At 25.9% G+C, this 57,671-nt stretch carries 58 protein-coding genes (2 of these 58 cut by a window edge); 52 read left to right on the top strand and 6 right to left on the bottom strand.

Features of this window, described 5'->3' with window-relative positions; all coding sequences use genetic code 11:
• From rbsD to ACYUET_RS13715, 17 genes are all read left to right on the top strand, one after another.
• A protein-coding gene (gene rbsD, locus ACYUET_RS13795; protein WP_460280522.1) for a D-ribose pyranase crosses the window boundary here: on the top strand, nt 1–385 show its 3' portion. It extends 11 nt beyond the left edge of the window; the window shows 385 of its 396 coding nt (coding positions 12–396); its start codon lies off the left edge, out of view; its stop codon occupies nt 383–385.
• 17 nt (nt 386–402) lie between these two features.
• Nucleotides 403–1,905: a sugar ABC transporter ATP-binding protein gene (locus tag ACYUET_RS13790; protein ID WP_460280520.1), complete on the top strand. Its 1,503-nt coding sequence runs from the start codon at nt 403–405 to the stop codon at nt 1,903–1,905.
• A gap of 17 nt (nt 1,906–1,922) precedes the next feature.
• Nucleotides 1,923–2,855 (top strand): ABC transporter permease, encoded by a 933-nt coding sequence (locus ACYUET_RS13785; RefSeq protein ID WP_460280518.1) that lies wholly within the window; start codon nt 1,923–1,925, stop codon nt 2,853–2,855.
• A gap of 56 nt (nt 2,856–2,911) precedes the next feature.
• Nucleotides 2,912–3,823 carry a ribose ABC transporter substrate-binding protein RbsB gene (gene rbsB, locus ACYUET_RS13780; protein ID WP_460280516.1) on the top strand — a complete coding sequence of 304 codons (912 nt, stop codon included), beginning with the start codon at nt 2,912–2,914 and terminating at the stop codon, nt 3,821–3,823.
• 416 nt (nt 3,824–4,239) lie between these two features.
• Entirely contained in the window at nt 4,240–5,247 is a 1,008-nt protein-coding gene (locus ACYUET_RS13775; protein WP_460280514.1) for a LacI family DNA-binding transcriptional regulator, read from the top strand.
• 347 nt (nt 5,248–5,594) lie between these two features.
• Nucleotides 5,595–6,221 (top strand): TrkA C-terminal domain-containing protein, encoded by a 627-nt coding sequence (locus tag ACYUET_RS13770; RefSeq protein WP_460280512.1) that lies wholly within the window; start codon nt 5,595–5,597, stop codon nt 6,219–6,221.
• A 195-nt stretch (nt 6,222–6,416) separates the two neighbouring features.
• The gene (locus tag ACYUET_RS13765) at nt 6,417–7,544 is read left to right on the top strand and encodes an ABC transporter ATP-binding protein (RefSeq protein ID WP_460280510.1); all 1,128 of its coding nucleotides are present in this window, start codon (nt 6,417–6,419) and stop codon (nt 7,542–7,544) included.
• 3 nt (nt 7,545–7,547) lie between these two features.
• Entirely contained in the window at nt 7,548–9,119 is a 1,572-nt protein-coding gene (locus tag ACYUET_RS13760) for an ABC transporter permease/substrate-binding protein (RefSeq protein ID WP_460280508.1), read from the top strand.
• A gap of 358 nt (nt 9,120–9,477) precedes the next feature.
• Complete coding sequence (locus ACYUET_RS13755) at nt 9,478–10,008, top strand: cob(I)yrinic acid a,c-diamide adenosyltransferase (RefSeq protein WP_460280507.1); 531 nt, start codon at nt 9,478–9,480, stop codon at nt 10,006–10,008.
• Between the two features lies 1 nt (nt 10,009).
• Nucleotides 10,010–10,540 carry a bifunctional adenosylcobinamide kinase/adenosylcobinamide-phosphate guanylyltransferase gene (locus ACYUET_RS13750; protein ID WP_460280505.1) on the top strand — a complete coding sequence of 177 codons (531 nt, stop codon included), beginning with the start codon at nt 10,010–10,012 and terminating at the stop codon, nt 10,538–10,540.
• 72 nt (nt 10,541–10,612) lie between these two features.
• On the top strand, nt 10,613–11,368 hold the full coding sequence (locus ACYUET_RS13745) for an adenosylcobinamide-GDP ribazoletransferase (RefSeq protein ID WP_460280503.1): 756 nt from the start codon (nt 10,613–10,615) through the stop codon (nt 11,366–11,368).
• Nucleotides 11,369–11,425: 57 nt separating this feature from the next.
• On the top strand, nt 11,426–11,812 hold the full coding sequence (locus tag ACYUET_RS13740) for a bifunctional adenosylcobinamide kinase/adenosylcobinamide-phosphate guanylyltransferase (RefSeq protein WP_460280501.1): 387 nt from the start codon (nt 11,426–11,428) through the stop codon (nt 11,810–11,812).
• Entirely contained in the window at nt 11,799–12,401 is a 603-nt protein-coding gene (locus tag ACYUET_RS13735) for a histidine phosphatase family protein (RefSeq protein ID WP_460280499.1), read from the top strand. Before ACYUET_RS13740 ends, ACYUET_RS13735 begins: the two co-directional genes overlap by 14 nt.
• A gap of 382 nt (nt 12,402–12,783) precedes the next feature.
• The gene (cbiB, locus tag ACYUET_RS13730) at nt 12,784–13,734 is read left to right on the top strand and encodes an adenosylcobinamide-phosphate synthase CbiB (protein ID WP_460280497.1); all 951 of its coding nucleotides are present in this window, start codon (nt 12,784–12,786) and stop codon (nt 13,732–13,734) included.
• A complete protein-coding gene (cobD, locus tag ACYUET_RS13725) occupies nt 13,727–14,800 on the top strand; it encodes a threonine-phosphate decarboxylase CobD (RefSeq protein ID WP_460280496.1) in 1,074 nt (357 codons plus the stop codon). The genes cbiB and cobD overlap by 8 nt, the downstream gene beginning before the upstream one ends.
• An 82-nt stretch (nt 14,801–14,882) precedes the next feature.
• Nucleotides 14,883–15,533, top strand: coding sequence for a Dph6-related ATP pyrophosphatase (locus tag ACYUET_RS13720; RefSeq protein ID WP_460280494.1), 651 nt, complete (start codon nt 14,883–14,885; stop codon nt 15,531–15,533).
• Between the two features lie 213 nt (nt 15,534–15,746).
• The gene (locus ACYUET_RS13715; RefSeq protein WP_460280493.1) at nt 15,747–17,246 is read left to right on the top strand and encodes a cobyric acid synthase; all 1,500 of its coding nucleotides are present in this window, start codon (nt 15,747–15,749) and stop codon (nt 17,244–17,246) included.
• Between the two features lie 44 nt (nt 17,247–17,290).
• On the opposite strand, the gene ytaF is transcribed toward ACYUET_RS13715, so the two are convergent.
• Entirely contained in the window at nt 17,291–17,914 is a 624-nt protein-coding gene (ytaF, locus tag ACYUET_RS13710) for a sporulation membrane protein YtaF (RefSeq protein WP_460280492.1), read from the bottom strand.
• A gap of 214 nt (nt 17,915–18,128) precedes the next feature.
• On the opposite strand from ytaF, the gene yidA (ACYUET_RS13705) reads away from it, so the two are divergent.
• Nucleotides 18,129–18,938, top strand: a complete 810-nt coding sequence (gene yidA, locus ACYUET_RS13705) for a sugar-phosphatase (RefSeq protein ID WP_460280490.1) — start codon at nt 18,129–18,131, stop codon at nt 18,936–18,938.
• Nucleotides 18,939–19,051: 113 nt separating this feature from the next.
• Entirely contained in the window at nt 19,052–19,855 is an 804-nt protein-coding gene (gene yidA, locus ACYUET_RS13700) for a sugar-phosphatase (protein WP_460280489.1), read from the top strand.
• Between the two features lie 212 nt (nt 19,856–20,067).
• Here the strand turns inward: yidA (ACYUET_RS13700) and ACYUET_RS13695 are convergent, their stop codons facing one another.
• Nucleotides 20,068–21,129 (bottom strand): lactonase family protein, encoded by a 1,062-nt coding sequence (locus tag ACYUET_RS13695; protein WP_460280488.1) that lies wholly within the window; start codon nt 21,127–21,129, stop codon nt 20,068–20,070.
• 353 nt (nt 21,130–21,482) lie between these two features.
• Between ACYUET_RS13695 and metA the strand changes: the two genes are divergently transcribed.
• Nucleotides 21,483–22,400 carry a homoserine O-acetyltransferase MetA gene (gene metA, locus ACYUET_RS13690; protein ID WP_460280486.1) on the top strand — a complete coding sequence of 306 codons (918 nt, stop codon included), beginning with the start codon at nt 21,483–21,485 and terminating at the stop codon, nt 22,398–22,400.
• Between the two features lie 326 nt (nt 22,401–22,726).
• On the opposite strand, the gene ACYUET_RS13685 is transcribed toward metA, so the two are convergent.
• Nucleotides 22,727–23,368, bottom strand: coding sequence for an undecaprenyl diphosphate synthase family protein (locus tag ACYUET_RS13685; protein ID WP_460280484.1), 642 nt, complete (start codon nt 23,366–23,368; stop codon nt 22,727–22,729).
• 338 nt (nt 23,369–23,706) lie between these two features.
• Between ACYUET_RS13685 and ACYUET_RS13680 the strand changes: the two genes are divergently transcribed.
• The 8 genes from ACYUET_RS13680 (at nt 23,707) to ACYUET_RS13645 (ending at nt 32,587) form a co-directional block, all read left to right on the top strand.
• On the top strand, nt 23,707–24,564 hold the full coding sequence (locus ACYUET_RS13680; RefSeq protein ID WP_460280482.1) for a 4Fe-4S binding protein: 858 nt from the start codon (nt 23,707–23,709) through the stop codon (nt 24,562–24,564).
• 559 nt (nt 24,565–25,123) lie between these two features.
• Nucleotides 25,124–26,332: a glutamyl-tRNA reductase gene (hemA, locus tag ACYUET_RS13675; RefSeq protein WP_460280481.1), complete on the top strand. Its 1,209-nt coding sequence runs from the start codon at nt 25,124–25,126 to the stop codon at nt 26,330–26,332.
• The gene (locus ACYUET_RS13670) at nt 26,290–26,967 is read left to right on the top strand and encodes an NAD(P)-dependent oxidoreductase (protein WP_460280479.1); all 678 of its coding nucleotides are present in this window, start codon (nt 26,290–26,292) and stop codon (nt 26,965–26,967) included. The genes hemA and ACYUET_RS13670 overlap by 43 nt, the downstream gene beginning before the upstream one ends.
• Nucleotides 26,968–27,004: 37 nt before the next feature.
• Entirely contained in the window at nt 27,005–27,886 is an 882-nt protein-coding gene (gene hemC / locus ACYUET_RS13665; RefSeq protein WP_460280477.1) for a hydroxymethylbilane synthase, read from the top strand.
• A gap of 4 nt (nt 27,887–27,890) precedes the next feature.
• Nucleotides 27,891–29,345 (top strand): uroporphyrinogen-III C-methyltransferase, encoded by a 1,455-nt coding sequence (gene cobA, locus ACYUET_RS13660; protein WP_460280475.1) that lies wholly within the window; start codon nt 27,891–27,893, stop codon nt 29,343–29,345.
• Nucleotides 29,346–29,428: 83 nt separating this feature from the next.
• On the top strand, nt 29,429–30,394 hold the full coding sequence (gene hemB, locus ACYUET_RS13655) for a porphobilinogen synthase (RefSeq protein WP_460280474.1): 966 nt from the start codon (nt 29,429–29,431) through the stop codon (nt 30,392–30,394).
• A gap of 107 nt (nt 30,395–30,501) precedes the next feature.
• Nucleotides 30,502–31,794, top strand: coding sequence for a glutamate-1-semialdehyde 2,1-aminomutase (gene hemL / locus ACYUET_RS13650; protein ID WP_460280473.1), 1,293 nt, complete (start codon nt 30,502–30,504; stop codon nt 31,792–31,794).
• Nucleotide 31,795: 1 nt separating this feature from the next.
• A complete protein-coding gene (locus ACYUET_RS13645; protein WP_460280471.1) occupies nt 31,796–32,587 on the top strand; it encodes a sirohydrochlorin cobaltochelatase in 792 nt (263 codons plus the stop codon).
• 182 nt (nt 32,588–32,769) lie between these two features.
• Here the strand turns inward: ACYUET_RS13645 and ACYUET_RS13640 are convergent, their stop codons facing one another.
• Entirely contained in the window at nt 32,770–33,576 is an 807-nt protein-coding gene (locus tag ACYUET_RS13640; protein WP_460280469.1) for a lysophospholipase, read from the bottom strand.
• Between the two features lie 422 nt (nt 33,577–33,998).
• Here ACYUET_RS13640 and ACYUET_RS13635 point away from each other — a divergent pair, with 422 nt between their 5' ends.
• Both ACYUET_RS13635 and ACYUET_RS13630 read left to right on the top strand, forming a co-directional pair.
• On the top strand, nt 33,999–34,550 hold the full coding sequence (locus ACYUET_RS13635; protein WP_460280467.1) for a DUF3867 domain-containing protein: 552 nt from the start codon (nt 33,999–34,001) through the stop codon (nt 34,548–34,550).
• A gap of 113 nt (nt 34,551–34,663) precedes the next feature.
• On the top strand, nt 34,664–34,984 hold the full coding sequence (locus ACYUET_RS13630) for a hypothetical protein (RefSeq protein WP_460280465.1): 321 nt from the start codon (nt 34,664–34,666) through the stop codon (nt 34,982–34,984).
• 292 nt (nt 34,985–35,276) lie between these two features.
• Here ACYUET_RS13630 and ACYUET_RS13625 read toward each other — a convergent pair whose 3' ends face one another.
• A complete protein-coding gene (locus ACYUET_RS13625; RefSeq protein ID WP_460280463.1) occupies nt 35,277–36,251 on the bottom strand; it encodes an alpha/beta hydrolase fold domain-containing protein in 975 nt (324 codons plus the stop codon).
• 346 nt (nt 36,252–36,597) lie between these two features.
• Here ACYUET_RS13625 and ACYUET_RS13620 point away from each other — a divergent pair, with 346 nt between their 5' ends.
• From ACYUET_RS13620 to hisE, 16 genes are all read left to right on the top strand, one after another.
• Nucleotides 36,598–37,536, top strand: coding sequence for a DUF6414 family protein (locus tag ACYUET_RS13620; RefSeq protein WP_460280461.1), 939 nt, complete (start codon nt 36,598–36,600; stop codon nt 37,534–37,536).
• A gap of 139 nt (nt 37,537–37,675) precedes the next feature.
• Nucleotides 37,676–39,133, top strand: coding sequence for a threonine synthase (thrC, locus tag ACYUET_RS13615; RefSeq protein ID WP_460280459.1), 1,458 nt, complete (start codon nt 37,676–37,678; stop codon nt 39,131–39,133).
• A gap of 8 nt (nt 39,134–39,141) precedes the next feature.
• Nucleotides 39,142–40,041: a homoserine kinase gene (thrB, locus tag ACYUET_RS13610; RefSeq protein WP_460280457.1), complete on the top strand. Its 900-nt coding sequence runs from the start codon at nt 39,142–39,144 to the stop codon at nt 40,039–40,041.
• On the top strand, nt 40,038–40,475 hold the full coding sequence (locus ACYUET_RS13605; protein ID WP_219778236.1) for an ACT domain-containing protein: 438 nt from the start codon (nt 40,038–40,040) through the stop codon (nt 40,473–40,475). Before thrB ends, ACYUET_RS13605 begins: the two co-directional genes overlap by 4 nt.
• 260 nt (nt 40,476–40,735) lie before the next feature.
• A complete protein-coding gene (locus ACYUET_RS13600) occupies nt 40,736–41,587 on the top strand; it encodes a DegV family protein (RefSeq protein ID WP_460280455.1) in 852 nt (283 codons plus the stop codon).
• 156 nt (nt 41,588–41,743) lie between these two features.
• Nucleotides 41,744–42,250, top strand: coding sequence for a GNAT family N-acetyltransferase (locus ACYUET_RS13595; RefSeq protein WP_460280453.1), 507 nt, complete (start codon nt 41,744–41,746; stop codon nt 42,248–42,250).
• Between the two features lie 540 nt (nt 42,251–42,790).
• A complete protein-coding gene (gene hisZ, locus ACYUET_RS13590) occupies nt 42,791–43,930 on the top strand; it encodes an ATP phosphoribosyltransferase regulatory subunit (protein WP_460280451.1) in 1,140 nt (379 codons plus the stop codon).
• A gap of 3 nt (nt 43,931–43,933) precedes the next feature.
• Nucleotides 43,934–44,557: an ATP phosphoribosyltransferase gene (gene hisG / locus ACYUET_RS13585; RefSeq protein ID WP_460280449.1), complete on the top strand. Its 624-nt coding sequence runs from the start codon at nt 43,934–43,936 to the stop codon at nt 44,555–44,557.
• A gap of 168 nt (nt 44,558–44,725) precedes the next feature.
• Nucleotides 44,726–46,012 (top strand): histidinol dehydrogenase, encoded by a 1,287-nt coding sequence (gene hisD / locus ACYUET_RS13580; RefSeq protein WP_460280448.1) that lies wholly within the window; start codon nt 44,726–44,728, stop codon nt 46,010–46,012.
• Nucleotides 46,013–47,053, top strand: coding sequence for a histidinol-phosphate transaminase (gene hisC / locus ACYUET_RS13575; protein WP_460280447.1), 1,041 nt, complete (start codon nt 46,013–46,015; stop codon nt 47,051–47,053).
• Between the two features lies 1 nt (nt 47,054).
• Entirely contained in the window at nt 47,055–47,642 is a 588-nt protein-coding gene (hisB, locus tag ACYUET_RS13570; RefSeq protein ID WP_460280445.1) for an imidazoleglycerol-phosphate dehydratase HisB, read from the top strand.
• A gap of 63 nt (nt 47,643–47,705) precedes the next feature.
• Nucleotides 47,706–48,326 (top strand): imidazole glycerol phosphate synthase subunit HisH, encoded by a 621-nt coding sequence (gene hisH / locus ACYUET_RS13565; protein WP_460280443.1) that lies wholly within the window; start codon nt 47,706–47,708, stop codon nt 48,324–48,326.
• On the top strand, nt 48,323–49,036 hold the full coding sequence (hisA, locus tag ACYUET_RS13560; RefSeq protein ID WP_460280441.1) for a 1-(5-phosphoribosyl)-5-[(5-phosphoribosylamino)methylideneamino]imidazole-4-carboxamide isomerase: 714 nt from the start codon (nt 48,323–48,325) through the stop codon (nt 49,034–49,036). Before hisH ends, hisA begins: the two co-directional genes overlap by 4 nt.
• A gap of 19 nt (nt 49,037–49,055) precedes the next feature.
• Nucleotides 49,056–49,817 (top strand): imidazole glycerol phosphate synthase subunit HisF, encoded by a 762-nt coding sequence (gene hisF / locus ACYUET_RS13555; protein WP_460280439.1) that lies wholly within the window; start codon nt 49,056–49,058, stop codon nt 49,815–49,817.
• Between the two features lie 131 nt (nt 49,818–49,948).
• Complete coding sequence (hisI, locus tag ACYUET_RS13550; RefSeq protein ID WP_460280437.1) at nt 49,949–50,278, top strand: phosphoribosyl-AMP cyclohydrolase; 330 nt, start codon at nt 49,949–49,951, stop codon at nt 50,276–50,278.
• A gap of 9 nt (nt 50,279–50,287) precedes the next feature.
• Nucleotides 50,288–50,614: a phosphoribosyl-ATP diphosphatase gene (gene hisE, locus ACYUET_RS13545; RefSeq protein ID WP_460280435.1), complete on the top strand. Its 327-nt coding sequence runs from the start codon at nt 50,288–50,290 to the stop codon at nt 50,612–50,614.
• 31 nt (nt 50,615–50,645) lie between these two features.
• Here the strand turns inward: hisE and ACYUET_RS13540 are convergent, their stop codons facing one another.
• Nucleotides 50,646–51,416, bottom strand: coding sequence for a histidinol phosphate phosphatase (locus ACYUET_RS13540; RefSeq protein ID WP_460280433.1), 771 nt, complete (start codon nt 51,414–51,416; stop codon nt 50,646–50,648).
• Nucleotides 51,417–51,876: 460 nt separating this feature from the next.
• Between ACYUET_RS13540 and ACYUET_RS13535 the strand changes: the two genes are divergently transcribed.
• From ACYUET_RS13535 to lon, 6 genes are all read left to right on the top strand, one after another.
• Nucleotides 51,877–52,065: a hypothetical protein gene (locus ACYUET_RS13535; RefSeq protein ID WP_460280431.1), complete on the top strand. Its 189-nt coding sequence runs from the start codon at nt 51,877–51,879 to the stop codon at nt 52,063–52,065.
• 117 nt (nt 52,066–52,182) lie between these two features.
• On the top strand, nt 52,183–52,992 hold the full coding sequence (locus ACYUET_RS13530; RefSeq protein WP_460280429.1) for a hypothetical protein: 810 nt from the start codon (nt 52,183–52,185) through the stop codon (nt 52,990–52,992).
• A 96-nt stretch (nt 52,993–53,088) separates the two neighbouring features.
• Entirely contained in the window at nt 53,089–54,372 is a 1,284-nt protein-coding gene (gene tig, locus ACYUET_RS13525) for a trigger factor (RefSeq protein WP_460280427.1), read from the top strand.
• A gap of 150 nt (nt 54,373–54,522) precedes the next feature.
• Nucleotides 54,523–55,122, top strand: a complete 600-nt coding sequence (clpP, locus tag ACYUET_RS13520) for an ATP-dependent Clp endopeptidase proteolytic subunit ClpP (protein ID WP_460280425.1) — start codon at nt 54,523–54,525, stop codon at nt 55,120–55,122.
• Between the two features lie 38 nt (nt 55,123–55,160).
• On the top strand, nt 55,161–56,450 hold the full coding sequence (clpX, locus tag ACYUET_RS13515; protein ID WP_460280424.1) for an ATP-dependent Clp protease ATP-binding subunit ClpX: 1,290 nt from the start codon (nt 55,161–55,163) through the stop codon (nt 56,448–56,450).
• Between the two features lie 251 nt (nt 56,451–56,701).
• A protein-coding gene (gene lon, locus ACYUET_RS13510; RefSeq protein WP_460280422.1) for an endopeptidase La crosses the window boundary here: on the top strand, nt 56,702–57,671 show its 5' portion. The gene runs 1,367 nt beyond the window's last position; only the first 970 of its 2,337 coding nucleotides appear in the window; the start codon lies at nt 56,702–56,704; its stop codon lies off the right edge, out of view.

Genomic DNA, 57,671 nt, shown 5'->3' with positions numbered 1-57,671 from the left:
ACAGTTATTAAATAGCGAATTATCAGAAGTTATTTCTAAAATGGGTCATACTGATATGTTAGCAATAGGAGATTGTGGATTACCTATTCCAAATGAAACAAAAAGAATAGATTTAGCGCTTATAAAGGATTTACCAACTTTTATAGATACAATGAAAGCTATTTTATTAGAACTAGAAGTTGAAGAAGTTATTTTAGCTACTGAAACTAAGGATATTAATCCTAATATATTTAATCAAATAAAGGAAGAAATAAAAGATACTAAAATAACATTTATTTCTCATGAAGAATTAAAAGTTAAATTAAAGGAATGTAAAGCAGTGGTAAGAACTGGAGAACAAACTCCTTATGCTAATATAATTTTAAAATCAGGAGTTGTTTTTTAAAAAAAGGGGGAATTCTAATGGAAACAAAGAAACCTAAATTAAAGATGGAGAATATATCAAAAATCTTCCCTGGAGTAAAGGCACTCGATAATGTTAATCTTACAGCTTATGGTGGAGAAGTAACAGCTCTAATGGGAGAAAATGGAGCGGGAAAATCTACTTTAATGAAAATTTTAAGTGGAGTTTATAATAAAGATGAGGGAAAAATATTTATAGATGGAGAAGAGGTAACTATTAAAGGAATAAAAGAAGCAGAAAATTTAGGAGTTGCCATAATACATCAAGAGTTGAGTGTTCTCCCTAATCTAACAGTAGCAGAAAATATTTTTTTAGGAAATGAAAAATTTTCCCAATATACAAGAAGGATAAATAAAAAGCTTTTAATAGAAAGAAGTAAATTATTCTTAGATCAAATAGGATGTACTGTTGATCCAGAAGCATTGGTAAGAGATATCAATGTAGGAGAAAAGCAGATGATAGAAATCGCAAAAGCTTTAACTAAAAATTCAAGTATAATTATAATGGATGAACCAACAACTGCACTTACAGATGTAGAAACTAAAAAATTATTTGAGGTAATTGATAATCTTAAGAAAAAAAATATAGCCATAATATACATATCTCACAGAATGGAAGAAATATTTGCAATGTGTGATAGAGTAGCAGTACTTAGGGACGGTAAGTATGCTGGTGAAGCTAAGGTTGCTGATATTAATAATGATAAATTAATAGCAATGATGGTAGGAAGAACTATAGAAGATCAATTCCCATATAAGAAAGTTGAAAAAGGTGAAACAATATTAAATGTAAAAAATTTAAATTATCAAAAGAAAGTTAAAAATGTTTCTTTTGAAGTTAATGCAGGTGAAATACTTGGAGTGGCAGGCTTAATGGGTGCAGGTAGAACAGAACTTGCAAAAACAATATTTGGAGATTTTAAAAGTGAAAGTGGAGAAATATTTATAGATGGTCAAAAGGTAAATATAACATGTCCAAAAGATGCTATAGATAAAGGAGTATGTTATTTACCAGAGGATAGAAAGAAAGAAGGATTGATTTTAGGGATGTCTGTAGCTGAAAATATGACATTAGCAAATCTACAGGTGTACCAAAATAATTTAAAACGTGTTAATAGATCTTTAGAAGAAAAAGATGTTGAAGATTATATTGCAAAATTAAGAATAAGAACTCCAAATGCAGAACAACTTATAAAAAATTTAAGTGGAGGTAATCAACAAAAAGTTATTTTAGCAAAATGGTTATTATTATCACCTAAGGTTTTAATTATTGATGAACCGACAAGAGGTATTGATGTAGGTGCTAAAAAGGAAATATATGAATTATTAAATAAGTTAAAATCTATGGGTAAAGCTATAATAATGATTTCTTCAGATTTACCAGAAGTTTTAGGTATAAGTGACAGGATTATGGTAATGAGAGAAGGCGCGGTTTCAGGAGAACTTTTAAGAGATGAAGCGAATCAAGAATCAGTAATGAAACTAGCAGTAGGTATAAAGTAAAAAAAGGTGGGATAATTATGCAAAGTATTAAAAATAAAAATTTATCAAAATATAAATCATTAATAGGACTTTTCATATTATGTATAGCTATTTCTATATTAACTCCAAGATTTTTATCAATATCAAATATAACTAACGTATTAACTCAAGTTTCTGTGAATGCAATAATTGCTATAGGTATGACATTTGTAATTTTAACAGGAGGAATAGATTTATCAGTAGGCTCGACGTTAGCTATTAGTGGTGCTTTAGCCGCATCAATTATTAGCTCTGGTGGAAACGTATTCCTAGCTGTTGTAGTTGCAGTAATAGTAGGTATTGTAGTAGGAATTATCAATGGAATGCTTATTTCAAAAGGAAAGATTCAAGCATTTATAGTTACACTTGCTTCTATGACTATATTTAGAGGTGTAACGTATGTATTCACAAATGGAAATCCTATATCAGGGTTAACAGGAAGTTTTAATTCTATAGGAAATTTAAAGTTAGGAATATTACCATTACCAGTAATAATTACAGCTGTACTTGTAGCAATAGCATATTACGTATTAACTCAAACAAGATTTGGTAGATATTTATATGCTTTAGGAGGAAATGAAGATTCAGCAAGACTTTCTGGTATAAATACAGATAGAATAAAGACACTAGTATATGTGGTTTCAGGAATAGCAGCTGCATTAAGTGGTGTTATTATAACTAGTAGAATTGGTTCAGCTTCTCCAAATGCGGGCTCAGGATTTGAACTAGATGCAATTGCTGCAGTAGTAATAGGTGGTACCAGCCTTGCAGGTGGAGAAGGAAGTGTAATGGGTACTATAATAGGTGCATTAATTATAGGAGTTTTAAATAATGGACTAAATCTTCTTAATGTATCACCATTCTACCAATTAATAATAAAAGGAATAGTTATATTAGTAGCCGTATTATTAGACAAAAAAGGGAGAAAATAAAAAAGACACTTAGAAAAAATATAAACAATTTATAAGAAAAGAGGAGGAAATTAATTATGAGAAGAAAAAGTTTAAAATTATTATCACTTACTATGGCTGGAGCATTAATGGTGGGAAGCTTTATGGGATGTTCACAAAAAAAGACTAATGATAAGAAATTAGGTATGGTTCTTTCAACATTAAATAATCCATTCTTCGTTTCAATGAAAGAAGGCGCAGAAAAGAAAGCTAAGGAAATGGGATATGAATTAGTAGTTTTAGATTCACAAAATGATTCTACTAAAGAAAGATCAAATGTAGAAGATTTAGTACAACAAGGTGTGGCTGCATTAATGATAAATCCAACAGATAGTGATGCAGTTAAAAATTCAATACAAGTTGCTAATGATAACAAGGTACCAGTAATAACCTTAGATAGAGAAGCAAATGGTGGTGAAGTTGCTTGTCATATATCTTCTGATAACGTAAAAGGTGGAAATATGGCAGCAGAATATATGTTACAAATTTTAAAAGACAAACAAACTATTAAAGTAGTAGAACTTCAAGGTGTACCAGGTGCATCAGCTACAAGAGATAGAGGTAAAGGTTTTAATGATGGTATAGCAGGTAAGAGTAATGTAAAAGTAGTAGCAAGCCAAGCAGCAGATTTTGATAGACAAAAAGGATTATCTGTAATGGAAAATATAATTCAAGCAACTCCAGATTTTGATGTAGTATTTGCTCATAATGATGAAATGGCTTTAGGAGCTGTAAAAGCATTAAAAGCAGCTAATAAAAATGTTATGGTTATAGGATTTGACGGAAATGCAGATGCAGAAACAGCTATAAAAGCTGGTGATATGACTGCAACTATAGCTCAACAACCAGGATTAATGGGAGAACTTTCTGTAGAACAAGCAAGTAAAATCTTAAAAGGTGAAACTGTAGAAAAACAAGTTCCAGCAGAATTAAAAGTGTTAACAAAATAAATATAACTACTAAAAAGATCTCTACGTTTAGTAGAGATCTTTTATTAATATATATGTTCTAATTAAGTTAATACATTTATAATCTTTTATATAATTTTTATAGAAAATTATATTTTTAATTAACACTATTTATTTAGAAGCATATATATTATAAATTTTCTATATAATTTCCTCACTATGGTGATTAATTAATGAATAAAGTTTGTTGCAACTTATATAATTTATGTTAAAAAAATTTTTTGCTATGTGCTATAATTATAAAAATAGAATTTTATTTATAAGGGATTAATTATCAAAACTAATTTAGTGTATAAAAATTTGATTTGGTAAAATTAATTATTTTTGGTATTATAAGAATGCTATAAAATATAGAAAAAATATAACTTATTAAAAGTAATATTTATGGAGGAGACATTGTGAAAAAAGTCACTATAATGGATATAGCTAAGGAAGTAAATGTTTCAAAGACTACAGTTTCTATGGTATTAAATAATAAACCAATAAATGTATCAGATGAAACAAGAAAAAAAATTCTTAAAACTGCAAATGAAATGAATTATATTCCAAATACTGTAGCCAGAAGTTTAAGCACAAATAGAACTAATACAATTGGAATAATATTACCTGATATAGAAAATCCCTTCTTTGCAATGATGGCAAAAACAATAGAAAATACTGCGGAAAAATTAAATTATAATATTATTTTATGTAATTCTTATAATAATACAGATAAAGAAGGGAAATATGTAAAATTACTTATAAGTAAATTAGTTGATGGCGTTATATTTGCAGCAGGTGGTAATAGTGAACGTAATTTAAATATATTAAAGAGTAATAAAGTCCCTTTTGTTTTAGTAGATAGATATGTAGAATCAATAAATGAATATAGTGGTGTATTTTCTAAGAATATTGAAGGTATTAAACAAGGGGTAGAATATTTATATAAATTAAATCATAGAAATATTGCCTTTGTTGGTGGAAATGCAAAAGTTAAAGTAGCTAAATTAAGAAATGAAAGTTATATAGAGACTAGTAAAAGTTTAGGATTATATAATCAAAATTTAATGATAGAGTCAGACTTTTCTATTGAAGGAGGAATGAAAGCTACTGAAAAATTATTATCAGTTTCAAAAAATATTGATGCTATATTTTATAGTAGTGATGTAATGGCACTTGGAGGAATGAAGTATCTTATAAGAAATGGTTATAAGATACCTAAGGATATATCTGTATTAGGATTTGATAATATAAATATGTCAGCTTTGTTTGAACCAGAACTTACAACTATAGCACAACCAATATATAAACTTGGAGAAACTGCATGCGAACTTTTAATAAAAATTATTGAAAATAAATGTGAAAATGAAATAATAGAATTAGATACACAACTTATAGAAAGAGGTAGTGTTATAGATTTAAAATAAATAATAAAAAAATAAGTATAGTATAAGTTTAATTAAATTTTAACAATATAGCAGTTAGATGTATTAATTATGTCTAACTGTTTATTTATATATAAATAACAGATTAATATATAATTGATAGAATAAATTTATATATTATGGTAAAATACGTGTTGAAAAGTTGTTTTATTTTTTAGGAATTTATAAAAGTTTAAACCTGAGAATAACTTATATTAAAATATATTTTAGAAAGGTATATAACCTAAAAAATAAAAGAGGAAAGATATCAGCTTGTTGGATTTTTTATATAAGCTTAATATCTAAGTAATTATTTAATAAATATATATTTTAATAAGAGGATAGAAATAATGAAGAAAAAACTGAAAATAGTAAGTCCTGTATATCAACAAATAGCTGCAGATATTGCTTCGAAAATAGCAAATGGACATTATAAAGTAGGAGATAAAATATATGCAAGGTCAGCTTTAGCAGCTCAATATAGTGTGTCATCAGAAACTGCTAGAAGAGCAATTTGTATTTTGAATGATATGGAAATTGTAGATACCACCAAAGGAAGTGGGGTTGTAATAAAATCTTATCAAAATGCAATTAAATTTGTAAAACAGTATGAAGATATTCAAACAGTAAATGACTTAAAAAAAGAAATATTGAGTAGTATAGAGAGACAAACAGAGGAAAATAAATATCTTAAAGAACAGTTGTTAGATTTAATAGATAAAACAGATAGGTTTAAGTCTATAAATCCATTTATACCATTTGAAATAAATATAAATAATAATACACCATACATAGGAAAGAATATATCAGAAATTAATTTTTGGCATAATACATTTGCAACCATTATAGCAATAAAAAGGGGAGACTCTTTAGTAATGTCACCAGGTCCATATGCAATATTTAGAGAAGGTGATATTTTCTATTTTGTAGGTGATGAAGATTGCTATGAAAGAGTATATAATTTTATGTATCCATAACGCTTATAATAAAGACAATAAAACATGTTGTCTTTATTTTTTTGTTAAAAAATATATTATAAAAAGCAAATTTTGACGATGATTTTCTATTAAATTATCATACTATTATTTAATTAAAATATAGCTTTTTTTGAAAAATGTAACAACCTTATGTTATAATAAAGTTGTTACTTGCAAAAAGGGGGAGATTTTTTAGTGATAGAATTTAAGAATGTAAGTAAAGTTTTTAAAAATCAAAATGTTTTAAGAGACATATCTTTTAAGATAAATAAAGGAGAATTAGTAAGTATTATTGGTGCAAGTGGATGCGGTAAGACTACTACTCTAAAGATGATAAATGGTCTTATAAAGCCATCTACAGGCAAGGTTTTAATTAATGGGGAGGATATTTCATTTAAAGATGTTATAAAGTTAAGAAGAAATATAGGGTATGTTATTCAACAGACAGGATTATTTCCTCATATGACAATAAGAGAAAATATTGAAATAATTCAACGAGTAGAAAAAGTAGATAAAAATTTTGTAGAAAAGAAAACTTATGAATTGATGGATATGGTGGGATTAAATCCAGAAGAATATTTAGATCGTTATCCCACTGAACTTAGTGGAGGACAGCAACAAAGAATAGGTGTTGCAAGAGCATTTGCAACCGAACCAGAAGTAATATTAATGGATGAACCATTTAGTGCACTTGATCCAATAACAAGGTTACAACTTCAAGATGAACTAATTGATTTACAATCTAAATTAAGAAAAACTATAGTTTTTGTTACACATGATATGGATGAAGCTATAAAAATAGCAGATAAAATTTGCATAATGAATGGAGGGGAGATAATTCAATATGATACTCCAGAAAATATTCTTAAAAATCCATGTAATGATTTTGTAAGTGAATTTATTGGTAAAAATAGAATATGGTCTTCTCCAGATTTTATAAAAGCAAAAGATATAATGATTGAAAATCCAGTTACTTGTTACAAAAATATGTCATTACTAAAATCTATGGAAAAAATGAGGAATTTTCATGTTGATAGCTTAATGGTAATTGACAAATCTAATTGTCTTTTAGGAATTGTCACAGCTAAACAAATACAAAATAAAGCTGACAGAAACATGTCTATAGAAAATATAATGGAATCTAACTTCTTAAAGATATCTCCAGACGACACAATAATAGATATACTTGAGCTCGTGAAAGAAAAGAAAATATCTAAAATCCCTGTTATTAACGATAATGGAATATTAAAAGGAATAATAACTAAAAGCAGTTTGGTTACAACTCTTAGTCAGCAGTTCTTGGACACAGAGGAGGTAGAATAAATAATGAGTGGATTTTTTAATTATTTAATGGAAGCTAAATCACAAATTTTTATGTTATTAATTGAACATATAAAACTTACTGTTTTAGCTGTAGGATTAGCAATTGTAATTGCAATACCAGTAGGTATATGCATAAGTTATGTAAAAAAGTTGAATAAACCTGTTATAGCAATAGCTAATGTTGTTCAAGCTATTCCCAGTATGGCATTACTAGGATTTGCAATACCATTCTTAGGAATAGGAACAACTCCTGCAATTGTTATGGTTGTATTATATTCACTATTGCCGATTATAAAAAATACAAATACAGGAATTAAAAACATCAATCCTCAAATGTTAGAAGCTGCAAAAGCTATAGGACTTACAAGATTTCAAATATTAGTAAAAGTCCAGTTACCTTTAGCTTTACCAGTTATTATGTCAGGAGTTAGAATTTCTGCTGTTACTGCAGTAGGACTTATGACAATGGCAGCTTTTATTGGAGGGGGAGGACTAGGATATTTAGTCTTTTCAGGAATAAGAACAGTTAATAATTATCAGATATTAGCAGGTGCAATTCCAGCTTGTATATTAGCATTATTAGTTGATTTCTTATTTGGAATAATTGAAGTTTTAGTTACACCTATTAGTTTACAGAAAAGAAGTTCTAAAAATATAATTCTAAAATTAAAGAAAAATAAAAATTCAAAGAAATTTATTGGAATTATAGCTTGTATAATATTAGGTTTATTTATAGTAAATAATATATCATTAAAAAATAATGATAAAATAATTTCTATAGGAAGCAAGGATTATACAGAACAAGAGATACTTTGTAACATACTTTCGGAAGCTATAGAAGCTAATACAGATATTTCAGTTGAACGTAAAAAGGCTCTTGGGGGTACTCAAATATGTTTTTCAGCATTAAAAACAGGAGATCTTGATATGTATGTTGATTATACTGGTACATGCTATGGAGACACTTTAAAGTACCCACCAATATCTGATGTGGAAAAAGTTTATAATACTGTTAAGAAAGATTATAAAGAAAAATTTAATATTGAAGTATTAAAACAAATGGGGTTTAATAATACTTATGCTTTAGCAGTAAAAAAAGAAACAGCTCAAAAATATAATTTAGATTCAATAACTGATATAGCTAAAGTAGGTGATAAACTTATAGCTACAACTTCATTAGAGTTTCTTAATAGAGAAGATGGTGTCATAGGATTAAAAAAGAAATATAATTTTAACTTTAAACAAGAAATTGGAATTGATGGTACACCTAAATATACAGCTTTAATGAATAATGAAAGTGATGTTGTAGATGCATTTTTAACAGATGGATTATTAAAAAAATATGATCTTAAAATATTAAAAGATGATAGAAACTTTTTTCCACCATATTATGCAGTTCCGATTGTACGTTCTGAGGTATTAGATAAACATCCAGAAATACTACCTATTATTGAGAATATAGCACCTTTAATAACAAATGAAGTAATGAGTGAAATGAATTATAAAGTAGATGAGTTAAGAGAAGATCCAAATGATGTTGCAAAAGAATTTTTAAAAGAAAATGGATTAATATAGAAAAATATATTATTAAATAAAAGGAATAAGTCAATGATATAAAAGGTATCGTTGGCTTATTTCTCTTATGTTATAATTGTTTTGATTTATTAATATTATGTAGATAAAACAAATAATAAGGGGAATTTATATTAAATAAGGAACATTATTTCATGTGCCTAAAAAGAAATCAATTAATTGTAAGTTATTAACTGGATTTTTAGATGAAGTATAAGATAAAATAAATATGCCACACCATTATTCCTGCACTACGTTTGGAAAGGGTGCATGGCTAAAAAAAATCGACGCTTCACAGTCGCTTAGCGATTTTTTTATATGATTTAAATATAGGTAAAATAAAAAGTAAGGAATGATAATAATGGATTTAGGACTTATACATATTTATTGTGGAGATGGAAAAGGAAAAACAACAGCTGCTATGGGACTTGGAATGAGAGCATGTGGTAGAGAAAAAAAGGTATTGCTTACTCAATTTTTAAAAGATAATAATACGGGAGAATTACTTTCTATTGAAAAATTAGGTGAAAATTTTCAAGTTTATAAGGGGGAACCTGTAAAAAGATTTTTTAAATTTATGTCAGAGGAAGAACAGTTTAAAACAAAGAATGAACATTCAAAAAGATTTAAAGAGGTTACATTAAAAGCTGTTAATGAAGATATTGATTTACTTATATTAGATGAAATAATAGCATCTATTAATTTAAATTTAATAGACTTACAGGAGGTTATGGGATTTTTAAAAAGTAAGCCTAAAGGTTTAGAAGTTGTTTTAACAGGAAGAAATCCAAATCAAGTTTTAATAGATATAGCTGATTATGTATCAGAAATAAAAGTAATAAAACACCCATATCAAAAAGGTATTAATTCAAGAATAGGAATAGAAAAATAATATGAATTATTTGATAATAGGGGGATCAAAGAGTGGCAAATCTGATTACGGTGAAAAGATAGCTTTATCTTTAAATAAAGATAAAGTTATATATATAGCTACAATGAAGCCATATGATGAGGAAGACAAAAAACGAATAGAAAAACATATTAGAAAAAGATTAGGCTTAGGATTTTTTACGTTAGAACAATTTAAAGATTTAAAAGAAGTATTAAAAAATATTAATAAAGAAGATACGATATTAATTGATAGTGTAACATCTCTTTTAGTTAATGAAATGTTTATAAAAGATGGTATAATAGAATCTCCGTCATTAAAAATATTAAATGATATCAAAGAAATAATATGTAAAGTTAAAAATGTTGTAATTATATCAGATTATATATTTAATGATTCAATAAAATATGATGATGTAAGTGAAAATTTTAAAAAAGAGTTAGGAAGAATTAATACTGAATTAGCTAAAGTATGTGAAAATGTTATTGAATGTAGTTTTAATAATGTTAAATATCATAAGAAAAATTTAATTTAGTACATATTAAAACATAACGAAAAAACAATATATTATTATTTTCACTATATTTGGAAAGGATACGAATTAAGTATGAAAAAACTTATAAAGGGACTTATTATGTCTTTAAGTATGTTTACTATAATTCCAATGCCATATGTGGAGTGGGATGACGAAGGTGCTAAAAATATGATGAAATTTTATCCATTGATTGGAGGTATTGTAGGCGCTGTATGGATAGGAATTTTTTATATATTAAATTTTTTTAATATATCATTAATTTTAAAAAGTGTCTTACTTATGGTAGTTCCATTTATTATAACAGGTATGTTACATTTAGATGGTTTTATGGACGTTTGTGACGCTATTTTATCAAGAAGAGAGAAAGAAGAAAAACTTAGGATATTAAAGGATTCAGCTACAGGAGCATTTGCAGTAATATCACTTATAATATTATTTTTTGTGCAATTTGGAAGTATGTATTCATTTTTAGAAAAAAGGAATAATCCATATATTTTAATTCTAATTCCTATAGTAAGTAGATGTATTGCAGGATATTTTTTAATTAGTAAAATTACAATTAAAGAAAGTCTATTAGTAAGCTATTTTAAAAAAGGTACAGGAATTAAGGATAAAACTATTTTACTAACAATACTAGTTTTAACATATTTTATTTCTTGTATGTTCTTAAAATCTATTGGAATAATAATTGTTCCTACTATATGTCTTATTGTAACTCTTTGTGTAAACAAATGTATTAAAGAATTAGGTGGTATATCTGGAGATGTAGCAGGATTTTCATTAGTAATGGGAGAAATAGCTGGATTATTAGTAGCAGGAATGTTTTAGAATCAATATTAACTTTAGCTAAAATATGTATTATATATATGAAGAGAGGAGGGTTATATGATTTTAGTTTTTGGTGGAGCGTATAATGGAAAGATTGATTTTGTAAAATCAAAGTATAACTTACAAGAAGAAGATTTATTTTTTTGTAATGATAGTAATTTAGATTTCTCATATAAATGCATAGTTGGACTTCATGTTTTTATTAGAGAATGTGTTTTAAAGAAAATAAATGCACTAGAAATCATAAAAGAAAATTTAAGTTATTTGAAGGATAAAACAATTATTTGCGATGAGATAGGTTCTGGTATAGTTCCATTAAATCAAGAAGATAGAATTTGGAGAGAAGAGTGTGGAAAAGTTCTACAGTTTTTATCAAAAGAATCTGAAAAGGTATCTAGAATATTTTTTGGAATAGAAGAGGTATTAAAAGATGAAAGAAATTGATATATACTTGATTAGACATGGAAAAACATATTGTAATAAGGAAAGATTATATTATGGTAAATCAGATGTTCCATTAAGTGATGAGGGAATAGGTGAACTAATTTTAAAGAAGGAAAAAAATAAATATCCAATGTGTGAAAAATATTTTACAAGTGGATTAAAAAGAGCTAATCAAACTCTAGAGATTTTATATCCAGACAAGGAATATGATATTTTATCAGAACTTTGTGAATATGATTTTGGTGAATTTGAATTAAAATCACATGAGGATTTAAAAGACCATCCTAAATATAATGAGTGGGTTATAGATGAGACTGGAAGTATAAGTTGTCCAAATGGAGAAAGTAGACAAGAATTTAAAAGTAGGATACAAATAGGTTTTAATAAACTAATAGAATCCTTAAAAATTAATAATATAGATAGTGCTGTGGCTGTTATACATGGTGGAACTATAGGTATGTTGTTAGAAATTTTATATGATAATAAAAAAAGTTTTATAGAGTGGCAACCAAATGTAGGAGAAGGATATAAAGTAGTTATATCAACTGAATTTCCTACAAAAATACTAAATGTTACTAAGATTTTTTAGTTAAATTGGGCTATATTTTAAGAAAATCTTGATATTGTAGTATAAAGCTCATGGGCAGAATTGAAATAGGAAACTCGACTCATATGCATTCGCTGAGTAAGTTCAAGTAACAAAATATAAAATTTTGACTTTCACTTAAGAGTTCTAAAAAGCAAATTCTAATGCCAGTTCGTTCTTATACTACAATATCAATACTGCTTAAAATATTGAGATATTTATATAAGGCACATTCAAAAAAATAATAGACCAGTATGCTTGTTTATTTTGTATGATACTATGTCAGCAAATTAACTAAATTTACTTCTTTGTCTGACACAAAATATACAACGCATCTTTGATATATTATTTTATTTCATATGAATAAGTAAAAGGTGGTTTACGAATGATAGAAATAACTATTGGATTTATTTTGGATTTATTAATAGGTGATCCTGAAAATCCAGTTCATCCTGTTAGAATAATTGGAAGCATAGCAAGTAAGTTAGAGATTTTAATGAGAAAGTTATTAAGCAATTCATTAAAGATAGCAGGTTTAATTACATGGGTAATTACTGTATTTTTAACTTTTGGGTTTAATTTTTTTATTATAAATTTAGCTACTAAAATTAATAGCTATTTTGGAGTGATTTTAAGTGGAATATTGATATATTTTTGTATTTCATCCAAGGGGTTAGTGGTAGAAGGATATAAAGTTATTAAATTTATTATTAATGATGATATTTTAGGTGCAAGAAAGCAATTATCATTTATAGTAGGAAGAGATACTAATAATTTAGATAAAGCTTCTATTATAAAAGCAGTAATAGAAACAATTGCAGAAAACATGTCAGATGGAGTTATAGCACCATTATTTTTTGCAGGAATCGGTGGAGCACCGTTAGCTATGGCTTATAAGAGTGTTAATACATTAGATTCAATGTTTGGTTATAAAAATGATAAATATAAAGATTTTGGATATTTTCCAGCTAAATTAGATGATATATTTAATTATATTCCTGCAAGAATAACAGGTATTTTTATAGTTATTTCATCTATGATTTTAGGATATAATTATAAAAATAGTTTTAAGATATATAAAAGAGATAGATACAATCATTCAAGTCCTAATAGTGCACATCCTGAGGCAGCAATGGCAGGTGCATTGGGTATAGAACTAGGGGGGGCTAATTATTATTTTGGAAAGTTAGTAGTAAAACCTACTATAGGTGATATGATTAATGAAACTAGTATAGAGGATGTAAGTAAAACTTCAAAAGTATTATACTGTAGTACTGTTTTAGGTTACATATTAGCTATAATTTTAAGTAGTATTGGAGGATATATTTGTGGCTAATTTAGGACATGGGGGAAACGTAAAAGAAATAACAAGAAAAAGAGGGATAGAATATACTAATATAATAGATTTTTCATCTAATATAAATCCACTAGGAATGTCAGATAAAGCTAAACAAGTGATAGTAGATAACTTAAAAGAGATAGAAAAATATCCTGATATAACTTATTTCGAGTTAAAAAATGAAATATCAGAATATGAAAATATTGATATTAATGATTTGATTTTGGGAAATGGTGCAGCAGAAGTATTATTTAATGTAGTAAGGGCATTAAATCCTAAAAGAGTGTTAATTCCTATTCCGACATTTTCTGAATATAAAGAAGCCGTTGAAGCTATTAATGCAGAAGTAAAATTTTATAAAACGATTAAAGAAAATAATTTTCATATAAAACATGATATTTTAGATTATATCAATAAAGAAATAGATCTAATTTTTATTTGTAATCCTAATAATCCAACAGGTGTAATAAGTGATAAAAAATTATTAATAGAAATTCTAAAGAAAGCTAAAAAAACTGGTACTAGTGTATTAATAGATGAATCATTTTTAGATTTTGTAAAAGAAAATATATCAATGAACTCATTTATAAAAGAATATTCTAACTTAATAATAATAAAATCACTTACTAAGTTTTTTGCACTTCCAGGAATGAGAATAGGATATGCAATAACAGCTAATAATAAATTAAAAAATGAGATAAACAAAATAACTCCAGCGTGGAATATAAATATATTAGCAGATTTAGCAACGAGAGCTTCACTTAAAGATAAAAACTATATAAGAAAAACATTAGATTATATGGAATATCAGAAGTCTTTACTATATAATGGTTTAAAAGAATTAAATAATTTAACAGTATATAATCCTAGTGTAAATTTTATATTTTTTAAAACTAATTCTAAAATTGATTTAAAATTAAAACTTTTAGAAGATAAAATTTTAATAAGAAGTTGCAGTAATTATGAAGGATTAGATGAATCTTATTATAGAGTAGCAATAAAATTAGAAGAAGAAAATATTAAATTAATTAAAAGTATAAAAAATATTCTGAATATATGCTAAAATATGTAAATAGAAGTAAATATAATTTTTAGTCGAATTTAAAAATCAACTTATTAGTAATATTAATTTAGAGGGTGTGTATATGAAAAATTTAAAATTTGTAATTTCGTATAGTGGTGGTAAAGATAGTATGTTATCTTTATATAGAATGCTTAAAAAAGGATATAAACCAGCTGCACTCTTAGTTACGTTTGATAAAAATAATAATTCTTGGTTTCATGGTATACCTAAAGAATTATTTCAAAAAACTGCTGAAGCTTTAGATATACCTTTGTTAGAAGTCAATTGCCCTAATGGAGATGATTATTCAATAGAATTTTCTAGGGCTTTAAAAAATGCTAAAAAGTTAGGAATTGATTTATGTGTTTTTGGTGATATAGATATAGAAGCTCATAAATCTTGGTGTTTAGAGCGTTGTAATGAAGCTGGAATGATGGGTGAATTTCCATTATGGAAAGAGGATAGAGAAAAGTTAACAAATGAATTCTTAGAAATAGGATTTAGTACTGTAATAAAAAAAGTAAATTTAAATTTATTAAATAAAGAGTTTTTAGGTCTTACATTAACAAAAGAAATTGTTAATAACATAAAAGAAATGGGATGTGATCCAAGTGGTGAAAATGGAGAATATCATACATTTGTTTTTGATGGACCTATATTTAAGGAAAAAGTTAATTTTAGAATTATAAAAAAAGAAACTTCAGGTGACTACGGATATTTAATAATTAAATAAAGAAGTACTTAATTATTAAATACTAGGCATAATAAAAAAATAACAAGTCCATCTGACAAACCTATTTTCCATTATACTGTGTTAGTAGATTTACCTAATAGGTTTGCTATGAGATTATTCTACGTTCTTGTCTAATGAAAAATAATCATGGAATTTTGGACTCGTTATTTTTGTTTATATGTCTTATGTTAAAATACGGTTTTGGAGGGTAGTATGAAGAAGAAAAATATAATGTTTTTAGGTACAGCATCTTCGGTTGGTAAGAGTACTTTGGCAACTGCTTTATGTAGATTTTTAAAAAATCAAGGATTAAAGGTAGCTCCTTTTAAAGCTTTAAATATTTCTTTAAATTCATATGTGACAAAAGATGGACTGGAAATGGGGAGAGCTCAAGTAGTACAAGCTGAAGCATGTAAAATAGAACCTAGTGCTTTAATGAACCCTATATTGTTAAAACCAAGCGGAGAGTACACTCAAGTTATAGTTGAGGGAAAAGTTTATGCTAATATTGAACCTTATAAGTATAAGGAATTAAATAAAGAATTAAGAGCCAGAGCCAAATCTGCATATGATAAATTAAGCAGTGATTATGATTTAATTGTGTTAGAAGGTGCAGGTAGTTGTGCAGAAATAAACTTAAAGGAAACTGAGATAACAAATATGAATATGGCAGAGAGTGTAGATGCTCCTGTAATTTTAGTAGCAGATATTGATAGAGGTGGAGTTTTTGCATCTATTGTTGGAACATTACAATTATTATCAGAAAAAGAAAGAAAAAGGGTTAAAGGTGTTATAATAAATAAATTTAGGGGAAATAAAGACTTTTTTAAACCTGCAATAAAACAATTAGAAGATATAATTAAAATACCTGTATTAGGTGTTATGCCTTATGAACTTTTAGATATTGATGATGAGGATAGTGTTACTGATAGAATTAAAAATGAGGTAAAAAAAGAAAAGCTTGATATAGCTATAATTAGGCTTTCACATATGTCAAATTTCACTGATTTCACTGTTTTAGATAGAATAGAAGATGTAAATATTAGATATGTTGAAAGTGTAAAAGATTTAAAAAAACCTAATTTAGTAATTATTCCAGGTACTAAAAACACTATTGAAGATTTGAAAATTTTAAAAGAAAATGGTTTGTTTGAGGAAATAATTAATTTACATCAAAATGGGACATTGATAGTAGGAATATGTGGAGGATACCAAATGCTTGGAAAACTACTGCTAGATAAAGCAGGAGTAGAAGGTAAGGTTCTACAGGAAGAAGGTTTTGGATTACTAGATATAAGAACAAGATTTAATGAAAGAAAAATTACTAAACAAGTAGAAGCAGAAGTTGTATGTAATCTTGAAAATATTAATAATCTAGAAAACAAAAATGTTAGTGGATATGAGATACACAATGGTATAAGCAAAGTTGGGAAAAATGCAAAACCATTTATAAAAGATTTAGAAGGAAATACTATTGGTGTATGCAATAAAGTTGGTAATGTAGTAGGAACTTATTTGCATGGAATATTTGATTCTGAGGAATTTACTAATTCATTTATAAATGTATTGAAAAAAAATAATAATATCAAAGTTTCAGAAGATAATAATCTTAAACAAATAGCTGAATATAAGGATGAGCAATATGAAAAGCTATCAAGTATATTTGAAGAAAATATAGATATTAATAAGATAAAAGAAATTTTAGATATTTAAATATAAAATTATAAGGCTATGTTTTAAAACGTAGCCTTATAATTTTATAAAAATTTAATAATAGCTAATATTATAAGCAATACGCCAGAGAGCCAAGAAAGTTCAATGTTTATATTATCAGCTACTTTTTTGCCAACAAAAACTCCGATAGATACAGCTAAAAATCCTATAATAAAACATAAAATAATAACTTGTAGATAGTTAATACTAGTTAAGCTGGAACCAAATCCTACAGCTAAACTATCTAGTGATAAAGCTAATGCTAAATAAAATGCTTCTTTAGGATTTAATATTTTAGAATTATCAAAATCAGCCTTTGTTTCATCAGCGTAAACATCTAATACAAATTTAAAATCGAATAATTTAAAAGTTAAAGGTGTGTCTATTTTTGAACGTTTAGAGATATATGATTTGAATATACATTCAAATAATCTATATATACCTAGACACATTAAAAGAATAAACCCTATTATCATAGGTAAATTACCAGGCAGAAATTTTTTTACTATAGATCCAATGAATAAAGAAATCCCAAGTGTACATGTAGATACTAAATTTATTATTAAAGCAGATACTGGTGGGATTTTAATTTTGGATGTACCATAAGCAATGCTTGCAACAAAGGAATCTATACATAAAGATGAAACTAACAATATTGATTCAAGCATAACAATACCTCAACAAATTATATATATATTTTTATATTATGAAAAAAATATATATTAGTTACAAAATGTGAGTTAAATGTATTAGATATTACAATGCATATAACTAGGATATAACACCCCATTATTTGCCTAATATAAAATGTTACTGTAAAATGAAGATGATTTACTTATTTTATTAAGTTATATAATATAATCTTTTGGGGGAGGGGTAATTATGTACAAGTTAATAGCTATTGATATGGATGGAACATTGCTGACTACAGATAAAAAAATTTCTGAAAGAAATAAAGAAGCAATAAAAAGAGCAGAAGAAAAAGGGGTTAAGGTGGTTTTAACTTCTGGAAGACCAATTGAAGGATTAATAAGATATTTAAGAGAACTTGATTTGTTGAAAGAAACAGACTATGTAATTAGCTTTAATGGTTCAATGGCTCAAAATGTAAAGACTAAAGAAATAATCTTTAAATCTACTTTAAAAGGATATGATTTAAAATATTTAACTAATATAGCTAATAATTTAGGAATAAATATTTTAGCATTTTCGCCAACACGAGGACTAATAACGCCTAAAATTAATCAGTATACAGATCATGAGGCTGAAATGGATGAAATTGATTATAATGTAGTAGATTTTAATACTATAGATGATGATGAAGATATTATTAAATTAATGATGATAGATCCAGAACCAATATTAGAAGAAGCACTAAGAAAAATGCCTAAAGAAATTTATGAAAAATATAGTGTGTGCAGAAGTACGCCTTTTTATTTAGAAATTATGCATAAAAATGTTAGTAAAGGTAATGGAGTTAAAGAACTTTCTGAAATGTTAGGAATAAACAGAGATGAAATAATTACCTTGGGGGATGCAGCAAATGACTTATCAATGATTAAATATGCAGGTTTAGGTATAGCTATGGGAAATGCATTTGATGAAGTAAAGGAAATAGCTGATTTTATAACGAAGAGTAATGATGAAGATGGAGTAGCATATGCAATAGAAAAATTTATTTTGGATAAATAGGAAATTTATGCATTAAGTATGATAAAAGCTTTTATTATGATACAATGTGGTATGGTACTGATTTAGTATTTTAATTATATACTAAATTAATTTTAAACAATTGGAGGAAGAGTATGTATAAACTAATAGCATTAGATATGGATGGAACATTATTAACAAGTGATAAAAAAATTTCTGAAAGAAATAAAAAAGCAATAAAAAAAGCAGAAGAAAAAGGTGTTAAAGTTGTCTTAGCTTCAGGAAGACCTTCTGAAGGCTTAAGACATTATTTAGAAGAACTTAATTTATTAAAAGAAGAAGATTATGTTCTTAGCTTTAATGGTGCTGTATCTCAAAATGCAAAAACTGGAGAGATAATGTCTAGCACTGTATTAAAGGGATCAGACTTAAAATACCTAAATAATATAGCTAAAGAGACAGGTGTAAATATACATGCTTTTTCTGAAGAAAGAGGATTAATAACTCCTAAAATTAGCCAATATACAGAAGTTGAAGCAGATATAAATAAAATTAATATAACTATAGCAGATTTTGATTCAATTGATGATGATGAAAACATAGTAAAGGTAATGATGATAGATCCGGAAGAAGTTTTAGAAGAAACTATAAAAAAATTACCTAAGGAAGTTTATGAAAAATATACAGTATTAAGAAGTACTCCATACTTCTTAGAATTTATGAATAAAGAAGTTGATAAAGGCGAAGGACTAAAAAAATTGGCAGAAAGTCTTGGAATAAAAAGAGAAGAAGTAATTGCTATGGGTGATGCAGGAAATGATTTATCTATGGTTAAGTATGCAGGTTTAGGTGTTGCTATGGATAATGCTTTCCCAGAAGTTAAAGAAGTAGCAGAATTTATAACAAAAAGTAATGATGAAGATGGAGTAGCATATGCTATAGAAAAATTTGTATTATAAAGAATATTCTTTCATGTCATTAATAAAAAATTCGACTAAATTTATTTTAGTCGAATTTTTTTATTATATTTTAAGCTATGTTTTGAGTGAGAACCTAAAAGTGAAAATCCAAATTTTATATTTGGTTATTTGAACTTTCACAGAGTGCATTTTATATTTTGTTCTTCGAACTTACTCCACGAATGTACATAAGTAGAGTTTTCTAGTTCATTTTAATCAATAAATTTTATACAGGTAGGTGCAGGAATGTGTTCTGAACCTAAAAACTTTAATGAGCCTGTTGATTGATTAATAGAAAAAATACTTATATTGTTAGAATCTTTATTGCCACATATTATATATTTACCAGCAGGATCTATTTGAAAATCACAAGGAGAAGTACCGTTGCAAGAAAATGTATTTATGTAGTCTAATTTCCCGTCATTTTCATTTATATAAAATAAACTAATAGAATTAGCTTCTATATCAGAAGTATATAAAAACTTATTATTTTTATGAACATGTATAGCAGCACCAGATTTTTTACCAGTATAGCTTGGTGCTAAAGAACTTACTGTTTGAATATTTTCAAACGGAGTTTTATTTTTTTTGTTATATTTAAAAATAAAAATTTCAGAAGTTATTTCACTTAACACATAATAGAATGGTTTAGATTTTGAATAAGTTATATGTTTAGGTCCTGTTCCTTTAGGAAAAGAGTAACTAAAATCATCTCTTTGAAGCAATTTGTTATTATCAAATGTATATAACATTAATTTGTCAATTCCTGAATCAACTGATAATATAAACTCTTCATCATGTGTAAAAATAGAACAGTTTATATGCGGTTTTGTTTGTTTTATTGGATCAATACTTGAACCTTTATGTTCAGCACTTGCATAAGAAGTTAAAATTATACCATCTAAAGTATTATAAACATTCATTTTATTTTCATAATAATTTGAAGAAATTAAAAGCTGTTTATCCTTACGTATGCTTAAATGGCAGGGAGCTTCTCCTTCTACAACATTATAATTAATAAGATCAATAGAATCTTTTTCACCAAAAAATTTAAATGAAGCTACTCCAGATTTATTATTTAATTTACAAGCAGAATATAGTATGTTTCTTTCTTTATCGATAGCTAAATAATTTGGACTATCAATTTCATAAGCTAAATTAATCTTTTCTATTTTTCCTATTTTTGAGTTGAAGCTAAACTTATAAATCCCCATAGTATTGTTTTTAGTATAAGTTCCTATAAAACCAATAATAAGATCTTGATGCAATATCAAAATTAATTCCCCCTTTTTGTTTGTATAATTATAAGTATATCATAAATAAATACTTAAATAATTGTGTATAAAATAGATAAATTAGATAAGTTTTTAATTTTTAATAAACAAAGTGAATTTTATATTAAAATTATAACTTTATAAAATATTTCATAATAAAGTAAAAAAAAATGATAGAAAACTTTAATGAATAATCAATAATACTAGTAAATTTAAATAATAAAATTATATTTTAATAATTATTATTGTAAAATTTTGATAAAATATAATTTTTTGATATAATAAACTATAAATAATACATGATAATCAAAATATGTAAAATTTGAGCAATAAGTAATAAAGGGGGAATAGGGATGCCAATAAAAATTCCTATAGAATTACCAGCATTTAAAGTATTATCAGAGGAAAATATTTTTGTAATGAATGATAAAAGAGCAAAAACACAAGATATTAGACCTTTAAAGATAGCAATACTTAATTTAATGCCTAAAAAAATATTAGCAGAAAATCAATTACTAAGACATTTATCAAACACTCCATTACAAGTTGAGATAAAACTTATCCAAACAAAGACTTATGTTTCTCATAATACACCAATAGAGCATTTGGACAAGTTTTATAGTTATTTTGATGAAATAAAAGAAGAAAAGTTTGATGGGTTAATAATTACTGGGGCGCCTGTAGAAAAAATGGAATTTGAAGATATTGCATATTGGAAAGAACTAACTGAAATAATGGAATGGAGTAATACAAATGTATTTTCTACACTTCATATATGTTGGGGATCACAAGCTGCATTATACTATCATTATAAAATACCTAAATATGAATTAGACAAAAAAATATTCGGTGTATTTTCTCATTGGGTAAATTATGAAAATGCTGATTTGACAAGAGGTCTTGATGATGAGTTTTATGCACCACATTCTAGACATACAGAAATTAAAAAAGAAGATATTGAAAAATTTGATGATCTTGAAATTTTATCTGAATCAAAAGAAGCAGGAGTATTTATTGTAGCTACTAAAGATAGAAGAAAAATTTTTTTTATGGGTCATCTTGAATATGATAGAAATACATTAAAAGAAGAATTTATAAGAGATAAAGAAAAGGGCATGGAGATAGATATTCCTAAAAATTATTTTGCAGATGATGATATAAATAGTATTCCTAAATTTACTTGGAGGGGAAGTGCTAATATAATTTTTGGAAACTGGTTAAATTATTGTGTTTATCAAAACACTCCATATAACCTTAATGATATTTCTTAACAATATTTATCTAATTAAGTGATACTTAAGGCACATTCAAGAAATAATAGATAAGTAAGCTCAGCTATTTTGTATCGTACTGCATTAGCCAATTTAGTCAATATCTCGCTATTAACTGAACTTGCTTCCTTATCTGACACATAATATACAATGCCTCTTTAGTACATTATTTTATCTGTCTAATATTTAAGAATAATTGTATATATTTATTTTTTATCTAACATATAAAAAATTAAATATAATTAAAGTAGAAGTATCTATTATATTATATATCATAGATACTTCTACTTTTGTAATAAGATTTAATAATAATCTAACTTATTATTTTAACCACCAAGAGTGATGTCTTGATGATCATACCAAGCTAAAGCATCATAGAAATCTTGTTCCTTAAAATCAGGCCAATATTCATCTAAAATATAAAAATCAGAATACACAGATTGAGCAGGTAAGAATCCACTTAATCGTCTTCTTCCACCCCATCTAATAATTAAATCTATTCTAGATATATCTTGAGATTGTATATAAGGTACAATATGTTTTTTTGATGAATCTTGTGTTTTTAAAATGTTGAGATCCCATTCCCAACCATAGTTTATTAAAAAATTCACTTTTATACCACCATCACCAAATTTTGTTCTTTTGGTAAAAGGTAATAGTTCTTTAGGAAATAAATTAGAATCTATATTTCCAAGCACCAATATTTCACAGTTTTCTTTTGTAAGTAACATAACTGCTTCAATGCATGCTTTTGTAAATGCCAGTTTTTGTTCACTAGGACGTTTAGTGTTATCTACTGTAAATCCATAAAAAGTTACTTCTTCAATTCCTTCTTTTTGGCATAATTTAAAAACATTAAATCCAGGTGATATTCCAAAAGAATATCCTTTATCTTTAGTTAGTTGATTAGCTAATGCCCATCTTCTATTTCCATCAGGGATTATTCCTATATGTTTTGGTATTCTCATTTTAAAATCTCCTAATATATGTTTTTTAGAGTTCAGTTTTTATAAAATAGTTATTATATATTTTAATTTAAGTGAGGGGATATTTATTAAATTTTACTTTAGTTTAATAAAAAATTTATATATAAATACATTATATCCAATAAATATAAAAATACACATATAACTGTATACTTATTATAAATATATATTAAAAAGTATTGGATTATAATTAATAGTTTTATTAAAATAAGAAGCATAAGTTTTAATTTATAAGGCTAATAATATTTGAACTATTATTTTATATGTGTAAAAACTAATGTGAAATTATTAAATATATTTATTGTTAGGGAGGACAAACTATGGCAGTTAATGCAAAAAGGCAAAAAGAATTAAAAACTCTAGGATTTTTACTACAAAATGACAAGGAACATTTTGCAGTGAGATTTTTGGGGAGAGCAGGAAATTTTACAGTAGGAGAATTGAATAATATAAATTGTATTGCTCAAAAATATGGGAAAGGATATTGTGGAATGACAACAAGACTTCAAATAGAAGTTCCTTGGATTAAAGATAATGATGTTGAATTAGTTATAGAAGAAGCAAAAAAATTAGGATTAAGACATGGCGGAACAGGCCAAAAAGTTAGACCTTTAGTTTCATGTAAAGGAACTGTATGTCTTCATGGAAATATTAATACTCAAGAAATATGTAGACAATTAGAAGATAAATATTTTGGAACCAATACACCACATAAATGTAAAATAGCAGTTGTAGGATGTGCTAATAATTGTGCAAAGGCAAATATAAATGACATAGGTATTATTGGAAGAACAGTTCCTGAATTTATTTTAGATAATTGTGTAGGATGTGGAATGTGTGTTAAATCTTGTAGACAAAAAGCACTAGAAATGGTAGATAAGAAAGTAGTTTATAATAAAGATTTGTGTGTAGATTGTGGTGGATGTGTAAGAACATGTAAAACTAAAGCCATATTACCTAAAGAAAAAGGTGGCGAAATATTTATAGGTGGAAGATTTGGAAGAGGAATAAGAATTGGTGATTCTTTAGGAAAAATATTTAAAGAAGAAGAATTAATACCAATGGTTGATAAGATAATGAAATATTATAGAGAAATCGGAAATCAAGGAGAAAGAATATCAGGAGTTCTAGACAGAGTTGGAAAAGATGAATTTATAAATAATGTTTTAAATAAATAAAAAAGTGTAGTGATAATTTTAATGAAGATTAATATTTTAAATTAGAGCATTAAAAATTAAACTAATATAAGTTCCAATAAAATTTGTTTATAAATATAAATTTTATTGGAACTTATAAATTATATAATTTAAAATATAGAGTATTAATAAAGATATTTCTTGTATAAAAATCAAATAAAAAGTTGTAAATATATTAAGTTAATTAGAAGATTTATTAGATTAATTACTTTAAGTACTAGAATAAATTTATAATTTAATTTATAATATTTTTTTAATGGATAATAATTATTATATAAAAATACATTATTTATAGAAAAAAATTAAACAATATGCATAGAAGAAATTCTAATTATATAAGTTTTTTAATTGATTTTAATAAATAAAATATAAAAAAATTACATAGCACTTAATACATTTAATTATATTGTTTTGTATTTTAGTATAATATTAATATATAATTATCAGAGAAAAGTTAGTTTATCTAATTTTTTTCAACAAACTTTTGTCTAAAGTTAGAACAATTTGATAAATAATTAAATATATAAGGTGGAAGCAATAAATGATAGGTTTAATAGGAATAAAGAAGAATACTCCAATAGGTATAAGAGAAAAATTAACAATACAATCTAATAAATGTAAAGAATACATAAAAGAATCTTTAAAATATCTAGATGAAGTGGTAATATTAGCAACATGCAATAGAACAGAAATTTATTTTAATGCTTCTTTTGAAAAAGAAGAACTATTAAAAAAGGTTTTTGAAATATTTAATTGGAATTATGATTATAGGGAATATGTATTTATTTCTGAAGATAGAAAAGCGTGTAAGCATTTATTTGAAGTGACTTGTGGTTTTCATTCAAAAATTTTAGGTGAAGATCAAATTTTAGGTCAAGTAAAGAATGCATATTTAATTTCTTTACATGAAAAGGCTGTTAAGTTAGAATTACAAAGGTTGTTTCAATATGCAGTAACATGTGGTAAAAAGTTTAAAAGTGAATCAAGACTTTATGAAATTCCAGTTTCATCATCATCAATTGCAGTAAATGAAGCAATTAATAGAGGCTGTAAAAAGTTTATGGTAATAGGTTATGGGGATGTAGGAAGATTAACTATGAAATATTTATTAGCACATAAAATAGAGTGCTTATATTTAGTCGTTAGAAATATGAAAATAAAAGAAGAATTTAATAATGATAATATAGTTAACGTAATTAATTTTGATGAGAAAAATAATTATATAAATGAGGTTGATTGTGTAATTTCATGTACATCAGCTCCACATGTAATTGTAAAAAAAGATGATATTACTCCAAAAGGAAATGAAATTTTAATTTATGATTTGGCAGTTCCAAGAGATGTTGAAGATGATGTGAAAGATATAGAAAGAACTGAAGTATATAATATTGATAGTATTAGTTTAATTAATGATGGAAATAAAAAAATGCGTTTTGATAAAATGGATTCTAATAAATTTATTTTAGATAAATATTTAAATGAATATTATGATTGGAGAAAACTTAGATGTATAGCTTCATCAATTAAGAACGTTAAAGATAATAGTGAATTGGTATATGAAAAAAGAATCTCAACTTTTAAAAATAAATCTAAAAGTGAAAAAGATATTAATTTAGCAAACCAATTAATTAAGAGTACTTCAGATTATTATATAAATAGGGCAATTGAAGTAATGAAACAAGAAACTTTAAAAGGAAGTGGCGAAGAATGTTTGAGAATAATAGAGAAGATATTTATGACAGGCAAGTAAATTATTCTTTTATATCGTTGCTTTCTAGTAAGATTAGAATTGGAGTAATAGGAGCAGGGAAAGCCGGTCTTATAAAGATTAGACATTTTATAAATAGAGGATGTTATGTTGAAGTTATATCAAAAGAATTTAATGAAGAAATTATAAATCTTACTAAGGATCCAAAAAATAAATTAAAGCTTATAAAAGAAGAATTTAATTATGAGTTTATAAAAGATAAACATATTATTTTAATTGCTATTGATAATATAAATACAATCCAAGAGATAAAAAATTATTGTGAAGAAAATTTTAAAATATATATAAATTCATCTGATTTTAAAGAAGGGATGGGTGTTGTACCTATCCAGAAAAATTTAAAAAATATATCATTTGGGTTAAATACCAAAGGTGGTAATCCTAAAGGGGCAGTGTTGCTCTCTAATAAAGTTAATGAGGTGTTAAAAGAATATGATGAATTTATAGGTTTTACTAGTGAAATTAGAAATAAAGCTAAGTTTTTAAAAAATTATAAAAAAGAAGTAATAAATTTTATTGGAACAGAAGACTTTAAATATTTTTATGATAAAGGAAAAAATGATTTAATATTAAAAATGTATTTTCCTAAAGAAATAGTTAAATATTTACTTGAATAATTAAAAATAACTTTCGTTATGGAGGACTAATAAAAATATGAACAATTTAATAATAGCAACAAGAAAGAGTAAATTAGCACAGGTACAGACAGAAATAATAATGAAAAGATTAAGAGATAATTTTGAAATAGATAGTGAAAAATTATTGGTAGTAACAGAAGGAGACAGAAGGTTAGATGTTTCTTTAGATAAAATAGGAGGAAAAGGACTTTTTGTTAAAGAAATAGAGATTGCACTTCTAGAAGAAAGAGCACATTGTGCAGTGCATAGTATGAAAGATGTACCATTTGCTTTAAATGATGAATTTGAAATAGTATCTATACCAGAAAGGGAAGATGTAAGAGATGCACTTATATCAAAAGATAATATAAGTTTTAAAGAATTACCTAAGGGAGCTAAAATAGGAACTAGTAGTATAAGAAGAGCTGCACAACTTAAAATTCTTAGAAATGATTTAGAGATAGTTCCTATAAGGGGAAATGTTCAAACTAGATTAGAAAAGATGGAAGCACAAAATTTAGATGGTATTATTTTAGCAGCAGCAGGATTAAAAAGATTGAATCAGGAAAATTTAATAACTGAATATTTTGATCCAACAGAGTTTTTACCTGCTATAGCACAAGGGGCACTTGGTATTGAAACATTAAAAAGTAGTGATGCAAAAAAATATTTTAAAGCATTAGATGATCAAATATCAAGAGTGACAGTAGAAGCTGAGAGAAGTTTTATGAAGGAACTAAATGGAGGATGTCATAGCCTTATAGGAGCATATTCAGAAATAAGAGGAAATGATCTTTATATGATTGGAACTTATCAAGTTGGAAGTAAAGTAATTAAAAAAGATATTTTAGGTGAAAAAGATAATAATATAGATTTAGGAAAAAGATTAGCTAAGAAAATATTAAAAGGAGAATTATAAAAGTATGACTCAAGTATATATTATGGGAACAGGTCCTGGAGATGAAGAATTATTAACATTAAAAGCAGTAAAATGTTTAAAAAAATGTACAGCAGTGCTGTATGATAGATTAGTTTCAAACAATGTATTAAATTATTTATCTGAAGATTGTAAAGTATATTATTGTGGAAAAGAGCCAGGCTCTCATTATAAAACTCAAGAAGAGATAAATGAGATGATAGTAAAACTTGCAAAAGAAGGACACGTTGTAGGAAGAATAAAAGGGGGAGACCCTTATGTATTTGGTAGAGGCGGAGAAGAAGTATTATCTTTAGTTAAAGAAAATATTTCTTTTGAAGTTATACCAGGTGTTACATCACCTATAGCTGTCTTAAATTATGCAGGGATTCCAATAACACATAGAGGAATAGCTCAAAGTTTTCATGTTGTTACAGGAATGTCTGCAGGAAAAATGAATGCTAATTTTAAAGCTCTTGCAATAGAAGAAGGAACATTAGTGTTTATGATGGGACTTGAAAATTTAGGGAACATAGTAAGCAATTTAGTTTCTAATGGAAAAGAGATTAATACACCATGTGCAGTTGTTATGAGAGGGACATCCTCAAAACAAAAGAAAGTAACAGGCACATTAGCTGATATTGAAGAAAAAGTTAAAAATGCTAAATTAAAATCACCATGTATAATAGTTGTTGGAGATGTAGTTAAATTAAATGAGAATTTGAAGTGGTATGAGGATAAACCACTGTTTGGAAAAAATATATGCATAACTAGATCAAAGAAACAGTCAGAACCATTAAAAAATAGATTAGTAGAATTAGGTGCAGAGGTAACAGAAATACATTCTATAGAAATTGAACCTATTAAAAATAGTTTAGAAAATTATATGAACAAACTTAAAACTTATAATCATATAGTATTTACTTCTGTAAATTCAGTAGATATATTTTTTGATTATTTAATGAAAAAGGAATATGATATAAGAGATTTGAAGGCAAAAATTTCAGTAATAGGAAATGCTACTGAAAAAGCAGTTAAAAAAAGAGGATTAATTCCAGATATAAAGTCAGATGAATTTGTTGCAGAAGGACTAGTTAAAGTTTTAAAGCCAAATTTAAAGGCAGATGATAATGTATTATTACCATGTTCATCAAAGAGTAGAAAATTTATAGAGGAAGAACTTATTAAACAAGGAGTTAATGTTGATAAAGTTAACATATATGAAACTGTTTGTGGAGAGGTAAAAAATAAAAGAGTATTTGATGAAGTTGATATTGTCTTTTTTACTAGTCCTACTACTGTTAATAATATGATTAAGATGGTTGGATTAGATAAAATTAAAGAAAAAAGGGTTATAGCAATAGGACCTAAAACTTATGAGGCTTTAGAAAAAAATAATATTTTATCAGAAGTGTGTAATGAACACTCAGAGGATGGATTTATAAAACATATTTTAGATTAAGGCTATTTTTAAGTGAATATCAACACTGTTTTAAAACATAAAAATATAAAATTGATAATTAAAAAATTAAGGAAGTGTAATTAATGATAAAAAGAGGAAGAAGACTTAGAGCAAATTCAGCTATTAGAGATATGGTAAGAGAAACAACATTAAATTCAAAGAATTTTATTTACCCTATTTTTGTGGTAGAAGGAGAAAATATAAAGAATGAAATAAGTTCTTTACCTGGTAACTATCACTTTTCTATTGATAGATTAGAAGAAGTTATAAAAGAGGTTGAAGAAGCTAATATAGCAGGAGTTCTTCTTTTTGGTATACCAAATAAAAAAGATGAGATTGGTTCAGAAGGTTTTAGTGACGATGGAATAGTACAAAAAGCAATTAGAAAAATAAAAGAAATAAATAAAGACCTATTTGTAATAACAGATGTTTGTATGTGTGAATATACTTGTCACGGTCATTGTGGAATAATCCATGATAATGATGTAGATAATGATGAAACACTTGAATATTTAGGAAAAATAGCACTTTCACATGTAAAAGCAGGTGCAGATATGGTAGCACCATCAGATATGATGGATGGAAGAATTAGATTTATAAGAAATTTATTAGATGATAATGGATATAAAAATGTTAGCATAATGAGTTATTCAGCTAAATATTGTTCAGCATTTTATGGACCATTTAGAGATGCAGCAAATTCTGCACCACAATTTGGAGATAGAAAAACATATCAAATGGATCCAGCAAATAGAAGAGAAGCGTTAAGAGAAATGGAAATGGATATTGAAGAAGGTTCAGATATAATAATGGTTAAACCAGCACTTTCTTATTTAGATATAATAAGAGATGCAAGAGAACATTTTGATATGCCAATAGCAGCTTATAGCGTTAGTGGTGAATATGCAATGATTAAATCAGCAGGAAAGCTAGGCTTGATAGATGAAGAAAGAGTTATGATGGAAATGTTAACTTCAATAAAAAGAGCGGGTGCAGATATTATTATAACTTATCATGCATTAGAAGCTGCAAAAATATTAAGAAGATAATAAATATGCTATGTTTAAATAAATGTTGATATTGTATTATAATATCAACATTTATTTAAAATATAGCAAAGGAATCAGTAAAGATAGTTTGAGAGGGGAAAATAAAGATGAATAATCTTGAGATATTTGAAGAATCAAAAAAATATATGCCAGGAGGGGTAAATAGTCCTGTAAGATCTTTTAAGGATATGAATATGAATCCACCAGTTATAAAAAGTGGAAAAGGGGTAATAATTAAAGATGAAGAAGGAAAGGAATATATTGATTTTGTATTAGCTTGGGGGCCATTACTTCTTGGACATTGTGATGAGGATGTTGTAAATGCAATACAAGAAACTAGCACAAAAGCATTAGCATTTGGTGCACCAACTAAATTAGAATTAGATTTAAGTAGATTTATGTGTACTAATTTAGATAATATTGATATGGTAAGAATGGTTAATTCAGGTACAGAAGCTACCATGAGTGCTGTTAAACTTGCTAGAGGGTATACAGGAAGAAGTAAGATAGTTAAATTTGCAGGATGTTACCATGGACATTTTGAGGGATTTTTAATAGAAGCAGGTTCAGGTGTACTTACAGAAGGGATACCAGGATCTCTTGGAGTACCTAAAGAGAGTGTAGAAAATACATTAATAGGTATATATAATGATAAAAATCAAATAAGACAACTTTTTGAGAAATATGGTAATGAAATAGCAGGAGTTATCATAGAACCGGTTGCTGGTAATATGGGAGTTATAAAAGCAGAAGATTCATTTATGGAAGAGCTAAGACAATTATGTAATCAATATGGATCTCTACTTATTTTTGATGAAGTAATGACAGGATTTAGAGTAGCATTTAAAGGTGCTCAAACTTTATTTAATGTTAAACCGGATTTAGTTACTTATGCAAAAATAATGGGAGGAGGACTTCCTTGTGGAGCATATGGTGGTAAAAAGGAAATAATGGAAAAATTATCTCCAACAGGAGGTGTTTATCAAGCAGGAACAATGTCAGGAAATCCTATTGTTGTAGCAGCAGGACTTGCAACATTAAATAAGCTACACAATAATTTAGAATATTATAATCATATTGAAAATATAGGAAGCAAGCTTGAAAATGGTATATTAAAAATATCAAAAGCGTATAATTTAAATTTAGTTATTAATAGAGTTGGTGGAATGCTAACAATATTTTTTACAGATCTAAAAGAAGTAAAAACTTATGAGGATGTTAAAACTTGTAATGTTGAAAGGTTTAAAAAATATTTTAAACATATGTTAAGTGAAGGATTTAATGTTGCACCATCACAATTTGAAGCTATGTTCTTAAGTGTAAAACATACAGAAGAACATATTGATAAATTTTTAAAGGCATTTGAAAAGTTTGCATCCGAGGAAAACAGGATGTGTTAAAATGAAAGAAAATAAAGCTATTATTTTAGTTGGGTTTGGAACTTCAGATGTTGATGCGATAAGAAGATGTATAGAGCCTATAGAAGATGACATAAGAGAGATATATGGAAAAGAATATACTGTATTTAAAGCATTTACATCTAAGATAATATTGAGAAAACTAAAAAAAGATTTTGGAATAGAGATTTTAGATTTTAAAGAAGCTCTAAGAAAATCAAAGGAAGTTGGATGTAAAAGAGTTATTATAGTTCCACTAAATGTAATTGCAGGTGGAGAATATGATAGAATAAAAGAGTTTGTAAGTAAATATGAGCATGAATTTGAAGAGCTTATATTAGGAAAACCAATATTACAGTTAGAAGATGAAGCTGAAAATATAGTTTATAGTAACATATTTGAAAGTATTAAAAATGAATTACCAAGAGAAAATAATTTACTTTTAGTGGGTCATGGAATAAGTAATAAATCTAATATTATTTATAAAATATTTCAAAAAGAATTAGAAAAATTGGGTTTTGATAATGTAATATTAGGTACATTAGAAGGAGAACCATGTATAGAAGAAATTATTGATAAACTTAAAATAAGAGAAGTTAAAGAGATAACATTAATGCCTTTTCTTGCAGTATCAGGAATGCATGTAAAACGTGACATTTTTGGTGATCAGGAAGAATCTTGGAAGAGTAGGCTTGAAAGAGAAGGATTTAAAGTTAATTGTTTAGATAAAGCCTTAACAGAATTTCCAAATGTAAAAGAATTGTATGTAGATAATTTGAAAAATATAATAAGTTAGATTATAAATTAAATACTATATAGAGTATTTAATTATATATATAAGTACCCTATGAAATAGACTTTTTTATATTGTCTATTCCATAGGGTACTTTTAGAATTTAATTTTATAGGCAACTTTTATATAAAGATTATGTTTTAAAATAGAGTATTAATATTTACTTAAAACATAGTCTAAAGTTGTTATATATGAGCGTTAATCCATTCATTAATAGTAGCTATAATGCAATCACGACAAGGTTCATTAAGAATCTCATGATATAAGTTATCATAAATTTTAAGCTTTTTATCTATAGAAGAAACAGATTCATAGAAAAGTTTTGAATCTTCGCATGATACAAGTTTGTCATTTTCACCATGAAGAATTAGCACAGGATATTTAAAATTATCTTTATTATCAATTAACCATTTTATACCTTTTGCAAATTCGTAATATAGTCCAGCAGAAATTTGTGTTAATGTAAGAGGATCGTTTACATAAGCTTGTACAACAGTTTTATCAGTACAAATCAAATCTGACATATCATTGCTCAAATAAGTATGAGGATCAAGATTTTTTGGAATAGCCTTTGTAAGGCCATAAGTATCTCTAGTTAGGGCACCACACATAATAATTCCATTTACTTTATCAGGGTATTTTGTACCAAATGCGGATACACCAAAACCTCCTAAACTATGTCCAAGTAAAAATATAGGTAAATTTTTATTTTCTGATTTTGCAAGATTAACTATAAAGTTTATATCTTCTATCATATCATTAAAATCTTTATAATAACCTCTTTCGCCATCAGATTTACCATGTCCTCTATGATCAAATCTGTAAACACTAAATCCATCAGTATTTAATGTTTGAGCCACATATTCATAACGATTACATGCCTCCCCTAAACCATGAACGATTACAAGAACCGCATTAGCATTTTCTACTAGACTTTTATTTACATAAAGTCTAGTGTCGTCAAAAGAATTTATAAATTCTGAAATTGACATTAATAATACCTCCTAAATAATTAAATTTTAGTATATATATGTAATATATTATAGTACTTAGTAAAAAAAATATATAGTATATAATATTACTTTAAGATAATTAATATTTATATAATAATAAATAGTAATATATAAGTTTCAATAAAGTTTGTTTATTAATACAAACATTAAAATATTTATAAATAACATCACTTACCAGTATAGTGAAAAACTTATATAGAAAATTTATTATATATATGCTTCTAAGTAGATATTGTTAATTAAAGATATAATTTTCTATAAAAATTATATAAAAGATTATAAATGTATTAAGTCAATTAGAACATATATATTAAATATAATCTGAATTTTTGCACTAATAAATAGATTTATTAATATATTATAAGTTATAATATATAATTATAAAAAGGAGGCTTTACGTTATGGATGATAAAATTATAGATTTTAATGAACTAAAAAATAAAGCCAATGAAAAAGATGTTGATAAATTTGAGGAGTACATCTATTCAATGTATTATGATTTGGCAGCTGGAAAATTAACAATGGGAGACTTTTCTAAAAACATAATGAGTTATATGGAGGAAAATAATATTTCTCAAGATAAAATATTAAACATTCAAAAAAAGTTTTTAGAAAGATATGGTGTTGATTCATCTATATTAGAAGAACAATTAAATATGTCAGGAATAAATTTTAAATCAAATGACTATGAATCTATGAGAAAGACTATGAGTTTTCAAGAAAAATATAAAAGTAGACTTCAAGTTAAAACAGTATCAGAGTATTATATTAAAAATGATAAAAATGATTTAACAATATTGATAGAAAATGAAAGTATGAGATTAATAAGTTATAAAAAAATAGATTTAACTGATAACGAATTAAATGAATTTATATGTTCATATAAAAAGGTTATAAAAGATAAAAAATTAGATGTTGTATTATCTGAGAATGTTAAATCTTATGAGTACTAATATATGTATAAGATCCTTTATTAAAGAAAAACTATATTAAATATAGTTTCTTTAATAGGGGGGAATTAAATGGACTTTAGAAATAAAAAAGAATATGAAAAAAAGTTTTATTAATGAAAAACAAGTATAAAGAAAATTTAATTACTTTAAAACAAAATTTAGAAAACAAAGTTTTAGAAAAAGATAAAATAATAGACAATAAAAATTTAAAGGTTATAAAAAATAAATTTTTTGAATTGAAAGATAGGAATAGATTAGAAGAAATCTTTAAAAAGACTTATAATGAAAAATATGATGGGATAATATTTGATAATTGCTATTTTTCAGAAGTTAATGTAGATATTAAAAAAATATATATAAGCTTATTTTTTTATTGTAATATAAAAAATTTTAAAATGAAGTTTTATGAAGTAGAGGATATAGAGTATATATAGTATCATTTGAAATGTTAGCTAGTGCTATTTATGTTAGCATTTTTACAGGAACAATATTTAAAAGATATATGGATTACAATGTACATAAGGAACATTAAAAAATAAGAGGCGAGTATGCTTGTATATTATTTTCTTTTATATAATTAAATAAAAAGTTAAGGTTACAACAATAATATTAATTTGTTGTAACCTTAGTTTTTTTATTAAAACATAAATTTTAATATCAATTTATAATTATACTATATTATTAACTTTAACTTAAAAATAGAATTTAAGTTAATTATTCTATTTTTTATAGTGGAGAATTTGTTACTATAAATTTTAATATTTCTTTTGATAAATTTATTATATCGTCTGAAGAAATTTCTGACAGACTATGTTCAGCATTTTCAATTGGAAATAATTTTGCATTAGCATTAACTTCAATACATTTGTCATAAAGTTTTAAAGAGCTTTCATATGGCACTAATGAATCTGATTTACTATGTATTATCAATGTTTCTGGAATATTTGATGTAACATAATTTATTGGATTAAATGTATTAATTATATCTTCCTTTCTTAAACGAACTGAATTAAAAATATTATTTAAGTCCCAATTTAGATTTGAAGTATTTAATAGACTTAAATCTGTTGGCCCAAAAAAATCAATAATATATTTAACTTTAGATGGAAATTTTGCAAGTTCTGAATCATCTTGAAACTGATCATTAGAAGTGTAAGCACTCATAAGTGATAAATGTGCTCCGGATGATAATCCAATTATCCCAATTTCATCAGTATCTAGATTATAATAATCTGAATTTTTGTATATCCATCTTATAGTATCTTTTACATCACAAATTTGTTTTTGAAAGTTTTCTTTATTTTTCATAAGTTCATAAGATGTACTTATGATAGTAAATCCATTTTCTCTAAAAATATTTAAAACAGGACTAAGAGCTTCAGGAATAGTCTTGTCCCCATAAACCCAACTACCACCGTGTACATATAGAATTACAGGTGATTTTTTATAAATATTTTTTATAGGATTATAAATATCTAAAGTTAATTCTGTATTATTAGTATTTTTATAAACTACATCTTTGTAACTCATAGATTCATTAGGGTTGAGATTAAAATTATTATATGAATTTATATTATCTTTTAAAGAAATAATATTGTTAACAATATTATATGTTAACACAATTTTTTTTCTAAAAATAAAACTTGTTACAGAAATAAAAAGTAATATAATTAGTATAAATATTTTTAAAAATTTTTTCATAAGAACACCTACATTAAATATAATATAGTAAGTATTATATCATAATAATTACTATATTATACTTTTTATAAATTTGTCAGACAAACATTTTAATATATATATTTTAATTTAAGTTAATATATTTATAATTTTTATAGGAAATAAAAATCTATATTAATACTATTCAATTAGAAGTATATAATAAATTTTCTATATAAGTTACTCACTATACTATTTAATAAATAAATAGATGTTATTGGAATTTATATAATAGTCTTTTAATTTATAATTTTTAAAATCATATAAAGGAATTAATTATAATAAATATATATAGTATATATTTCAATACTTTAAAAGGAGTGAACTTATGGCCAATCCTTTTGCTGTACTTATTTATTTGGATGAAAACTTAGTTAGAAATTTATCATCTTTGGTATTATCAGGATATATAGAAACTAGAATTCAAAGAAAAATTAAAGATTCTACTATTCATACTGGTGTTCATGTTGAAAGCAGGAATGGATCATCTAAGCAGGAAACTAATGGAACTCTTGAAAGAGAGGGATATAGAGATGAAAATGAGGGAAACCTTATAAATGCAGAACAACATAATCAAATATGTAGAGATTTAGATGGTAAAGCATTTATAAGACAAGAAGATGAGTTAAGAAAAACTTATACAACATTTGCGTTAAATGGGAACTTAAATAATTATTTAAATGAAGGACAATTTTTACAAACAAGAACTGGAAATAATATTATTAGCGATGAGATTGAATCAGGAGAATTAATAGAAATTGAGGGGACAATAACAAATGAATCATTATTAGCATATGTAGATACATTAATAAAGCTATTATCATCAATAGGATGTGATAATCTAAATTTATTATTAGATGGTAAGAAATCTAAACTCCTTAATTTTTCAGTATTATTAAACATGTTAACTCACCTTCAAGAAACATTAAAATTAAATGACACTCAAGATTTAATTATGTCAACTGGTGAGGGATCAGCAATACTTACAGTGAATAAAAATAATTTTATGCATAATGATTATAATATTTTTGATAGGGTAAATTGTAATTGTAAAGTTATAGGTAAGGTTGTAAAAACATGTAGTAGAACAGGTTGTATTAATTTTTTAAGAAAAACAGGTGCAGAAGATTTTTATGAGAAATTTTTAGAATCTTGTGATTTTCTTCTAGAATGTTTAAAAGAAAATGGAATAGTAGTACCTGAAAGGCCTTGTTGTAAAATAGAAAATAATGGGATACAAGTCATGCCAATAAGCATTTCTATTTAGTTAAATAGTTATGCTTATTTGTGTATTAAATATAAAAAAAGTGTATTGCATATAAAAACACTTGTATTTTATAAGAGGACATGATACTATATATTATAATATATGGTATTTAAAATTTAATAAAATTTGGGGTGATAAAATGTATTTTAGAAGTACTAGAGGTTTAGAAAATGGTGTAACTTCTGCAATAGCAATAATTAATGGAATTTCTAAAGATGGAGGATTATATGTTCCGGAAAGTTTTCCTAATATATATTCTTCTTTGAAGGAAAAAAATGATTTAACTTATGAAGAACTAGCATTCAACATAATCAAGGAGTATTTTACAGATATTGATGAAAATGAATTATTGGATGCTATAAATGAAGCTTATAATGATAGATTTACTGTTAAAGTAAAAAATAACTTTTTAGAATTATATCATGGTCCAACTTGTGCATTTAAGGATGCAGCATTACTATTTCTTCCTCAAATAATGAAAAGGGCTAAAAAGATTTGTAATAAAGAAGGAGAGATTGTAATTTTAACAGCAACTTCAGGAGATACGGGAAAAGCTGCTTTGGAGGGATTTAAAGATGTTGATGGATTTAAAGTAGTGGTGTATTATCCTAAAAATGGAGTAAGTAGTATCCAAGAAAGACAAATGTTAACTCAAAAAGGTAACAATGTAAAAGTTATTGGCATAAATGGTAATTTTGATGATGCACAAAATTGTGTAAAACAAATTTTTGGAGATAATAATTTTAAAGAAAAACTTATAGAAAAGGGATTTACTTTATCGTCTGCTAACTCTATTAATATTGGTAGATTAATACCTCAAATAGTATATTATTTTTATGGATATTTTGATATGGTAAACCAGGGTGCTATAAATGAAGGTGAAAAAATAAATGTAGTAGTGCCTACGGGAAATTTTGGAAACATATTAGCATCTTATTATGCTAAACAAATGGGATTACCAATAGATAAGTTCATTTGTGCTTCAAATGAAAATAAGGTTTTAACAGACTTTTTTAAAAACGGTGTTTATGATAAAAAAAGAGAACTTATTTTAACAGAATCGCCATCAATGGATATATTAGTTTCTTCTAATCTTGAAAGGTTATTGTTTGAAGCAAGTGGAAGAAATCCAGAAATTATAAAAGATTTAATGACTTCATTAAATGAACAAGGAACATATGAAATAAATGATCGAATGAAGGAATTCATGAAAGATTTTTATGGAAATTATGCAACAACAGAAGAAGTTTATAATGCAATAAAAGAAGTTTATGACAGAGATAATTATTTAATGGATACTCATACAGCAGTTGGATATGTAGTGAAAAATAAATACCAAAAAGAATCAAATGATAATAAACCTGTATTAATTGCTTCAACAGCAAGTCCTTTTAAATTTTCAAGAAGTATTTGTAAGGCTTTAAAAATTGATGTAGATAAAATTAATGATTTTAAGGTACTAGAGGAATTATCTAAAAGTACAAATAATGACATACCAAAGAGTTTAGCTACATTAGGAGAAGAAAAAATTCTTCATAATGAAGTGTGGGATAAATTAAAGATGAAAGAAGCTTTACTTTCTTATTTAGGAGTGTAAAATAAGTTATGATTAAAGTAAGAGTGCCAGCTACATCAGCAAATATGGGACCAGGATTCGATTCATTAGGAATTGCATTAAATTTATATAATGAATTTGAATTTAGGGAAATAGATAAAGGATTAAAATTTAATAGAATACCAAAGGAATTCTGTAATGAGAACAATATAATATATCAGGCAATGAAATATTGTTTTAAAAAAGCAGGATACATATTTAAAGGAATAGAGATTACTGTATTAAAACAAGATATACCAATATCTAGAGGTCTTGGCAGTAGTTCTAGCTGTATAGTTGGGGGACTAGTTGGAGCTAATGAAATTCTTGGAAGAAAATTTTCAAAGGATGAACTTTTACAAATGGCAGTTGAATTAGAAGGTCATCCAGATAATGTTGCACCAGCTTTATTTGGGGGAATGGTTGTTGCAATAATGGAAAATGATAAGACTGTTTATAATAAAATAGACATTGAGGAAAAAATAAAATTTATTACAATCATACCTGATTTTAGATTATCTACAGAAGAAGCAAGAAAAGTTTTGCCAAATCAAATTTCGAGAAAAGATGCAATTTATAATTTAGGAAGATCTGCACTTATTATATCTTGCTTTTTAACTAAGAAATATGATTTAATAAAAAGTGCATGTAATGATGCGCTTCATCAAAATTATAGAAAAAAATTAATACCACATTTTGATAATATTTATGATAAAAGTTATGAACTTGGTGCATTAGGATGTTATCTAAGTGGAGCCGGGCCAACAATGATGGCTATAATCGATATTGGGGCTAAAAGCTTTAGCAATGAGCTTAAAAAATATTTAGTAAGCAAAGAAATAAAATGGGGCGTTTTAGAATTAAATGTAGATAATATAGGGGCTGTCGTAATAGAAGGAGATTGTAAATGAAAGGGAATTACTTAGTTATAGACAAAAGAGTATTACCAGATGTTTATGAAAAAGTTGTTTTTGCTCAAAAACTATTAAAACATGGAAATGTAAAAGAAATTACCGAAGCAACTAAAATTGCAGGTATAAGTAGAAGTGTATATTATAAATATAAGGATTATGTATTTGATTTTTCAGAAACTTCTCAGGGAAGAAAAGTAACATTTAACATGATAGTTAAAGATAAAACAGGAGTATTATCTGAAATAATAAATTATATTTCAGAACAAGGTGGGAATATTTTGACAATAAATCAAGGCATACCTATTAATGGAAATGCTAATATAAGTGTTACAATTGATATGTCTACACTAAATGGAGACATAAAAACACTTTTAAATGATTTATCTAAAATACAACATGTTGAAAAGGTAGAATTTATAGCTATGGAATAGATCTATTATTTTATTTCATGTGCTTAAGAGTATTCATAAAATATAAAAGGTACTGTATTAAAATATCTGAAATATATAAACATGTTTTGAGACAGTATCTACAAGAAGATATATTAAGGTATAAATATTATATTTTAATATATCTTTTTTATTGTACAGAAAATTACAGAAGTTTTATTAACTAACATAATATGGAGTAAATAAGGAATAAATATGCTATAATTGTAGTTATAAAAATTACGTATCTTAGGAGGGGGACTATGTCAGTAAAGGTAGTAACAGATAGTACTAGCTATATTGCAGAAAAACTAATTAAAGAATATGATATTTCAATTGCTTCATTAAATGTTATTTTAAATGGTAAAAGTTATAAAGAAATCGATTTAAGTAATAGAGAATTTTATGAACAAATGGATAAAAGTAATGAGATTCCAACATCATCACAACCAAGTACTGATGAACTTTTTCAAATATTTAAAGAAAAAGTAGTCAATGGAGATGATGTTATAGGAATATTTTTATCATCTAAAATGAGTGGAACTTATTCAAATTCTCATCTTGTTCGAGAAATGATTTTAGAAGAATATCCAAATGCAAAGATAGAACTAATAGATTCAACAACAAATTGTATGCAAATGGGGTATCAAGTACTACAAGCAGCAAAGAGTGCTAAGGCTGGCAAGAATATAAGTGAAGTTGTAAATGATGTATTAAAAATAAGAGAAAATAGTAGATTCTTATTTGTTCCAGATACACTAAAGTATCTAAAAAAAGGTGGAAGAATAGGAGGGGCTTCAGCTTTATTTGGAACTATACTTCAAATAAAACCTATTTTAACAGTAGAAAATGGAGAGACGACAGTATTTAATAAGGTAAGAACAAAGAAAAAAGCAATTGACACAATAGTAGATAAAGTTCTTCAAGATGTTAAAGAAAAAGGATTAGGTAAAGTTATAGTTCATCATATTAATTGTGAGAATGAAGGATTAGAGCTTGCTAGAAGATTAGAAGGAAAATTAGGTATACCTGTTACTATTCAGCATATAGGTCCTATAATAGGATTACATGTAGGACCAGGAAGTATAGGGGTTGCATATTATACTGAAAGCTAATTAGTTATAATAATAAAAAATAAACTTAGATATATATTTTTTTATACAAGAAATATTAAAAATTAACAAACGTATAATTAGAAATTTTATTTTGAATTATTATTTATGTTCATATGCTTAAATTAGGTAAATATCAATAAAAGGTGAGGATATATCATGAATTATATAGAAACAAAGATAAATGGGTTAAGATTTAAGAAAACTTCAGAAGAAGATATTCCTGTTATATTGGAATTTATAAAAAAGATAGCAAAATATGAAAAAATGTTAGATCAGGTAATGGCTACAGAAGAAAAATTAAGAGAATCAATTTTTCAAAATAATAGAGCTCATGCATTATTAATAGAATTTAATAATAAGATTATTGGGTATATAATATACTTTTTTAATTTCTCAACATTTATAGGAAGAGCAGGATTATATTTAGAAGATATTTATATAGAGCCAGAATATCGAGGAAACGGTCTAGGTAAAGAAGCATTTGAAACGTTAATACATATTGCTAAAGAAGAAAAATGCGAAAGAATGGAATGGGTTTGCTTAGACTGGAATGAACCATCTCTTAAATTTTATAAAAGTATAGGGGCAAGGCAAATGAATGAGTGGATTATTCATAGATTAGATAAAAATGCAATAGATAAAATTGATAGAGAAGGAATTTAGGTAATTAAAAAACAATACTTCAGTATGTTTGTACATCTTTAATGTATTATTTATTTTCATGTACATTAAAAATGTTTTGATTTATTTTATAAGGATATAATTAGTTATCATTAGTGCTAAAAGTTTAAAGATTTTTGCACGGTATAATGACTGATTATATCTTTTTTATTTTTATTAGGCATGTTTTAAAATAGTTTGTCTCTCAAACGCTTTTGGTAAAAAATATTTTTAAACTTCTTACTTGTCTATTATTAAGTGGACTTTATATGAAATATTTAAATGAAAAAGTATATCTTAAATATTTATGTAAAAACTATTTTTAAGAAAAATAAGACTATATATTCAGATAATAATATTTGACAAATTAATAAAAAAGATAAAAAATAATAATATATTGGTAAAAAATATTTAAAATATTTAAATAATGGATATTGACAAAGGGCAAAAATTAACGTATTATAATTGCAAGTAATAATTTAACACGCTAAATTGATAAAACGATAAATTAATAAAGTATAAGGGGATTGGTGGTAGATTTAAATGAGTAGGAGAAATATGCTTCCAGAAGGAACAAGAGACTTAGTTTTAGAAGAATGTATTATAAAGAAAAATATACAGCATAATATAGATAAACTCTTTAAACAGTGGGGATATAAGGAAGTAATTACATCAACTTTAGAGTTTTATGAAACCTTTAATTATTACCCTGAAAGTTTAAAAGAAGAAGAAATGTATAAGTTTTTTGATAATAAAGGAAGAATATTAGTATTAAGACCAGATATGACTATACCTATAGCTCGTTTAGTTAGTACTAAATTTAAATGTGAAAAATTGCCTATTAGACTTAGATATATATCTAATGTTTTCAGAGTTCATGAAAGTCTTGGGGGAAAAAGAAATGAATATACTGATTGTGGTATTGAGCTAATAGGTCTTGAAAAAGAAAATGCTGATATAGAGATATTAGTATTAGCTTTAGAAGCATTAAAAATGTTAGGATTAAAAGATTTTAAATTAGAGATTGGCAATATAAAATTTTTTAATGGAGTATTTAAAGATTTAGATATTGATGAAGTAAATAAAAAGAAAATTGCAAAATTAATAGAGGATAAAAATTTAAAAAACTTAAAAGATTTTTTGAACGAATTAGATATAGAGGATAAATTAAAAGAATTTTTTAATAAATTGCCATGGATGTTTGGAGATAAAAATATACTTGAAGAAAGTAAAAAAATGGCATTCAACAATGAACTTATGAGTTGTATACAGTATTTAGAGGATATATATATTAAATTAGAAAGTTTAGGATATGCAGATAATATAACTTTTGATTTAGGTATGGTTCCAAAGCTTAATTATTATACTGGAATAATATTTAGAGGATATGGAAAAGGAATTGGAGATTCGTTATTAACAGGTGGAAGGTATGATAAGTTGATTAAAGCAGATGGAGTAGATTTGCAAGCAGTAGGTTTTTCTATTGATATTGATTCTATAATATCTCTTACTCAAGATATAAGTTATCAAAATGAAAAAAGATGTAAAGTGTGTTATAACAATAAAAATATTATACAAGCAATTAAAATAAGTGAAAAATTAAGAAATGATGGTATGATTGTGGAATTATTATGTAATGAAAATTTAGAGGAGATAAAGATAGTTAAATGTGGAGGAATATAAAATATGGGGATAAATATTGCTTTAACTAAGGGAAGGCTAGAAAAAGAAATAATTAAAATACTAGATAAAGCTAATTTTGATACTCATCAATTAAAAGATAAAGGGAGAAAATTAGTTTTTAAGGATGAAAAGGGAAATGTTAGTTATTTTCTAGTAAAAGCAGCTGATTCTATAACATATGTAGAACATGGAGTAGCGGATATTGGAGTAGTTGGCAAAGATACTATATTAGAAAGTGATAATAATTGTTATGAGATATTAGATTTAGGGATAGGAAAGTGTAATTTTATAGTAGCATCTTTACCTAATAAGAATCTCTTTAAAAAAATAGGACATATAAAAATAGGTACTAAGTATCCAAGGGTAGCAAAAGAGTATTTCAAGAAAAAGGAAATGGATGTTGAAGTTATAAAAATAGAGGGTTCAGTAGAATTGGCACCAATTTTAGGGCTATGTGATGGTATTGTGGATATAATGGAAACTGGAACAACATTAAAAGAGAATGGATTAATAGTATTAGATACTATATGTGAAATAAGTGCAAGAATTATTGTTAATAAAGCAAGTTTTAAATTAAAACAAGAAGAAATAAAAATATTTATTAATAGAATAAAAAAAGTTATTTAGTTTTTCTAATATATATTTTAATACTTTCAAATATAAACTGTAGATATAAATAATATTAAAAATTATTTAAGGGAATAAGAAATATATCTAAAAGTTAAAATCCTATTTATAATTTTTTAGGAAATAAGTGATAAGCAATAATAAATAATCAGGTTGGGGAGGAGTATAATGATAAAACTATTGGAGTTTAATGAAATAAATAAAAGAGATTTAATTATAGAACTTCAAAGAAGGGAAGAAGTAGAACAATCTAAAGTAACAGATATTGTAGCTGAAATATTATCTAAAGTTAAAAATGAGGGTGATAAAGCATTAATAAATTTTACTAAAGAATTTGACAAAGTTGAACTTAAAGATTTAGAGGTAAGTCAAAAAGAACTGGAAGAATGTTTTAATAAAGTTGAAGAAGATTTTATCAAAGCATTACAAGAAGCTAAAATTAATATAGAAGATTATCATAAAAAACAAAAAAAATCAGGATTTATTATGACAAAAGAAATGGGAGTATATTTAGGGCAAAAAATAAGTCCATTAGAAAATGTAGGAGTATATGTTCCAGGGGGAACTGCAGCATATCCTTCTTCAGTATTAATGAATGTTATTCCTGCTAAAGTTGCAGGGGTAAATGAAATAATAATGCTTACTCCACCAGATAAAAATGGAGGAATAAACCCTTATATAGGAGTAGCGGCAAAAATTGTTGGAGTAAATAAAATTTATAAAGTTGGAGGAGCACAAGCAATTGGCGCTTTAGCTTATGGAACTGAAACAATTAAAAAGGTAGATAAGATTGTAGGACCAGGAAATATTTTTGTTGCTATTGCTAAAAAATTAGTATTTGGAAATGTTGATATAGATATGATTGCAGGACCTAGTGAAATTTTAATAATTGCAGATGAAAAATCTAATCCTAAATTTATTGCAGCAGACTTAATGTCTCAAGCAGAACATGATGAGTTAGCTTCATCTATATTGGTTACTACATCTAAGAAACTATATGAAGATGTATTAAAAGAATTAGAGATACAAATAAAAAATCTAGAAAGAGAAAAAGTAATACGAAAATCACTTGAATCTTTTGGAAAAACAATAATATGTAATGATATTAAAGAGTGTATTGAAATATCTAATTTAATAGCACCAGAACATTTAGAACTTATGGTGGATGATCCTATGGAATATTTAGGGGAAATCAAAAATGCAGGTTCTATATTTTTAGGAAGATATTGTCCAGAACCTGTAGGAGATTATTTTGGAGGAACAAATCATGTACTTCCAACTAATGGGACGGCAAGATTTTTTTCGCCATTATCTGTAGATAGTTTTATTAAAAAATCATCATTTATATACTATTCACAAGAAGCTATTAAAAATAATGGTAGTAAAATTATAACATTAGCTAATAAAGAAGGATTAACAGCTCATGCAAATTCTGTGAAAGTGAGGTTAGAATAAATGAATGATTATATAAGCATTGATAAGAAATATCAAATACGTTTAAACAGTAATGAAAGTTATATAGATATAGATAATAATATAATGCTTGAAATGAAAAGTAATTTATCTAATATAGATCTTCACAGATATCCAGAAAATAATATGCTTGAAATTAGAAATTTATATGCTAAGTATTCAGGTGCACAGGCTGAAAATATTATTGTGGGAAATGGATCAGATGAAATGCTCCAATTGATTATAAGTTCATTAATGGGAAACGGTAAAAAAATGCTTACAATGGACCCAGATTTTATAATGTATGACTTCTATGTTTCATTATTTGGAGGGGAAATCAAAAAATACAAAGCTAATCATATATCAGAGTTTGATTTGGATGAGTTTATTGATTTTGGAAAAAAGCATAATGTAGATTTAATAATGTTTTCTAATCCGAATAATCCTACTGGATTAACTCTAAGTGTTAAAGAGATAGTTAGATTATTAGAAACTTTTCAAGATAAAATTATAGTCGTTGATGAAGCTTATTATGAATTTTATGGAGAATCAATGATTGATTATATAAATGAGTATAAAAATTTAATAGTAACAAGAACATTATCCAAAGCATGGGGTTTAGCTGCTCTGAGAGTAGGTTTTCTTATAAGTAATAAATCTATATTAGAATGTTTGTCAGATAAAAAGATACCTTATACAGTAAATTCATATTCTCAGGCTATGGCATTAATAGCATTAAAGTATCCAGAAAGAGTTATGAAAAATGTTGCCCAAATAATAAAACAAAGGGAAATATTATTTAAAGAACTAAAGAGTATAGAAAAAAATGCATCAATGGATATAAAGTTTTATCCTTCAAAAGGAAATTTTATAATGGGAAGCACTTCTAATAAAAAAGCATTGTTAGATGGATTAAATGATAAGGGAATATTAATAAGAAGCTTTCAAAATGATACTTTCAGAATTACAGTAGGTTCCCCTTTAGAAAACAAAAAGGTTATAGAAGGGATAAAAGATATATTTATATATCAAGGTGGAGAATAATATGTTGGATAGAATTTCTAAAATTCAAAGAAAAACAAATGAAACAAACATTATGATAGAAATTAATTTAGATGGCTCTGGAAAAAGTGAAATTAATACAGGAATTGCTTTTTTAGATCATATGTTAAATTTATTTTCCTTTCATAGCAAAATAGATATAAATATTTTAGCAGATGGAGATTTGGAGGTTTGTGATCATCATATAGTTGAAGATATTGGAATAGTACTTGGATTATGTTTAAAGGAATCATTTGGAGATAAGAAAGGAATAAATAGGTATGGAACATTTCATTTACCAATGGATGAAACATTAGTATTAATATCTTTAGATATAAGTGGACGATCATTTCTAGTATTTGATTGCGAATTTAAAAGAGAAAATATAGGAAGATTCTCCACTGAAATGGTTGAAGAATTTTTCAGAGCATTTGCCTTTAATGCAGGTATAACATTACATTGTAAATTATTATATGGAAGTAATGATCATCATAAAATTGAGGCTTTATTTAAAGGTCTTGGAAGAGCTATAAATGAAGCAAAAGAAAGAAATGGATTTAATGATATTCCATCAACAAAGGGGCTAATATAAGTTGATGAAATAAAAATTATATATAAACAATTAGCAAATAAGCAAGACCTGGAGGAAAACAATATGATAGTCATAATAGATTATGGGATGGGGAATTTAAAAAGTGTCTATAATGCGTTAAAGAGTATTGGTTTAGAAAGTAAAATTTCTTCTAATAAAGAGGATATTATAAAGGCCAAAGCATTAATATTACCAGGCGTTGGATCGTTTAAAGATGCTATGGATAATATAGAAAAAGAATCATTAGATGAGCTAATAAAAAATGAAGTTAAAAAGGGAAAATTTATTTTGGGAATATGTTTAGGAATGCAACTTTTTTTTGAAAAGGGATTTGAAGTAGAAGAAAGAAGTGGATTAGGTTTATTAAAAGGAAATGTTATTAAAATGAAGGAAAACATAAAGGATAATATAAAAATTCCTCATATAGGTTGGAATAATCTTATTTATAGTAAAAATGATAATTTGCTTGAAGCAGTAGATGAAGGGGAATTTGTGTATTATGTTCACTCTTATTATGCACAAGAATATGATGAAAATGACTTGGTTGCTTATTCAGAATATGGAGCTAATAAAATACCAGGCATAGTTAGAAAAAACAATGTAATAGGAATTCAATTTCATCCTGAAAAGAGTAGTAATACAGGCCTTAGACTCTTAAAAAATTTTGGGGAGATGATTAAATGATAATATTACCTGCAATAGACATAATTAATGGAAAAGCAGTTCGATTATATCAAGGTGATTACAATAAAATGGAGATAGTTGGTGAAGATATATATTGTGTAGCAAAAAAAATTCAAAATTTAGGTGCTGACTATATACATTTAGTAGATTTAGATGGAGCAAAATATGGAGAATGCAGTAATCATGAAATAATATTAAAACTTGCTAAACAAATAGATATACCAGTAGAAGTGGGCGGCGGTGTTAGAAACTTTGAAACAATTAAAAATCTATTAGAAAATGGCATATCAAGGGTTATTCTTGGAACAGTAGCTATAGAGGATAAAGAATTATTAAAAAAAGCAGTAGACATTTATGGAGAAAAAATTTCAGTTGGAATAGACTGTAAAAATGAATATGTTTATAGTAGAGGGTGGCTAAAAGGAAGTAAACACAACTATATAGATTTTTCGAAGGAAATAAAAAAAATAGGTGTTAAAAATATAATAGTTACTGATATAAGTAAGGATGGAACATTGGAAGGGCCCAATATTGAAATGTTAAAAAAACTTAAAGAAACAGTAGAAATTGATATTACAGCTTCAGGTGGAATTAGAGATATAGATAATATTAAAGATTTAATAAAACTTAATATATATGGTGCAATTGTAGGGAAATCCATTTATTCTGGAACACTTTCATTAAAAGAAGCAATAGAATTATCTAGATAAGTAAAAGGAGAGGGAATATATGCATACTAAAAGAATTATTCCTTGCTTAGATGTAAAAGAAGGACGGGTTGTTAAAGGAATTAATTTTGAGGGGCTAGTTGATGTTGGAGATCCAGTTAGTTTAGCAAAATACTATGATGAGCAAGGAGCAGATGAACTGGTATTTTTAGATATAACAGCTACACATGAAGAGAGAAGTATAATGCTTAAAGTAGTTGAAGAAGTTGCAGAAAAAATATTTATTCCATTTACTGTTGGAGGAGGATTAAAAACTTTAGATGATATAAAATTAATTTTAAGGGCCGGGGCAGATAAGGTTAGTTTAAATTCAGCAGCTGTTAAAGATAAAAATTTAATTAAAGAGGGAGCATTCTATTTTGGAAACCAATGTATAGTTTTAGGCGTAGATGGAAAGAAAAGAATAGATAATTTGGGATGGAATGTCGTTATTAATGGAGGAAGAATAGATACCGGTATTGATATGTTAACCTGGATTGAAGAAGCAACAAAATTAGGTGCAGGAGAAATACTTTTAACATCAATGGATGCAGATGGAACTAAAAAAGGGTTTGATTTAGAATTAATTAAGGCAGTAAGTAATGTAACCAATCTACCAATTATAGCATCTGGAGGGTGTGGATGTTTAGAAGATTTCTATGATGTGTTTAAAGATAATGCAGCAGATGCAGCACTTGCAGCATCATTATTCCATTATGGAGAATTAAAAGTTGATGAAGTTAAAAGATATTTAAAAAATAAAAATATCTCTGTTAGATTATAATTTTTAACTAAGGCTTATGGCAAGAAATTAAATTGAAAACTCGGTTAATATACATTCATTACATTAAGTAAGTTAAAAAAAATATAAACAATTACTTAAAATATAATGTTAATTTAAATGGAGGATACTATATGGATATTGATGAATATATAAGCTTTATAAATTTTGATAAGGGTAATGGATTAGTTCCAACAATAGTTCAAGATTACAAGAATAAAGAGGTATTAATGCTTGCATATATGTCAAAAGAAAGTTTTAAAAAGACTTTAGAAGATAGAACTACATGGTTTTATAGTAGAAGTAGAAAAGAACTTTGGAATAAAGGTGCAACTTCAGGCAATTTTCAATATGTAAAAGATATAAAAATAGATTGTGATAATGATACTATTTTAATTCTTGTAGAACAAAAAGGAGTTGCTTGCCATACAGGAAATAGAAGTTGTTTTTATAGAGATATTTAGGAGGAAACTATGTGTAATGAAATAAAAAAATTATATAATACTATATTAAATAGAAAAGAAAATATAAGTGAAGGATCATACACAACCTATTTATTTGATAAAGGAATAGATAAGATTCTAAAAAAAATAGGTGAAGAGTGTACTGAAGTTATAATAAGTAGTAAGAATAATAAAAAATATGAACAGGTAAGTGAAATTTGTGATCTTACTTATCATGTTCTAGTTTTAATGGCTGAACTTAATATTTCTTTAGATGATATTGAAAATGAATTAAAAGAAAGAAGTAAAAAAAATAATAATTTTAAGGGAGAAAGAAAACCTATAGAAAATATTTAAAAGTGGCTATGCCACTTTTTTATTTTGATTTTTAGCAGTATTCAGGTTTTCTATTTTTAAAATATATTGGTTTTAAATTTAATTTTTCAGTCAGCAACAATGCTTCTTTAAAATTAATATATATATCATTTGAAGAATGAGCATCCGAACCGAGAGTAACATATTTCCCACCAAGTTCTTTATATCTATTGTATATGCTTAACATACTATTAAATGTATTTATATTATTAAGTCTTCTGGTGTTGATTTCCATTACCTTTCCTTTAGATATTAAAGTTTTCATTATTTCGTCAATAATATCTTTATGCTCAATTAAATTGATTTCATTATCTTTAAAATTAACATATCTACAAGGATAATCAAAATGAGCTAAAGAATCAAAACAATCATATTTTCTAACTACTTCAAGCATAAATTCAAGATATTTGTCAAAGTAATCCTTCTTTTTAAGTCCAGGTTTTTTACAATAATCTAAAAATATATCTTCATCATAAACTGAATGAACAGATCCTAAGATAAAATCATAATCAAAACTATTTGCTTTATCGTTTATAATATAAAATGATGGAAGTGTTAATCCTATTTCTATACCTAAAAGTAAATTGTTATTTCTATATTTTGAATATTTATTAAAATAATTGGGAATATCTAATTTAAATAAATCTTTTTCAGGATAATCTTGATCTAAATGTTCGGTAAGTATAAGACCAATTTTTAAATCATTTGCTTTAGTAAGAGCTTCATGTATATCCATTTTACTATCAGATGAGAATTTTGTATGGATATGACTATCAAAAATCATTTTTATCACTCCATTCTTTTTAGTTTATTATAACATAATAGAATTCTTATGTAGATGAAGCGTTAAATTAAGTTGATTTTAAATTTTGAAAGTATTAAAGTTAAAATGAGAATATATATTTGATATAATAGAATACAAATATTATTTAACAAAAAAAGTCTGCACTTAATAAATAATGCAGACTAAGGTTTATGTTCATTTAAGAAAGGGAATAAATGAACATACGTGGGGTTTATAAAACTTTAAAATACAATAAGTATTTTAAAGTGATATGAGCTCAAATAGTTTATATATTAATTATACATTAAACGAGTAATTAAAAACAATATATTTCATAAAATTTGTTTAAATATTAAAAAATTCCATTATAATTCTTTACTCGACGAAATTTTAAAAATGTTAAAAGTTATAGTATAGTAAATATTAAAATACTAAAAATAGTTTTAGAAAGGTGAAAATAATGATTGAGATAAAAAAAGAAGATTTACTAAAGTCTACTCCTGAATATGAAGAATACTCAGAAAATGTGTATAATTTATCTGAAGAAGAATTAAGACAATTTGGTTTTATAAAATGTTCAGGTTGTTGTAATCACAAAGAAAATAAAAAATGCAATGGATGTAAAAAACATAAATGTTGTAAGAAATAAATTATAAAGAAAATATTAAATATTAAATATAATGTAGATTTAGAAAAAAATATAATATATAATGAATTTGTTTGTTATAGTTATTTAACATAAAAAAATAGGTCTGGAGGGAATGCTTTGGCTAAACCAAGTATTTTTAGTAAAGAATATGAAAAACGAATGAAAAAAAGAAAAAGAAAATTTATAATAATTTTTTCAATAGTTTTTGCATTAGCTATATTAGCTATAGTTAAAGTTTCTTATAGCACTAGAAATTACAGTGATATTAAACAAAGAATACAAGCTTGGATTGATAGTGATACTATTCCACGAGATGATAAATCAGAGTTAGTGACAGAAGATTCTAGTAAAGAATTAAGTATTGAACAAGATAAAAAAACAAATGAAAAAACTGAGGAACAAGTTTTGGAAATTAAATTGGCTAGTGGTATAGTAGTTAAGGCAACATATATTGAAGAAAATGGACAAAATAAATTTACTAAACTAGAAGGTACAGATGATTTTGTGAAATTTGATATTAGCCCTTCAGGTAAGCAAATTTTAATATTAGATAAAGATCAAACTATTACAGTGTATAATGTTAACGGAGAATCAAAAGTAGTATCTAAAAATGAATACACTTCTAAAAAAGGTGATGTATTTACTAAAGAAGCTACCCTTTTAAGTAAGCCAGAATATTTATGGAATTCTGATCCAAAATTTATAAATGAAGAAAATATAATATTTGTTAGTAATAGACCTTATTTTGGAACAGCAGCAGTTAAGCAATATTTATGGATAAGTAATATAGTAAATGATAGTGATTCAATTAAGTGGGATTTGGCTGCAAGTAAAATAGAAATTGATAAAAAAGAAGAAAAAGGAATAAAAATCATAGTAGATGGTAATATTTATTATGTAGTAGAAGATGGTAATATTATTCAATAAAGATAATTTACAATAAAAATTTGATAAGAAACAGGCATTTATGGTATAATAACCTAGTTAAATTAGATGTATACTATTTTAGGAGGAATAAATAAAATGGAAGCTAAAGTTGAAAAGATAGAAACAAATGTAATTAAATTAGAAATAAGAGTTGAGGCAGAAAAATTTGATGCCGCTTTAACTAAAGCATATAACAAGAATAAAGGTAGATATAATATCCCTGGATTCAGAAAAGGAAAAGTTCCAATGGCTATGGTTAAAAAATTCTATGGAGTGGAAGTTTTCTATGATGATGCTATAAACTTCGCAATTGATGAAAGTTATTCTAAAGCATTAACAGAACAAAATATTAGACCAGTAGATCATCCACAAGTTGATATTGTAGAAATTGGAGAAGGTAAAGATTTAGTTTATACAGCAACAGTTACAACATATCCAGAAATAGAACTAGGACAATATAAAGGTTTAGATATTAAAAAACCTTCATATGAAGTTTCAGATGAAGAAGTAGAAAAACAAATAAAAGAAGCACAAGAAAAGAATGCTAGAATAGAAAGCAAAGAAGAAGGAACAGTTGCTAAAGGCGATATAGCTGTTATAGATTTTAAAGGATTTATAGATGGAAATGCTTTTGAAGGTGGAGAAGGAACTGATTATCCATTAGAAATAGGTTCAGGTACATTTATTGATAATTTTGAAGATCAATTAGTTGGTTTAGCAATAGGAGATAAGAAAGAAATAAATGTTTCTTTTCCTGAAAATTATGGAAAAGAAGAATTAAATGGAAAGCCTGCAATGTTCGAAGTAACAGTTAAGGGAATTAAAGTGAAAGAATTACCAGAATTGGATGATGAATTTGCTAAAGAAGTATCAGAATTTGATACAATTGCAGAATTTAAAGAAAATGCAAAGAAAAGATTAGAAGAAGCAAATAATGCAAGAGCTGAAAGAGAATTTGAAGAAGCAGTTATAACTTCAATAATTGAAACTTCAAAAATGGATCTTCCAGAAATCATGTTAACAAAAGAAATAGATGCTATGATGAAAGATCTTGAAGCAAGATTACAATATCAAGGATTAAGCTTAGATCAATACATGGAATTCACAGGAAACACAACTGAAAAGATGAGAGAATTCATGAAAGAAAATGCTGAAAGAAAAGTTAAAGCAGATATAATTCTTGAAGAAATTGCTAAAGTAGAAGATATAAAAGCTACTGAAGAACAATTAAATGAAAGAGCTTTAGAATTAGGAAAAGTTTACGGACCTAAAGATCCTAAGAAAATGGCTAATATATTATTAAAAGCTCAAAAAGGTATGTTAGAAAGAGATATAATAATAGAAAATACTCTTAAATTATTAAAAGAATCTTGCAAATAATAAAAAATATAAAAATAAATAGTTAAAAATAATTGCCAGAAGTTATTCTGGCAATTATTTCAAATAACAATTAACATTTTTATAAAAATTTTATATAATTTATATAAGGTTTATTTTAAAAAATCTTTTATGGAATAAGGAGGGAATTGAATGGGTTTAGTTCCAATGGTTGTAGAACAAACAAGTAGAGGAGAACGTTCTTACGATATATTTTCAAGATTATTAAAAGAAAGAATAATCATGTTAAGTGGAGAAGTAAACGATGATTCTGCAAATTTAATAGTATCACAATTATTATTTTTAGAAAGTGAAGATCCAGATAAGGATATATATATATATATAAATAGTCCTGGTGGTTCAATAACAGCAGGTATGGCAATTTATGATACTATGCAATATATCAAACCAGATGTTTCAACTATATGTATAGGTATGGCAGCTTCTATGGGAGCATTTTTATTATCAAGCGGAGCGAAGGGAAAGAGATTTGCACTTCCAAACTCTGAGGTAATGATACACCAACCACTTGGTGGCTTCCAAGGGCAAGCAACTGATATAGAAATACATGCTAAGAGAATATTAAAAACAAAGGAATCTTTAAATAAGATTTTAAGTGAAAATACAGGTAAGCCATTATCTACTATTGAAGCAGATGTAGAAAGAGATAATTTTATGACTGCAGATGAAGCTAAAGAGTATGGATTAGTAGATAAAGTAATAACTAAAAACGAAGTTGGAAAAGATAAATAAGATGCTTATAAAGTATTAGAGTTAAGTGAGGTGAATGTATGGCTAAATATGATGAAAAGAAACAACTTAAGTGTTCATTCTGTGGAAAAACTCAAGATCAAGTAAAAAGATTAATTGCTGGACCGGGTGTATACATTTGTGATGAATGTATTGATTTATGTTCAGAAATTATTGCTGATGAATTTGAAGAAAGTGTAGAATTTAACACTAAAAGTGTTCCGAAACCAGCTGAAATAAAGGAATATTTAGACTCTTATGTTATTGGGCAAGAAAGAGCAAAAAAATCTTTAGCAGTTGCAGTTTATAATCACTATAAAAGAATTAATACTAATAAAGAAGATATAGATGTTGAACTATCTAAGAGTAATATTTTATTATTAGGACCAACAGGATCTGGTAAGACATTATTAGCTCAAACGCTTGCAAAATTTTTAAATGTTCCATTTGCAATAGCTGATGCTACAACATTAACAGAAGCAGGATATGTTGGTGAAGATGTTGAAAACATTCTTCTTAAATTAATTCAAAATGCAGATTATGATGTTGAAAGAGCAGAAAGAGGAATTATCTATATAGATGAAATAGATAAAATTGCAAGAAAATCTGAAAATCCATCAATAACTAGAGATGTATCTGGAGAAGGAGTGCAACAAGCTTTATTAAAAATATTAGAAGGAACTGTTGCTTCAGTACCTCCACAAGGAGGCAGAAAACATCCACATCAAGAGTTTATTCAAATAAATACATCTAATATACTATTTATTTGTGGTGGTGCTTTTGATGGTGTTGATAAGATAATAGAAAGTAGAACAAGAAAAAGTTCTATGGGATTTGGTGCAGAAATTCAAGCAAAACATGAAAAAGATATTGGTAGATTATTAAAGGAAATTATGCCAGGAGATTTATTGAAATTTGGTTTAATACCAGAATTTGTTGGTAGACTTCCAATAATAGTAACTTTAGAGTCTTTAGATAAAAATGCATTAATTAATATCTTAACTAAGCCTAAAAATGCTCTTGTAAAACAATATAAGAAATTATTTGAACTAGACAATGTTAAATTAGAGTTCAATGAGGAATCTTTAAATGCAATTGCAGAAGAGGCAATAGATAGAAAAACAGGTGCTAGAGGTTTAAGAGCTATCATAGAAGATATGATGACTGAAGTTATGTATGAAATACCATCAGATGAGCAAATTTCAAAAGTTACAATAACTCAAGATTGTATTAAGAAAAAGAATAAACCTGAAGTTGAAAGATTGCCTGAAGGTAAAACAAGACCAACTCTAGTTTCTACTAGAATAAAAAAGGATATTGAATCTGCTTAATTATAAGCTTATTATTTTACTGATATCTATTTAGATATCAGTATTTTTTTTATAAAAAATTGTTAATGATAAAAATTATATCTTATAAGTTAAAACTAAAAATAAGTTAGATGCTAGCAAAAAAATAAAACTTTAGGATTAGTTGTAAGAATTTTTATTATTTCAACTAATCCTATTTTAGGTATATTTATTGAAATGTACGCTTAATATGTGTATACTAATGAAGTAATCAAAGATGGAGGGGAAATGGGATGATACAAAACTTATATACACTTCCGTTAATTCCTTTAAGAGGATTGACTATTTTTCCAAATGTAGTAGCACACTTTGATGTTGGAAGAAAAAAATCAGTGTCAGCAATAGAAGAGGCAATGTTAAATGGTGAAGAAATTTTTCTTGTTGCTCAAAAAGATCCATCAATAGAGGATCCAGAAAGAGAAGAAATATATGATTTAGGGACAATATGTAAGATAAAACAAATTATAAAAATGTCTGATAACACAATAAGAGTGTTAGTTGAAGGTAAAGAAAGAGGAAAGATAGTTGAATATATAGCGGATGAAGAGGAAAATTATATTAAAGCATCTGTAGAAGAAATAAAAGTAATATCTGAAGAAAATCCAGAAATAGATGCTTATATTAAGTTTTTAGATAAAGAATTTATGAAGCTATTAAAAATAATGGGTGATAGTTATATAGATACTATAAAATTAGTAAATCCATTAGAAAATCCAAGTGCTTTTGTTGATATGGTTGCATCATATTCAATAACTGAGGAAGAAATAAAACAAGAAGTTTTAGAGACTATAGAAATAAAACAAAGAGTAGAATTGGTTTTATCTAGAATAAAAATAGAAATGGAAATGTTAAAAATCCAAAAGAAACTTTCTAACAAAGTAAAAGAACATATAGATGAAGAACAAAAACAATTCTATTTAAGAGAACAATTAAAAGCCATTCAGGAAGAATTAGGTGAAGAGGATGAAGACAAGAAAGAAATAGAGAAATATGAAAAATTAATTAGTAAGACTAAACTTTCTAAACAAGTTAAAGAAAAAGCTAATTATGAGTTATCTAGACTTAAAAATATGAGTTCATCATCATCAGAAGGAAATGTAATAAGAGGATATTTAGATTGGATTTTTAATATACCTTGGAATAAACAAACTAAAGAGAATATGGATATTATTAAAGCTAGAGAAGTTTTAGATAAAGAACATT

The sequence above is a fragment of the Clostridium sp. CTA-5 genome, assembly GCF_054768135.1.
Note: the sequence above shows the minus strand (reverse complement) of the source record. Positions and strands in the feature narration are given on the sequence as shown.

Bases quoted from the DNA above. Each gene is read 5' to 3' on its own strand.
- ACYUET_RS13790 (WP_460280520.1), top strand. From the start codon at position 403: ATGGAAACAAAGAAACCTAAATTAAAGATGGAGAATATATCAAAAATC.
- ACYUET_RS13785 (WP_460280518.1), top strand. From the start codon at position 1,923: ATGCAAAGTATTAAAAATAAAAATTTATCAAAATATAAATCATTAATA.
- rbsB (WP_460280516.1), top strand. From the start codon at position 2,912: ATGAGAAGAAAAAGTTTAAAATTATTATCACTTACTATGGCTGGAGCA.
- ACYUET_RS13770 (WP_460280512.1), top strand. From the start codon at position 5,595: ATGAAGAAAAAACTGAAAATAGTAAGTCCTGTATATCAACAAATAGCT.
- ACYUET_RS13760 (WP_460280508.1), top strand. From the start codon at position 7,548: ATGAGTGGATTTTTTAATTATTTAATGGAAGCTAAATCACAAATTTTT.
- ACYUET_RS13755 (WP_460280507.1), top strand. From the start codon at position 9,478: ATGGATTTAGGACTTATACATATTTATTGTGGAGATGGAAAAGGAAAA.
- ACYUET_RS13750 (WP_460280505.1), top strand. From the start codon at position 10,010: ATGAATTATTTGATAATAGGGGGATCAAAGAGTGGCAAATCTGATTAC.
- ACYUET_RS13745 (WP_460280503.1), top strand. From the start codon at position 10,613: ATGAAAAAACTTATAAAGGGACTTATTATGTCTTTAAGTATGTTTACT.
- ACYUET_RS13740 (WP_460280501.1), top strand. From the start codon at position 11,426: ATGATTTTAGTTTTTGGTGGAGCGTATAATGGAAAGATTGATTTTGTA.
- ACYUET_RS13735 (WP_460280499.1), top strand. From the start codon at position 11,799: ATGAAAGAAATTGATATATACTTGATTAGACATGGAAAAACATATTGT.
- cbiB (WP_460280497.1), top strand. From the start codon at position 12,784: ATGATAGAAATAACTATTGGATTTATTTTGGATTTATTAATAGGTGAT.
- ACYUET_RS13720 (WP_460280494.1), top strand. From the start codon at position 14,883: ATGAAAAATTTAAAATTTGTAATTTCGTATAGTGGTGGTAAAGATAGT.
- ACYUET_RS13715 (WP_460280493.1), top strand. From the start codon at position 15,747: ATGAAGAAGAAAAATATAATGTTTTTAGGTACAGCATCTTCGGTTGGT.
- ytaF (WP_460280492.1), bottom strand. From the start codon at position 17,914: ATGCTTGAATCAATATTGTTAGTTTCATCTTTATGTATAGATTCCTTT.
- yidA (WP_460280490.1), top strand. From the start codon at position 18,129: ATGTACAAGTTAATAGCTATTGATATGGATGGAACATTGCTGACTACA.
- yidA (WP_460280489.1), top strand. From the start codon at position 19,052: ATGTATAAACTAATAGCATTAGATATGGATGGAACATTATTAACAAGT.
- metA (WP_460280486.1), top strand. From the start codon at position 21,483: ATGCCAATAAAAATTCCTATAGAATTACCAGCATTTAAAGTATTATCA.
- ACYUET_RS13685 (WP_460280484.1), bottom strand. From the start codon at position 23,368: ATGAGAATACCAAAACATATAGGAATAATCCCTGATGGAAATAGAAGA.
- ACYUET_RS13680 (WP_460280482.1), top strand. From the start codon at position 23,707: ATGGCAGTTAATGCAAAAAGGCAAAAAGAATTAAAAACTCTAGGATTT.
- hemA (WP_460280481.1), top strand. From the start codon at position 25,124: ATGATAGGTTTAATAGGAATAAAGAAGAATACTCCAATAGGTATAAGA.
- ACYUET_RS13670 (WP_460280479.1), top strand. From the start codon at position 26,290: ATGTTTGAGAATAATAGAGAAGATATTTATGACAGGCAAGTAAATTAT.
- hemC (WP_460280477.1), top strand. From the start codon at position 27,005: ATGAACAATTTAATAATAGCAACAAGAAAGAGTAAATTAGCACAGGTA.
- cobA (WP_460280475.1), top strand. From the start codon at position 27,891: ATGACTCAAGTATATATTATGGGAACAGGTCCTGGAGATGAAGAATTA.
- hemB (WP_460280474.1), top strand. From the start codon at position 29,429: ATGATAAAAAGAGGAAGAAGACTTAGAGCAAATTCAGCTATTAGAGAT.
- hemL (WP_460280473.1), top strand. From the start codon at position 30,502: ATGAATAATCTTGAGATATTTGAAGAATCAAAAAAATATATGCCAGGA.
- ACYUET_RS13645 (WP_460280471.1), top strand. From the start codon at position 31,796: ATGAAAGAAAATAAAGCTATTATTTTAGTTGGGTTTGGAACTTCAGAT.
- ACYUET_RS13640 (WP_460280469.1), bottom strand. From the start codon at position 33,576: ATGTCAATTTCAGAATTTATAAATTCTTTTGACGACACTAGACTTTAT.
- ACYUET_RS13635 (WP_460280467.1), top strand. From the start codon at position 33,999: ATGGATGATAAAATTATAGATTTTAATGAACTAAAAAATAAAGCCAAT.
- ACYUET_RS13630 (WP_460280465.1), top strand. From the start codon at position 34,664: ATGAAAAACAAGTATAAAGAAAATTTAATTACTTTAAAACAAAATTTA.
- ACYUET_RS13625 (WP_460280463.1), bottom strand. From the start codon at position 36,251: ATGAAAAAATTTTTAAAAATATTTATACTAATTATATTACTTTTTATT.
- ACYUET_RS13620 (WP_460280461.1), top strand. From the start codon at position 36,598: ATGGCCAATCCTTTTGCTGTACTTATTTATTTGGATGAAAACTTAGTT.
- thrC (WP_460280459.1), top strand. From the start codon at position 37,676: ATGTATTTTAGAAGTACTAGAGGTTTAGAAAATGGTGTAACTTCTGCA.
- thrB (WP_460280457.1), top strand. From the start codon at position 39,142: ATGATTAAAGTAAGAGTGCCAGCTACATCAGCAAATATGGGACCAGGA.
- ACYUET_RS13605 (WP_219778236.1), top strand. From the start codon at position 40,038: ATGAAAGGGAATTACTTAGTTATAGACAAAAGAGTATTACCAGATGTT.
- ACYUET_RS13600 (WP_460280455.1), top strand. From the start codon at position 40,736: ATGTCAGTAAAGGTAGTAACAGATAGTACTAGCTATATTGCAGAAAAA.
- ACYUET_RS13595 (WP_460280453.1), top strand. From the start codon at position 41,744: ATGAATTATATAGAAACAAAGATAAATGGGTTAAGATTTAAGAAAACT.
- hisZ (WP_460280451.1), top strand. From the start codon at position 42,791: ATGAGTAGGAGAAATATGCTTCCAGAAGGAACAAGAGACTTAGTTTTA.
- hisG (WP_460280449.1), top strand. From the start codon at position 43,934: ATGGGGATAAATATTGCTTTAACTAAGGGAAGGCTAGAAAAAGAAATA.
- hisD (WP_460280448.1), top strand. From the start codon at position 44,726: ATGATAAAACTATTGGAGTTTAATGAAATAAATAAAAGAGATTTAATT.
- hisC (WP_460280447.1), top strand. From the start codon at position 46,013: ATGAATGATTATATAAGCATTGATAAGAAATATCAAATACGTTTAAAC.
- hisB (WP_460280445.1), top strand. From the start codon at position 47,055: ATGTTGGATAGAATTTCTAAAATTCAAAGAAAAACAAATGAAACAAAC.
- hisH (WP_460280443.1), top strand. From the start codon at position 47,706: ATGATAGTCATAATAGATTATGGGATGGGGAATTTAAAAAGTGTCTAT.
- hisA (WP_460280441.1), top strand. From the start codon at position 48,323: ATGATAATATTACCTGCAATAGACATAATTAATGGAAAAGCAGTTCGA.
- hisF (WP_460280439.1), top strand. From the start codon at position 49,056: ATGCATACTAAAAGAATTATTCCTTGCTTAGATGTAAAAGAAGGACGG.
- hisI (WP_460280437.1), top strand. From the start codon at position 49,949: ATGGATATTGATGAATATATAAGCTTTATAAATTTTGATAAGGGTAAT.
- hisE (WP_460280435.1), top strand. From the start codon at position 50,288: ATGTGTAATGAAATAAAAAAATTATATAATACTATATTAAATAGAAAA.
- ACYUET_RS13540 (WP_460280433.1), bottom strand. From the start codon at position 51,416: ATGATTTTTGATAGTCATATCCATACAAAATTCTCATCTGATAGTAAA.
- ACYUET_RS13535 (WP_460280431.1), top strand. From the start codon at position 51,877: ATGATTGAGATAAAAAAAGAAGATTTACTAAAGTCTACTCCTGAATAT.
- tig (WP_460280427.1), top strand. From the start codon at position 53,089: ATGGAAGCTAAAGTTGAAAAGATAGAAACAAATGTAATTAAATTAGAA.
- clpP (WP_460280425.1), top strand. From the start codon at position 54,523: ATGGGTTTAGTTCCAATGGTTGTAGAACAAACAAGTAGAGGAGAACGT.
- clpX (WP_460280424.1), top strand. From the start codon at position 55,161: ATGGCTAAATATGATGAAAAGAAACAACTTAAGTGTTCATTCTGTGGA.